General features: G+C 71.1%; 49 protein-coding genes and 3 pseudogenes (2 of these 52 running past the window's edge). 32 read left to right on the top strand and 20 right to left on the bottom strand.

Annotated elements, in window-relative coordinates; translation table 11 throughout:
- On the bottom strand, positions 1-549 hold the 5' portion of the coding sequence (locus tag N8I84_RS16845; RefSeq protein ID WP_263230297.1) for an RNA polymerase sigma factor SigF. Its footprint begins 384 nt before the window's first position; 549 of the gene's 933 nt are visible here — the first part of the coding sequence; it begins with the start codon at positions 547-549; its stop codon lies off the left edge, out of view.
- A gap of 239 nt (positions 550-788) precedes the next feature.
- Between N8I84_RS16845 and N8I84_RS16840 the strand changes: the two genes are divergently transcribed.
- The 6 genes from N8I84_RS16840 to N8I84_RS16815 all read left to right on the top strand — a co-directional run bounded on the left by N8I84_RS16840 (position 789) and on the right by N8I84_RS16815 (position 6,262).
- Positions 789-1,157 (top strand): STAS domain-containing protein, encoded by a 369-nt coding sequence (locus tag N8I84_RS16840; protein WP_263230296.1) that lies wholly within the window; start codon positions 789-791, stop codon positions 1,155-1,157.
- Positions 1,158-1,411: 254 nt separating this feature from the next.
- Positions 1,412-1,954: an ATP-binding protein gene (locus N8I84_RS16835; RefSeq protein ID WP_263230295.1), complete on the top strand. Its 543-nt coding sequence runs from the start codon at positions 1,412-1,414 to the stop codon at positions 1,952-1,954.
- A gap of 181 nt (positions 1,955-2,135) precedes the next feature.
- Positions 2,136-2,834: an LPXTG cell wall anchor domain-containing protein gene (locus N8I84_RS16830; protein ID WP_263230294.1), complete on the top strand. Its 699-nt coding sequence runs from the start codon at positions 2,136-2,138 to the stop codon at positions 2,832-2,834.
- A gap of 28 nt (positions 2,835-2,862) precedes the next feature.
- Positions 2,863-3,774 carry a COG1470 family protein gene (locus N8I84_RS16825; protein WP_263230293.1) on the top strand — a complete coding sequence of 304 codons (912 nt, stop codon included), beginning with the start codon at positions 2,863-2,865 and terminating at the stop codon, positions 3,772-3,774.
- On the top strand, positions 3,771-4,847 hold the full coding sequence (locus N8I84_RS16820) for a hypothetical protein (protein ID WP_263230292.1): 1,077 nt from the start codon (positions 3,771-3,773) through the stop codon (positions 4,845-4,847). Before N8I84_RS16825 ends, N8I84_RS16820 begins: the two co-directional genes overlap by 4 nt.
- Positions 4,848-4,936: 89 nt before the next feature.
- Positions 4,937-6,262: a hypothetical protein gene (locus tag N8I84_RS16815; protein ID WP_263234786.1), complete on the top strand. Its 1,326-nt coding sequence runs from the start codon at positions 4,937-4,939 to the stop codon at positions 6,260-6,262.
- A 70-nt stretch (positions 6,263-6,332) separates the two neighbouring features.
- On the opposite strand, the gene N8I84_RS16810 is transcribed toward N8I84_RS16815, so the two are convergent.
- Positions 6,333-7,829 carry an oligopeptide:H+ symporter gene (locus tag N8I84_RS16810; RefSeq protein WP_263230291.1) on the bottom strand — a complete coding sequence of 499 codons (1,497 nt, stop codon included), beginning with the start codon at positions 7,827-7,829 and terminating at the stop codon, positions 6,333-6,335.
- A gap of 534 nt (positions 7,830-8,363) precedes the next feature.
- On the opposite strand from N8I84_RS16810, the gene N8I84_RS16805 reads away from it, so the two are divergent.
- Together N8I84_RS16805 and N8I84_RS16800 are read left to right on the top strand one after the other, a co-directional pair.
- Positions 8,364-9,041, top strand: a complete 678-nt coding sequence (locus N8I84_RS16805) for a response regulator transcription factor (RefSeq protein WP_263230290.1) — start codon at positions 8,364-8,366, stop codon at positions 9,039-9,041.
- A gap of 211 nt (positions 9,042-9,252) precedes the next feature.
- Positions 9,253-10,530 carry an ATP-binding protein gene (locus N8I84_RS16800; protein WP_263230289.1) on the top strand — a complete coding sequence of 426 codons (1,278 nt, stop codon included), beginning with the start codon at positions 9,253-9,255 and terminating at the stop codon, positions 10,528-10,530.
- Positions 10,531-10,728: 198 nt separating this feature from the next.
- Here the strand turns inward: N8I84_RS16800 and N8I84_RS16795 are convergent, their stop codons facing one another.
- Positions 10,729-11,271, bottom strand: coding sequence for a GtrA family protein (locus tag N8I84_RS16795; protein ID WP_263234785.1), 543 nt, complete (start codon positions 11,269-11,271; stop codon positions 10,729-10,731).
- Between the two features lie 312 nt (positions 11,272-11,583).
- Between N8I84_RS16795 and N8I84_RS16790 the strand changes: the two genes are divergently transcribed.
- The 3 genes from N8I84_RS16790 to N8I84_RS16780 are packed head-to-tail and all read left to right on the top strand — an operon-like array spanning position 11,584 to position 14,439.
- On the top strand, positions 11,584-12,723 hold the full coding sequence (locus tag N8I84_RS16790) for a 5-(carboxyamino)imidazole ribonucleotide synthase (protein ID WP_263230288.1): 1,140 nt from the start codon (positions 11,584-11,586) through the stop codon (positions 12,721-12,723).
- A complete protein-coding gene (gene purE, locus N8I84_RS16785) occupies positions 12,720-13,250 on the top strand; it encodes a 5-(carboxyamino)imidazole ribonucleotide mutase (protein ID WP_263230287.1) in 531 nt (176 codons plus the stop codon). The genes N8I84_RS16790 and purE overlap by 4 nt, the downstream gene beginning before the upstream one ends.
- Before the next feature lie 4 nt (positions 13,251-13,254).
- Positions 13,255-14,439, top strand: coding sequence for a dipeptidase (locus N8I84_RS16780; RefSeq protein ID WP_263230286.1), 1,185 nt, complete (start codon positions 13,255-13,257; stop codon positions 14,437-14,439).
- A gap of 99 nt (positions 14,440-14,538) precedes the next feature.
- Here N8I84_RS16780 and N8I84_RS16775 read toward each other — a convergent pair whose 3' ends face one another.
- Both N8I84_RS16775 and N8I84_RS16770 read right to left on the bottom strand, forming a co-directional pair.
- Positions 14,539-14,931 carry a VOC family protein gene (locus tag N8I84_RS16775; RefSeq protein ID WP_200423575.1) on the bottom strand — a complete coding sequence of 131 codons (393 nt, stop codon included), beginning with the start codon at positions 14,929-14,931 and terminating at the stop codon, positions 14,539-14,541.
- Positions 14,932-14,949: 18 nt separating this feature from the next.
- Complete coding sequence (locus N8I84_RS16770) at positions 14,950-15,309, bottom strand: VOC family protein (RefSeq protein WP_263230285.1); 360 nt, start codon at positions 15,307-15,309, stop codon at positions 14,950-14,952.
- Positions 15,310-15,509: 200 nt separating this feature from the next.
- Here N8I84_RS16770 and N8I84_RS16765 point away from each other — a divergent pair, with 200 nt between their 5' ends.
- Positions 15,510-16,013, top strand: coding sequence for a CGNR zinc finger domain-containing protein (locus tag N8I84_RS16765; protein WP_263230284.1), 504 nt, complete (start codon positions 15,510-15,512; stop codon positions 16,011-16,013).
- A gap of 117 nt (positions 16,014-16,130) precedes the next feature.
- Here the strand turns inward: N8I84_RS16765 and N8I84_RS16760 are convergent, their stop codons facing one another.
- Positions 16,131-17,474, bottom strand: a complete 1,344-nt coding sequence (locus N8I84_RS16760) for a UDP-glucose dehydrogenase family protein (protein ID WP_263230283.1) — start codon at positions 17,472-17,474, stop codon at positions 16,131-16,133.
- Between the two features lie 180 nt (positions 17,475-17,654).
- Here N8I84_RS16760 and N8I84_RS16755 point away from each other — a divergent pair, with 180 nt between their 5' ends.
- Positions 17,655-18,812 carry an acyl-CoA dehydrogenase gene (locus tag N8I84_RS16755; protein ID WP_263230282.1) on the top strand — a complete coding sequence of 386 codons (1,158 nt, stop codon included), beginning with the start codon at positions 17,655-17,657 and terminating at the stop codon, positions 18,810-18,812.
- Between the two features lie 260 nt (positions 18,813-19,072).
- A complete protein-coding gene (locus N8I84_RS16750; protein WP_263230281.1) occupies positions 19,073-19,861 on the top strand; it encodes an Fpg/Nei family DNA glycosylase in 789 nt (262 codons plus the stop codon).
- 36 nt (positions 19,862-19,897) lie between these two features.
- Here N8I84_RS16750 and N8I84_RS16745 read toward each other — a convergent pair whose 3' ends face one another.
- Positions 19,898-21,184: an LCP family protein gene (locus tag N8I84_RS16745; protein ID WP_263230280.1), complete on the bottom strand. Its 1,287-nt coding sequence runs from the start codon at positions 21,182-21,184 to the stop codon at positions 19,898-19,900.
- 119 nt (positions 21,185-21,303) lie between these two features.
- Between N8I84_RS16745 and N8I84_RS16740 the strand changes: the two genes are divergently transcribed.
- Positions 21,304-21,876 (top strand): acyl-CoA thioesterase, encoded by a 573-nt coding sequence (locus tag N8I84_RS16740; RefSeq protein ID WP_263230279.1) that lies wholly within the window; start codon positions 21,304-21,306, stop codon positions 21,874-21,876.
- 36 nt (positions 21,877-21,912) lie between these two features.
- Here the strand turns inward: N8I84_RS16740 and N8I84_RS16735 are convergent, their stop codons facing one another.
- A complete protein-coding gene (locus tag N8I84_RS16735; protein ID WP_263230278.1) occupies positions 21,913-23,454 on the bottom strand; it encodes an LCP family protein in 1,542 nt (513 codons plus the stop codon).
- A gap of 98 nt (positions 23,455-23,552) precedes the next feature.
- Here N8I84_RS16735 and N8I84_RS16730 point away from each other — a divergent pair, with 98 nt between their 5' ends.
- Positions 23,553-24,581, top strand: a complete 1,029-nt coding sequence (locus N8I84_RS16730) for a glycosyltransferase family 2 protein (protein ID WP_263230277.1) — start codon at positions 23,553-23,555, stop codon at positions 24,579-24,581.
- An 85-nt stretch (positions 24,582-24,666) separates the two neighbouring features.
- On the opposite strand, the gene N8I84_RS16725 is transcribed toward N8I84_RS16730, so the two are convergent.
- Positions 24,667-25,095 (bottom strand): hypothetical protein, encoded by a 429-nt coding sequence (locus N8I84_RS16725; RefSeq protein WP_263230276.1) that lies wholly within the window; start codon positions 25,093-25,095, stop codon positions 24,667-24,669.
- Between the two features lie 247 nt (positions 25,096-25,342).
- Between N8I84_RS16725 and N8I84_RS16720 the strand changes: the two genes are divergently transcribed.
- Positions 25,343-25,813 (top strand): YjfA family protein, encoded by a 471-nt coding sequence (locus N8I84_RS16720; RefSeq protein WP_263230275.1) that lies wholly within the window; start codon positions 25,343-25,345, stop codon positions 25,811-25,813.
- 187 nt (positions 25,814-26,000) lie between these two features.
- Here the strand turns inward: N8I84_RS16720 and N8I84_RS16715 are convergent, their stop codons facing one another.
- On the bottom strand, positions 26,001-26,477 hold the full coding sequence (locus N8I84_RS16715) for a hypothetical protein (protein ID WP_263230274.1): 477 nt from the start codon (positions 26,475-26,477) through the stop codon (positions 26,001-26,003).
- A 357-nt stretch (positions 26,478-26,834) separates the two neighbouring features.
- On the opposite strand from N8I84_RS16715, the gene N8I84_RS16710 reads away from it, so the two are divergent.
- Complete coding sequence (locus N8I84_RS16710; protein ID WP_263230273.1) at positions 26,835-27,305, top strand: YjfA family protein; 471 nt, start codon at positions 26,835-26,837, stop codon at positions 27,303-27,305.
- A 116-nt stretch (positions 27,306-27,421) separates the two neighbouring features.
- On the opposite strand, the gene N8I84_RS16705 is transcribed toward N8I84_RS16710, so the two are convergent.
- From N8I84_RS16705 to N8I84_RS16690, 4 genes and pseudogenes are all read right to left on the bottom strand, one after another.
- On the bottom strand, positions 27,422-29,026 hold the full coding sequence (locus tag N8I84_RS16705; RefSeq protein ID WP_263234784.1) for an LCP family protein: 1,605 nt from the start codon (positions 29,024-29,026) through the stop codon (positions 27,422-27,424).
- Positions 29,027-29,164: 138 nt separating this feature from the next.
- Positions 29,165-30,897 (bottom strand): annotated as a pseudogene (locus N8I84_RS16700) (LCP family protein).
- A gap of 239 nt (positions 30,898-31,136) precedes the next feature.
- Entirely contained in the window at positions 31,137-32,282 is a 1,146-nt protein-coding gene (locus N8I84_RS16695; RefSeq protein WP_313884265.1) for an LCP family protein, read from the bottom strand.
- 216 nt (positions 32,283-32,498) lie between these two features.
- On the bottom strand, positions 32,499-33,257 hold the full coding sequence (locus tag N8I84_RS16690) for a TIGR03089 family protein (RefSeq protein ID WP_263230271.1): 759 nt from the start codon (positions 33,255-33,257) through the stop codon (positions 32,499-32,501).
- A 137-nt stretch (positions 33,258-33,394) separates the two neighbouring features.
- Here N8I84_RS16690 and N8I84_RS16685 point away from each other — a divergent pair, with 137 nt between their 5' ends.
- Together N8I84_RS16685 and N8I84_RS16680 are read left to right on the top strand one after the other, a co-directional pair.
- On the top strand, positions 33,395-34,987 hold the full coding sequence (locus N8I84_RS16685) for a peptidoglycan recognition protein family protein (protein WP_263230270.1): 1,593 nt from the start codon (positions 33,395-33,397) through the stop codon (positions 34,985-34,987).
- Positions 34,988-35,136: 149 nt separating this feature from the next.
- Positions 35,137-36,222: a mannose-1-phosphate guanylyltransferase gene (locus tag N8I84_RS16680; RefSeq protein ID WP_263230269.1), complete on the top strand. Its 1,086-nt coding sequence runs from the start codon at positions 35,137-35,139 to the stop codon at positions 36,220-36,222.
- Between the two features lie 52 nt (positions 36,223-36,274).
- On the opposite strand, the gene N8I84_RS16675 is transcribed toward N8I84_RS16680, so the two are convergent.
- The 4 genes and pseudogenes from N8I84_RS16675 to N8I84_RS16660 all read right to left on the bottom strand — a co-directional run bounded on the left by N8I84_RS16675 (position 36,275) and on the right by N8I84_RS16660 (position 40,391).
- A complete protein-coding gene (locus N8I84_RS16675; RefSeq protein ID WP_263230268.1) occupies positions 36,275-37,276 on the bottom strand; it encodes a DNA-3-methyladenine glycosylase family protein in 1,002 nt (333 codons plus the stop codon).
- Positions 37,277-37,419: 143 nt separating this feature from the next.
- Positions 37,420-38,750: pseudogene (locus N8I84_RS16670) on the bottom strand (coenzyme F420-0:L-glutamate ligase).
- Between the two features lie 14 nt (positions 38,751-38,764).
- Positions 38,765-39,748 (bottom strand): 2-phospho-L-lactate transferase, encoded by a 984-nt coding sequence (cofD, locus tag N8I84_RS16665; protein ID WP_263230267.1) that lies wholly within the window; start codon positions 39,746-39,748, stop codon positions 38,765-38,767.
- Positions 39,749-39,884: 136 nt separating this feature from the next.
- Positions 39,885-40,391, bottom strand: a complete 507-nt coding sequence (locus N8I84_RS16660; RefSeq protein ID WP_263230266.1) for a cysteine dioxygenase — start codon at positions 40,389-40,391, stop codon at positions 39,885-39,887.
- Between the two features lie 703 nt (positions 40,392-41,094).
- Here N8I84_RS16660 and N8I84_RS16655 point away from each other — a divergent pair.
- From N8I84_RS16655 to N8I84_RS16645, 3 genes are all read left to right on the top strand, one after another.
- Entirely contained in the window at positions 41,095-41,358 is a 264-nt protein-coding gene (locus N8I84_RS16655; protein WP_003975777.1) for a WhiB family transcriptional regulator, read from the top strand.
- A 270-nt stretch (positions 41,359-41,628) separates the two neighbouring features.
- A complete protein-coding gene (locus N8I84_RS16650; RefSeq protein ID WP_263230265.1) occupies positions 41,629-45,240 on the top strand; it encodes a glycosyltransferase family 2 protein in 3,612 nt (1,203 codons plus the stop codon).
- On the top strand, positions 45,237-46,760 hold the full coding sequence (locus N8I84_RS16645) for a DUF5719 family protein (protein ID WP_263230264.1): 1,524 nt from the start codon (positions 45,237-45,239) through the stop codon (positions 46,758-46,760). The genes N8I84_RS16650 and N8I84_RS16645 overlap by 4 nt, the downstream gene beginning before the upstream one ends.
- A 46-nt stretch (positions 46,761-46,806) precedes the next feature.
- Here the strand turns inward: N8I84_RS16645 and N8I84_RS16640 are convergent, their stop codons facing one another.
- The gene (locus N8I84_RS16640) at positions 46,807-47,256 is read right to left on the bottom strand and encodes a metallopeptidase family protein (protein ID WP_263230263.1); all 450 of its coding nucleotides are present in this window, start codon (positions 47,254-47,256) and stop codon (positions 46,807-46,809) included.
- Positions 47,257-47,595: 339 nt separating this feature from the next.
- Between N8I84_RS16640 and N8I84_RS16635 the strand changes: the two genes are divergently transcribed.
- From N8I84_RS16635 to N8I84_RS16600, 8 genes and pseudogenes are all read left to right on the top strand, one after another.
- Positions 47,596-48,027 carry a DUF3499 domain-containing protein gene (locus N8I84_RS16635; protein ID WP_263234783.1) on the top strand — a complete coding sequence of 144 codons (432 nt, stop codon included), beginning with the start codon at positions 47,596-47,598 and terminating at the stop codon, positions 48,025-48,027.
- 205 nt (positions 48,028-48,232) lie between these two features.
- On the top strand, positions 48,233-49,597 hold the full coding sequence (locus tag N8I84_RS16630; protein WP_263230262.1) for a phosphomannomutase/phosphoglucomutase: 1,365 nt from the start codon (positions 48,233-48,235) through the stop codon (positions 49,595-49,597).
- 127 nt (positions 49,598-49,724) lie between these two features.
- Positions 49,725-49,895 carry a Trm112 family protein gene (locus N8I84_RS16625; protein WP_079102319.1) on the top strand — a complete coding sequence of 57 codons (171 nt, stop codon included), beginning with the start codon at positions 49,725-49,727 and terminating at the stop codon, positions 49,893-49,895.
- A 28-nt stretch (positions 49,896-49,923) separates the two neighbouring features.
- Positions 49,924-51,049 (top strand): annotated as a pseudogene (locus N8I84_RS16620) (SIS domain-containing protein).
- A gap of 139 nt (positions 51,050-51,188) precedes the next feature.
- Positions 51,189-52,340, top strand: a complete 1,152-nt coding sequence (manA, locus tag N8I84_RS16615; protein ID WP_263230261.1) for a mannose-6-phosphate isomerase, class I — start codon at positions 51,189-51,191, stop codon at positions 52,338-52,340.
- A gap of 165 nt (positions 52,341-52,505) precedes the next feature.
- A complete protein-coding gene (locus N8I84_RS16610) occupies positions 52,506-53,483 on the top strand; it encodes a cation diffusion facilitator family transporter (protein ID WP_263230260.1) in 978 nt (325 codons plus the stop codon).
- Positions 53,484-53,809: 326 nt separating this feature from the next.
- Positions 53,810-55,267 carry an adenosylhomocysteinase gene (ahcY, locus tag N8I84_RS16605; RefSeq protein WP_263230259.1) on the top strand — a complete coding sequence of 486 codons (1,458 nt, stop codon included), beginning with the start codon at positions 53,810-53,812 and terminating at the stop codon, positions 55,265-55,267.
- 119 nt (positions 55,268-55,386) lie between these two features.
- Positions 55,387-56,001 (top strand): hypothetical protein, encoded by a 615-nt coding sequence (locus tag N8I84_RS16600; protein ID WP_263230258.1) that lies wholly within the window; start codon positions 55,387-55,389, stop codon positions 55,999-56,001.
- Positions 56,002-56,024: 23 nt separating this feature from the next.
- Here N8I84_RS16600 and N8I84_RS16595 read toward each other — a convergent pair whose 3' ends face one another.
- Positions 56,025-56,969: an RDD family protein gene (locus tag N8I84_RS16595; RefSeq protein ID WP_263230257.1), complete on the bottom strand. Its 945-nt coding sequence runs from the start codon at positions 56,967-56,969 to the stop codon at positions 56,025-56,027.
- Between the two features lie 90 nt (positions 56,970-57,059).
- On the opposite strand from N8I84_RS16595, the gene N8I84_RS16590 reads away from it, so the two are divergent.
- A protein-coding gene (locus tag N8I84_RS16590) for a stage II sporulation protein M (RefSeq protein WP_263230256.1) crosses the window boundary here: on the top strand, positions 57,060-57,061 show a 2-nt sliver of it. Its footprint extends 1,006 nt past the window's final position; just 2 of its 1,008 coding nucleotides fall inside the window; its start codon straddles the right edge of the window (only 2 of its three bases are visible, at positions 57,060-57,061); its stop codon lies off the right edge, out of view.

Here is a 57,061-nt window from a genome sequence, read left to right as displayed (position 1 = left end):
CTTCTGGGCCAGTTCGTCGCCGGCCTTGGCCAGGTCGAGGCGGAGTTCCTGGAGCCGGCGCGGGACACGGACCGACCAGGAGGTGTCGCGGAAGAAGCGCTTGATCTCACCGACGATCGTCGGCATCGCGAAGGTGGGGAACTCGACGCCTCTGCTGAGTTCGAACCGGTCGATGGCCTTGATCAGGCCGATCGTGCCCACCTGGATGATGTCCTCCATCGGCTCGCTGCGCGAGCGGAAGCGGGAGGCGGCGAACTTCACCAGGGCCAGGTTCAGTTCGACGAGCGTGTTGCGCACGTACGAATATTCGTGTGTGCCTTCTTCGAGTGACTCGAGCCTCTCGAAGAGAGTCTTGGAAAGGGCCCGGGCGTCAACCGGTCCCACTTCGTCGTACGGGGGAATCTCCGGTAGGTCGGCGAGGCCGTCGGGCCCGGTCGGGCCTTCGTGGTCGGCCAGGCCGTAGCCGTGGTCCGGTCGTTCCAGGGGGGTTGTCGACGTCGCCCTCTGGGTCTGCGATGCGTCGAGCCGGGGTGACATGATGTCCTCCATCGTTGTCGGCATATGGCCGCCGATGCCCATATGTGCACTGCGGTGTGCGGCGCCCTCCAAAGCCGGCCGTGTTGAATAAGTGTCTCTACTAGGCCTACCCGCTTTCGTTGACCGTTCGCAAGTGCGTACTGTGGCGAAATGTCCGAATTGGTAGGGTTGTTCGGGTGCCGAGAGGCGCACAGAGGGCGTAATGTTCGAGGGCGTCCAGCATCAACCACGACGGTCGGGAGAGAGACGGCATGGACCGCGGGACGGTCGGCAGCGCACAGTCGGGCCGGCTTCTGGTCGAGGTGCGACAAGAAGGCACGAGTGCCGTCGTGACCCCGGCGGGTGAGTTGGATCACCACACCGCCGATCTGCTGCGCGAACCTCTCGAGGACTGCCTCGAGAAGGGGTTCTCGCGCCTGGTCGTCGACTGCTCGAGGCTGGAGTTCTGCGACTCCACCGGGCTCAACGTCCTGCTCTCCGCCCGGCTGAAGGCCGAGTCCGGGGGTGGTGGGGTCCATCTCGTGGGGATGCAGCCGGTGGTGGCCCGGGTCTTCGAGATCACCGGGGCGGACGCCGTCTTCACCGTCCACGACACGCTGGACGCGGCACTGGCCGAGTGACGCCGCCGATGCTTCGCGCCCCGGGTCCCTCCGCGTTATCGGCACGTTACGCGCGTCACAGGTCCCCGGCCGAATCCATGGGTGTTCCAGCGGTCCGGTCGGGCAGGAGACATGCTGACCATGTCGGCGGTGAGGGCGGAAGCCGCAAGAAAAGGGCCTCGAACGCACGGCACGAGCAACAATCGACGGATACCGCGTCGACCCCGTACTGAGTCTTGAATCGTGAACTGGTGAATCGGTGAGGTGAAGCGCTGATGAGCACCACCCGGCCCTACCCGCCGGGCGACCGCGGCCCCGAGCCCAGCGGCGCTTCCGGAACGTCCGCGCAGGGCCCGTCGGGCGAGGGCGCCTCGTCCGGTGCGCCCGGGACGGCGACGTCCTCCTCCGCCCGGCAGGTCCGCAGGATGAGCTTCGCGGGCGAGAGCGGTGTCGTTCCGCTCGCCCGCGACTTCACCCGCCAGGCGCTGTACGCGTGGGGCTGGCTGCCCGCCGCCACCGCCGACCAGCGGGCCGCGGCCGAGGACGTGCTGCTCGTCGTCTCCGAACTGGTCACCAACGCGTGCCTGCACGCCGAGGGTCCCGAAGAGCTGTGGATCGCGTGCGACAACAAGGTGCTGCGCATCGAGGTCTCCGACCGGGGCACCGGACAGCCCGCCCCGCGTACCCCGCACCGCGCCGGACGACCCGGAGGCCACGGGATGTTCATCGTGCAGCGGCTCTGCCTGGACTGGGGCGTCGTCAGGACCCCCGGCGTCGCCGGCAAGACGGTGTGGGCGGAGCTCGGCGCACCCGCGTGACGCGGCTCGGTCGCCTCGTGGGTGGCTGACCTCCGGTTACCCACGGTTCGAACCCTTCTTCGTAGGACACGCCTCGCGCGCCCGATTGCCACGGATCCCGCGCGCACTGTGTCTTCCCTCCCCAAGGCCCCGGGCGTACCTTGACGGCCCGATCTGATGTGCCGTCAGGAATGAGGGGACCGTGTCGTACCACAAACGAAGCGCGGCGCTCGCGTCCGCCGCCGTCCTGGCCGGCTCGGCGGTCCTGACGGCCGCTCACGTGGCCAGGGCCGACGTCGTCGACATCGACTACCAGTGCAGGACGCCGATCGGCGACAAGAGCGCCGTCTCGCCCATCGACATCAAGGGCGTCCGGAGCGGCAGCGTCTACAGGATCACCATGTCCTGGCAGAAGGGCGTCTCCTCCAGCCCGGTCGAACTGGGCAAGGGCGCGATGAACCCGAGCGCCACCATCGTGCTGGGCGGCGCCGACAGCGGCACCCTGACGGTCACGGGCCCGGCCAACCAGGCGGCGATCCCCGCCGACACCCCCATCAAGATCAGCGACCTGAGCGGCACGTACACGCCCGGGAAGACCGGCAAGGTCACCTTCACCGCGGGTGTGCTCACCATCAAGGCGCTCGGTACGACGACCACGTGCACGCCCGCCGGCCACCCGGGCCCGTCCCTGACCCTCGACGTCACCGCGGCCGGCGGCGGCACCTCCGGCTCGGCCCCGAGCGGCTCCGGCGCAAGCGGCTCCGCCTCCGGCGGGCAGCTGCCGCAGACCGGACCCGAGGACTCCGTGGTCGCCCTCGGCACCCTCGGCAGCACCGTCCTGCTCGCCGGCTCGGCCGGGGTGCTGTGGCTGACCCGCCGCAACCAGGCGGTACGCCGCTGAGCCGACCTCCGTACCAGCAGGAGTCCCCATGCCGTACGTCCGCCCCGCCTCCACCCTCGCTCTCGCCGTCGCCTGTGCGAGCCCGCTGGCCGCCGCGCCCGCCGTCGCCGACGCCGGCTGGTCCCTGGGCGGTGCGGGCGGGCGGCCGTACGTGTACGCGGAGGGCGAGCCCGGGACGGTCCTCGAGGACGCCGTTTCGGTGCGCAACCCGGGCGGGCGGCCGCTGACCGTCCGGCTGAGCGGCGCCCACGAGGCTCGGGGGGCACCGGGCGACTCCGGCCCCTGGATCGCCTTCGCCGGCACGACGGGAGGGCACCGGCTCCCGGTGCGCACCGTCTCGGTGACCGTGCCCGCCCGTTCCCGCGCCGACGTGCCGTTCACCGTGGCGGTGCCCGCGGGAGCGGCGCCCGGTGACCACGCGGGCTCGGTCGTGGCGAGCGCGGGCGGCCGCTCCACCGCCGTACGCCTCCGACTCCGCGTCGTCGGACCGACGTTGTCCGCGCTGACCGTGGAGCACATGGCGGTGCACGGCGGACGGATCACCTACGAGCTGGTCAACCGCGGTACGACCGTGCTGACCCCGAGGCTCGCCGTGCGCGCCGACGGTGTCCTCGGCCGGGTCCTGGACCGCCCCGAGCGCACCCTGTCCCTCGACCTGCCGCCCGGCCGCCGGGTCCGGCTCACCGAGCCGTGGCCGCACCACCCGGTGCTCGATGCGGTGCACGTCCAGGTCACGGTCACGGCGGCGGGCGGGGCGCACGCTTCCGGGTCGGCGTCGGCGCGGTTCGTGCCGTGGGGCGCGGTGGCGGGCAGCGGGGCGGGGCTGCTCGCGGCCGCGGTCACCGGTGTCGCCGTACGGCGTCGCAGGCACCGGCCGCCGGACGGACAGACCGGTGAACGGCCGCGTCCGGACCCCGAGTCGACGGGAGCGCTGAGGTGAAGGGGCGTATCTCCGCACTGGTGGCGGTGCTGGCGCCCGTGGCGGTGCTCGCGCTCGTCCTGGCGCCCCTGGCGGCGCCCGCCTGGGGCGCCGGCAAACCGGCCGTCGAGTTGTCCGCGACCCAGGCGGGTACCGGCGGCTCGCTCACCGTGTCCGGCAGCGGCTGGCGGGCGAAGACGCTGCTGATGATCCTCATCTGCGGGCAGGCCACGCCGTCCCGGGGGGTGATCGGCGGCACCAACTCCTGCGCCAACGCGGACGGACGGGCCGTCACGACCGACGCGCGGGGCCATTTCAGCAGGAAGCTGCCGGTGGCCGAGCCGCCCGCGCCGTGCCCCTGCGTGGTGCACGTCGCCACCGTCACCGGGGCCGGGGCCACCGCCGACGCGGCCTTCCAGGTCGCCGGGCATGCCGTCAGGCCGCTGCCCGCCGAGTCCGCCGCCGGGCGGCTTTCGGTGCTGACGGACACCCGTCTCGACGGCTCCAGTGGGCTGCTGACCTGGTTCGGGGCGCCGCCGCAGCGCACACTCGTGTTCACGGTCGGCAACGTCGGCTCGTCGCCGGTGAGGGATCCCGTCTTCCGGGTCGGCACCTCGCACGGCGTGTTCGCGCCGCAGTGGGACGAGCGGCAGTGGCACGGCACGGTCGCGCCCGGCAGGAAGGCGGAGGTCAGGCTGCCGGTGGAGCTCACGGCGGGCGCCCACGGTGACTACACGGTCTCCCTCGAGTACGGCGGCAAGGTCCTCGCCGAGCAGCCGTGGGGTGTCGGCCGGCCCTGGGGCGTGACCGTCTTCTGGGTCCTGGCCTGCCTGGTCGTGCCGACGGCTGTGTTCCGCGTCGGCATGACGGTCGTGGACCGGGTGCGGCCGCGCGGCGCGGCGGTACGCCACCGGGGGCTTCGGCTGCCAGGCGTCGCCCTGCGCCCGCCGAAGCCGCCCGCTCCCGCGAGGACCGGCACCACTTCGGCCCTGCCGTGGTTCACCCCGGACACGGATCCGGGGACCGCGGCGAGCGGCCGGCTCTCCGCACCGCACGAGGACAGTCCGGCGACCCCGACGAAGGGAAACACGTGAGAACGCAACGGAGAGTGTCCAAGGCGGCGGGCGGAAACAGCGCGGCCGGTGACAGTGGGAGAAGGGCGTCCGCGGCAGGTGCGGCCCTGATGCTGTGCGGTGCGGGGCTTCTGCTCGGCGTCGCCGCGGCACCGGCCCAGGCGGCCGAGGTGTCGTACGCCACCGAATGCATCCCGCCCCCGATCTCCGGGCTGCCTCCGGTCGAGGGCACCACGAAGGTGGAGATCACGGCACCGGCCGAGGCCAAGGTCGGCGACGAGGTCACGGTCACCTGGAAGTTCGTGCAGGCCGCTTCCAAGAACCCCGACGTGCTCGACCTGGACAAGGACACCGTCAAGCCGACCGGCACGCTGAAGGCGAGCGGCGCGCAGACCGCCGGCATCGCCATGGCGGGGCCGCGGTCGAACCCGCCGATCCCCAAGAACAGCGACATGAAGCTGTCCGACATGACGGGCACCCTGAAGCTGACGTCGGCGGGCGAGGTGACGCTGACCCCGGACGCCTACACCATCAACGTCAACAAGCCGATCTCCACGGACACCAAGTGCACCCCGAAGGAGAGGGTTGGACCGGCGGCGGCCATCAAGGTGACCGGCGGGAGCGGGGGAGTGGGCGGTACGACGGGCGGGCTGCCGACGGTGGTGCCGACGACACTCCTCCCGACCAACCCGCCGACGGGCCTGCCGACCGCGTCCTCCACCGCGACGTCCCCGACGGCCACCTCCTCCGCGTCGACGTCCCCGACCGCGAGCGCGAGTGCGACCGGCGGCGACGGCGGCGGGCAGACGGACTTCACGGGCAAGGAGGTCCAGGTCCCGTACGCCTGCAAAACGCCCATCGGCGACAAGAGCGCCACGTCGCCGGTGCAGATCAACGCCAAGAAGGACGGCGGGAACTTCGATCTCACCGTGCGGTTCAAGAAGTCGGTGATGAACAGCCCGGTGGACATCCCGAAGGGCTCGGTGAAACCGTCGATGGAGGTCGTGGTGGGCGGCGCGGACAAGGGCACGGTCCATGTCGAGGGCCCGGCGAACACGCAGGACGTCAAGTCGGGTGATCCGATCGAGATCCCGGACCTGACGGGAACGTACAAACCGGGCGCGAGCGGGGAGTCGACGCTGTCGCCGGGCGTGCTGACCATCAAGGCCCTCGGCACGACCACGACGTGCACACCGACGAAGACGGAGGTGTCGCTGACGCTCGGCACCGCCCAGCAGCCGGGCGGGACGTCCGGAGGCACGTCGTCGGGCGGTACGACGGGCGGCGGTACGACGGCCGGGGGTACGACAGGCGGCGGCCTGGCCCAGACGGGCACGGACGACCACGGAACCCTCAAGGCCCTCGGCCTGGTGGCGGGCACGGCGATCCTGCTGGGCGGCGCGGTCTTCGCGTTCCTGCCCCGCCGCGTCCGCTGACCCCGGAGAACGGCGGAGGGCCGCCGCATCCACGTGGGTGCGGCGGCCCTCCGAGAGCCCGGGAGCGACGTCAGTGCACGTCGCCCATGAGCTCCTTGACCTTGCTGCGGTACATCCACACCGCCAGACCGGCGAGCACGGCGAGCGCGGCCTGCAGGGCCACGATGCCCGTCTTGTTCAGGTCGACGCCCGCGATGGACAGCAGACCGGTCGTGGCGTCACCGGCGGTGACGGCCAGGAACCAGACACCCATCATCTGGGAGGCGTACTTCGCCGGCGCCATCTTCGTGGTGACCGACAGACCCACCGGCGACAGCGTCAGCTCACCGATCGTCTGCACGAAGTAGATCGCCACCAGCCACATCGCGGCCGCCTTGTGACCGCCGTCGGCGATCCCCAGCGGGGCGAGGAAGAGGAAGAAGGACGCGCCGATCAGGACCAGGCCCATCGCGAACTTCACCGCGGTGCTCGGCTCCTTGCCGCGCCGGGCCAGCGCCAGCCACGCCCAGGCGAAGACCGGGGCCAGCGCCATGATCATGACCGGGTTGACCGACTGGTACCAGGAGACCGGGAAGTTCCAGCCGAAGATCGTGTTCTTCGCCGAGGAGTCGGCGAACAGCGACACCGTCGAGCCGCCCTGGTCGTAGATCATCCAGAATACGGCCGCGGCGACGAAGAACCAGATGTACGCCGTCATCTTCGACTGCTCGGTGCGGTCCAGCTCCTTGTCCCGCTTGATGCGGGCGATGACCAGGACCGGGATGATCAGGCCGGCGAGGGTGATCGGGACCAGCAGCCAGTTCAGCGTGTAGACGCCGGAGAAACCGACGATCGCGTAGAAGACGACCGCGACGCCCGCCCACAGGGCGGCCTTGGTCAGGGTGGCCTTCTTCTGCTCGGCCGTCAGCGGGGTCGGGACGACCTGCGAGTGGGAGCTGAGGTGACGGCCCCCGAGCAGGAACTGGCCGAGGCCGAGCGCCATGCCGAGCGCGGCGAGCGCGAAGCCCAGGTGCCAGTTGACGTTCTGGCCGACGGTGCCGATGACCAGCGGCGCGGCGAAGGCGCCGAGGTTGATGCCGATGTAGAAGAGGGTGAAGCCACCGTCGCGGCGCGGGTCGTCCGGGCCCTCGTAGAGGTGGCCGACCATCGTGGAGATGTTCGCCTTCAGCAGGCCCGAGCCGATCGCGACGAGGCCGAGACCGGCGAAGAAGGTACCGGCGGTGGGCAGGGCCAGCGTGAGGTGGCCCAGCATGATGACGAAGCCCGCCACGGCGACCGTCTTGCGCGGACCGAGGACCCGGTCGGCGAACCAGCCGCCCGGCAGGGCGAGCAGGTATACGAGCGACAGGTACACCGAGTAGATCGCGGTAGCGGTGGCCGCGCTCATGTGCAGGCCGCCCGGTGCCACCAGGTACAGCGGGAGGAGGGCCTTCATGCCGTAGTAGGAGAACCTCTCCCACATCTCGGTCATGAAGAGGGTGGCCAGTCCGCGGGGGTGGCCGAAGAAGGTCTTCTCGGACCCGGGGGTGCCCGGGCGGACCGAGTCCTTCGTCAGGCTGGACGCCATGGTCGTTCCTTGCTGGTCGGGACGCGCTGGCACGAGCGTCACGCGCCCGTGGGGGGACGGCCGGCACCGGCGGGATCGGACGTCCGCCCCACGCCCACGGGGTGTCCGCCCCGGATCACGGAGCGGTGGACGACGACCACCGGGATCCACGCCTCTACGCGCGTTGAGCGCTCAAGGCCCGGCCACAGGTCATTCCTTCAAGGCTGGGAGGAGGCCAGCCCGCACACAAAAGAGACCTTCAGCGTCGAGCTACCGCCAAAGGTCCCTGCTGGTGCTACAGGCGTTCTCCTCACCATACGGCACGGCACAGCCGGATATGGAAGGACTTGAGACACGGATCACAGGTAGTTACGGAACTATGGTCACCCATTCGAAGGTCTACGCCCAAATGGCCCCCAAGAGGTGCAGGCGTGACCACGCAGCGTCACGGACGGCGGCGCCACCGCATCGTCCCAGGTCCAGGTAAGAATTCGCATCCCCATCACACCCGCGCTCACACCTTTGCTCTCGCCCTGGGCGGACTACCATCACCCCATGACCCGTGTACTGCTCGCCGAGGACGACGCGTCCATCTCGGAGCCGCTGGCCCGTGCCCTGCGCCGGGAGGGTTACGAGGTCGAGGTGCGCGAGGACGGACCCACCGCGCTCGACGCCGGAATGCAGGGCGGCGTCGACCTGGTCGTGCTGGACCTCGGGCTGCCCGGCATGGACGGTCTGGAGGTGGCCCGCCGGCTGCGCGCCGACGGCCACACCGTTCCGATCCTGATCCTGACCGCACGGGCCGACGAGGTGGACACCGTCGTCGGCCTCGACGCGGGCGCCGACGACTACGTCACCAAGCCGTTCCGGCTGGCGGAACTGCTCGCCCGGGTCCGTGCCCTGCTGCGGCGCGGCGCCACCGAGCCCGCGCAGCCGCCCGCCACGCACGGCGTGCGCATCGACGTGGAGTCGCACCGGGCGTGGATGGGCGACGAGGAGCTGCAGCTCACCGCGAAGGAGTTCGACCTGCTCCGGGTCCTGGTACGGGACGCGGGCCGGGTCGTCACCCGCGACCAGCTGATGCGCGAGGTCTGGGACACGACGTGGTGGTCGTCCACGAAGACCCTGGACATGCACATCTCCTGGCTCCGCAAGAAGCTGGGCGACGACGCGGCGAACCCGCGGTACATCGCGACGGTACGGGGTGTGGGCTTCCGGTTCGAGAAGAACTGACCGCGTCGGTCGGCTGACGTCGCTGTAGCTGCGGGCGGTCGTGCCGCAGGGCGGCACGGGTGGGCGCTGGGGGCACCCCCTGCTCGCAGAGCTTGGGGGAGGCACCGGCGAGCGCCCGGAGCGCAACCCACCCCCGCCCAGCCCCGGCACCGGGTGCCACACCAACCAGGGGCACACTGGTCGTCGTACCTGTTCCCCGCCGGAGGCCTCCGTGCGTCGTCGTCTCATCCAGTCCACCCTCGCCGTCGTCCTCGTGGTGATCGCGGTCTTCGGCGTCTCCCTCGTGATCGTCGAGACCCGGACGATCAGCAACAGCGCCCAGGAGCGCGTCGACTCCGAGGCGCTGCGGCTGGCCAGCATCGTGGACAGCCGGATCCTCGGCGACGAGAAGGTCAGTGCCGCGGTCTTCAAGGACCAGGTCACCGGCGACAGGTACGCGGTGATCGACATCCCCGGCCAGCCCACCATCCGGGTCGGCAACCAGCCCGCCGGTGACGTCATCCACTCCACGACCAAGGGCGAGGAGGGGGAGACGGTCCGCGTCGAGGAGCCCCGCTCCGCCGTCACGCGTGAAGTCGGCCGTACGCTGCTGATCATCGCCCTGGTGGCGCTGCTCGCGATCATCGCGGCGGTGTTGCTCGCGGTGCGCCAGGCCAACCGTCTGGCCTCCCCGCTCACCGACCTCGCCGAGACCGCCGAGCGCCTCGGCTCCGGCGACCCGCGCCCGCGCCACAAGCGGTACGGCGTCCCTGAGCTGGACCGGGTCGCCGATGTGCTCGACGCCTCCGCCGAGCGGATCGGCCGCATGCTGACCGCCGAGCGGCGCCTGGCGGCCGACGCCTCGCACCAGCTGCGCACGCCCCTGACGGCGTTGTCCATGCGTCTGGAGGAGATCACGCTCACGGACGACCCGGACACGGTGAAGGAGGAGGCGACGATCGCGCTGACGCAGGTGGAGCGGCTCACGGACGTCGTGGAGCGGCTGCTGACGAACGCCCGCGACCCGCGCACCGGCTCCGCCGTCTCCTTCGACCTGGACGAGGTCATCCAGCAGCAGCTCGCCGAGTGGCGGCCCGCCTACCGCAGCGCGGGACGTGCGATCGTCAGCTCCGGCAAACGGCACCTGCGGGCCGTGGGGACGCCCGGGGCGGTCGCCCAGGTGCTGGCGGCACTGATCGAGAACTCGCTCATGCACGGGGGCGGCACGGTCGCCCTGCGCACCCGGGTCACCGGCAACCAGGCGGTCGTGGAGGTCACGGACGAGGGACCGGGGGTGCCGCCGGAACTGGGCTCCCGCATCTTCGAGCGCACCATCAGCGGCCGTAACTCCACGGGCATCGGTCTCGCGGTGGCGCGTGACCTGGCGGAGGCCGACGGCGGCCGTCTGGAGATGCTCCAGGCCAAGCCCCCGGTCTTCGGCCTGTTCCTGTCCCGCACCCCGCTGAAGGTGCCCGCCGAACCGGAGGAACCGGAACGCACGGTGAGGTGAACCGGGGAGCGGGGGCCCGGTGCAGCGGTCGGTCGGGACTTCTTCGCCGCCCCAGGCTGGGCGACGTTCTCCGCCGCACGACGCGGGGACGTTCACTGCACGGCGCCGGGGATGTACCGCACGGCGCCGGGCGATGCTCTTCGCCGCACTGCGCCAGGGCGATGTTCTGCTCACGCGCCTGTCAGGGCGCGACGACGGTCAGCGGTTCACGTGCTCGTCGTGGCGGCGCTGATTCTCTGCCTCGTGGAGGATCGACTCGGCGCCCGCCACCGCCGACGCCGCCGGCATGGCCTTGAACACCCAGCTGCGGTAGGACCAGAAACGGAACAGCGTCCCGAGGCCGATGCCGAGGAACTTGAACACGTTGCTCTGCAGCGGGCTGTCCCAGCCGAACCCGTACGTGGCCAGGAACAGCACGCCGTTCTCGATCACCAGCCCGGCCGCGCTGAACACCAGGAACAGGGTCATCTCGCGGGTGCGCCCGCTCTTGTCCCGGTCCCGGTAGGTGAAGTAGCGGAAGCCGATGTAGTTGAAGGCGATCGCGACGACCGTGGCGATGATGCTCGCCCGGACCACCTGGAGCCCCGTGACATTCCGCACGAGGTTGAACACCAGGAGGTTGACCAGCAGTCCCGCCCCGCCGACCGCGCCGAACTTGGCGATCTCGCGCAGCAGCCGGTCGAACTTCCGGCGCACTGCGGCCTGGGGCCTGTCCTGCAGACTTGTGGAACCACTGCCCATCGTGTCGCCAGCCCCCGTCGGGTCGGTCGTACTCGGTTGCATCCGTCGTCTCATTCGTGTCGATCGGTTGTACCGGACCCTCGGCCGAAAGCGCCTAACGGCTCCGTCAACCCGGCCATGCTAACGAGCGCCGGTGAACGATGTCCGGGGACCATACATGAGGACGGAAAGAAAGCCACCTGGACCCCCTGCCGGAAACCCTTCATGGATTTCCATCGGGTACCCCTTCGAAAGCCCCTCGGAAACGGCCCTCCAAACGCCCCGGGCGGGGACGGAAACCGGCCTCCCCGGCCGGGCCGATACCCTGGGTGCGTGACGTTCCCGGTAGTAGGCATGGTCGGCGGTGGCCAGCTCGCCCGTATGACCCACGAGGCAGGCATCCCGCTGGGCATCAGGTTCAAGCTCCTCAGTGACACCCCTCAGGACTCCGCGGCACAGGTCGTCGGCGACGTCGTCGTCGGCGACTACCGCGATCTGGAGACGCTGCGTGCCTTCGCGCGGGGCTGTGACGTGATCACCTTCGATCACGAGCACGTGCCCACCGAGCACCTGCGGGCACTGGAGGCGGACGGCATCGCCGTGCGTCCCGGTCCGGACGCGCTCGTGCACGCCCAGGACAAGGGCGTGATGCGCGCCAAACTCGACGCGATCGGTGTGCCGTGCCCGCGGCACCGGATCGTCAGCGACCCGGAGGACGTCGCCGCGTTCGCCGCCGAGGGCGACGGCTTCCCCGTCGTCCTCAAGACCGTCCGCGGCGGCTACGACGGCAAGGGCGTGTGGGTGGTGGACTCCGTCGAGGAGGCCGCCGACCCCTTCCGCGCCGGCGTCCCCGTCCTCGCCGAGGAGAAGGTCGACTTCGTCCGGGAGCTGGCCGCCAACGTCGTACGGTCGCCGCACGGGCAGGCCGTCGCCTACCCGGTCGTGGAGTCCAGGCAGGTGGACGGCGTCTGCGACACCGTGATCGCCCCGGCCCCCGACCTGGACGACGAGCTGGCCCTCGAGGCCGAGCAGCTCGCGCTCACCATCGCCAAGGAACTCGGCGTCGTCGGTCACCTCGCCGTGGAGCTGTTCCAGACCCGCGACGGCCGCATCCTGGTCAACGAGCTGGCGATGCGCCCGCACAACTCGGGCCACTGGTCGATGGACGGCGCGATCACCTCGCAGTTCGCCAACCACGTGCGGGCCGTCCTCGACCTCCCGCTCGGCGACCCGCGCCCGCGCGCCAAGTGGACGGTCATGGTCAACGTCCTCGGCGGCGACTACCCCGACATGTACTCGGCGTACCTGCACTGCATGGCGCGGGACCCGAAGCTCAAGATCCACATGTATGGCAAGGACGTGAAGCCCGGCCGCAAGGTGGGCCACGTCAACACCTACGGCGACGACCTCGACGACGTGCTGGAGCGCGCCCGTCACGCAGCCGGCTACCTGAGAGGCACGATCACCGAATGAGCCCCGTTGTTGGCATCGTCATGGGGTCGGACTCCGACTGGCCCGTCATGGAGGCCGCGGCCAAGGCCCTCGACGAGTTCGAGATCGCGTACGAGGTCGACGTCGTCTCCGCGCACCGTATGCCGCGCGAGATGATCGCATACGGCGAGCAGGCGGCGGACCGCGGTCTGAAGGTGATCATCGCGGGCGCCGGCGGCGCCGCCCACCTGCCCGGCATGCTCGCCTCCGTCACCCCGCTCCCCGTCATCGGCGTCCCGGTCCCGCTGAAGCACCTCGACGGCATGGACTCGCTGCTGTCGATCGTGCAGATGCCGGCCGGTGTCCCCGTGGCCACCGTGTCCGTCGCAGGCGCCCGCAACGCCGGATTGCTCGCGGCGCGCATCCTCGCCGCGCACGACGAGGAACTCCTGCAGCGGATGCGGGAGTTCCAGCAGGACCTCAACGACCAGGCCACCGAGAAGGGCAAGCGCCTGCGCTCCAAGGTCGAGGGAGCGGCGGCGGGCTTCGGCTTCAACTCGGGGAAGTGACGCGATGACCTCGCCGTCCTTGCAGGCCGCCCGGGAACTGCTGCGGGAGTTCCCGGTCGTCGACGGGCACAACGACCTGCCCTGGGCGATGCGCAAGCAGGCCCGCTACGACCTCGACGCCCTGGACATCGCCCGGCACCAGAACGCCCGCCTGCACACCGACCTGCCCCGTCTGCGCGAGGGCGGGGTCGGCGCCCAGTACTGGTCGGTGTACGTGCCGTGCGACCTGCCCGACCCGGTGCCCGCGACGCTGGAACAGATCGACTGCGTACGGCAGCTGCTCGCCCGCTACCCGGCGGACCTGGCCCCGGCCCTGACCGCCGCCGACATGGAGACGGCGCGCAAGGACGGCCGGATCGCCTCCCTCATGGGCGCCGAGGGCGGCCACTCCATCGCGAACTCGCTCGGCACGCTGCGCGGCCTGTACGGGCTCGGCGTGCGCTACATGACCCTCACCCACAACGACAACGTGGCGTGGGCGGACTCCGCGACGGACGAACCGGGCGTCGGCGGCCTCTCGGACTTCGGCCGTGAGGTGGTCCGGGAGATGAACCGCCTCGGCATGCTCGTCGACCTCTCGCATGTGGCGGCGACCACGATGCGCGACGCGCTGGACACCACCGAAGCGCCGGTGATCTTCTCCCACTCCTCCGCCCGCGCGGTGTGCGACCACCCGCGCAACGTCCCCGACGACGTCCTCGAACGCCTGCCCGCCAACGGCGGTGTGGCGATGGTGACCTTCGTGCCGAAGTTCGTCCTCCAGGCGGCCGTCGACTGGACGGCCGCGGCGGACGACAACATGCGCGCGCACGGCCTGCACCCCCTCGACACCACCCCCGAGGCGATGAAGGTCCACCGCGCCTTCGAGGAGCGCACTCCGCGCCCGGTCGCCACGGTCGCGACGGTCGCCGACCACCTCGACCACATGCGCGAGGTGGCGGGCATCGACCACGTCGGCATCGGCGGCGACTACGACGGCACGGCCTTCACCCCGGACGGCCTGGGCGACGTCTCCGGCTACCCGAACCTGATCGCGGAGCTGCTGGACCGCGGCTGGTCGAGGGCCGACCTGGCGAAGCTGACCTGGCAGAACGCGGTACGGGTGCTGGGCGCGGCCGAGGACGTGGCGCGCGACGTGCAGACCAGGCGCGCGCCGTCCCACGCGACCATCGAGGACCTCGACGGCTGACGGTCCGGAGCGGGACGGTCCTGTACGTCCCACCGGGCCCGAACCGCCGTCTGCCCGGCCCGGCTGTCGACAGCCGGGCCGGGCAGGGCGACGGCCGGTTCAGGCGTGCTCGATCCGGCACAGGCAGAAGGGGTGTCCCGCCGGGTCGGCGTACACCATGAAGTCCTTCTTCTCCCGGTCCTCCACGTCCAGCGGCCGCGCGCCCAGCGCCAGCACCTTCTCGTGCGCCGCGTCCACCTCCTCCCAGGTGGAACCGGCGTCGAAGTCGAGGTGGAACTGCTGCGGGTTGCGGTCCGCGCGCGGCCATTCGGGCGGGGTGTATCCCTCCACCCGCTGGAACCCGATCCGCGGCCCGTCGGGGATCCGCAGGACGACCCACTCCTCGTCCTCGGCCTTGGGTGTGCCGCCGCCCACGCGGGCGTAGAACTCGGCGAGCGCGCGCGGGTCCGGGCAGTCGATCACCACGTTGCGGAAACGCGCCACAGCGGGCATGAGGGGCCTCCTTCGGCGTCAGCCGGCGCAGAGACAGAACGGGTGCCCGGCCGGGTCCGCGTAAACGCGGAAGCTGCGCGAGCGGTCCTCCGCGTCGAGCGGCTTCGCGCCCAGCTCCAGCACCCCCTTCTCGGCCGCGTCCAGGTCCTCCACCACCAGGTCCAGGTGGAACTGCTGCGAGTGGTCGGGCGCGGGCCACTTCGGCGGTACGAATCCGGGCGCCGCCTGGAAGGCGAGCGCCTGTCCGCCGGGCACCCGCAGGTCCACCCAGTCCCCCTCGCCCTCGACGCTGCCGCCGAGCACCTCGGCGTAGAAGGCGGCGAGCGCGCCCGGGTCGGGGCAGTCCAGGACGACGGGGCCGAGCTTGGCGAGAGCCATGACTTCCTCCTCCAGATCGCAGTTACCGATAGGGCGCCGTCACCGACGAGCGCTGTTACCGATAGCAGCGAGTAACCGGTAACGGTCACCGCATGCTCATGCTCCCGGTCATGAGGTGGCAGCGCAAGAGGTACACGCCGACCGGCCTCGGTTACGCCTCGGTTACCGCATCGGTGCGTGCCGGAGGTAACGTCGCGGGCATGAGTGAGAGATCGCCCGCTCCCGGAGGCCTGGAACTCGTCCAGGCCCTGGTGAACACGCTGGACATCGAGTCGGGCACCGACTCGCTGGACACCGTGGAGGGTCGGGCCCGTTTCGCTCTCACCGAGGACGAGCTGCCGCGCGCCCGCGAACTGCGCGAGTCGCTGCGTGCCGCGCTGCTCGCCCACGCGGGCCACCCGCCGCACCGCGAGGTGACCCCGCTGACCCGGCTGCTGGCGCGGGCCCCGCTGTATGTGGCCGTCGACCAGCGCGACGGCTCGGCCTGCCTGACGCCCACCGACGACTCCCTGCACGCGCGCGTGGCGGTCGCCGTGGCAGAGGCGCTGACCGCGGGCACCTGGGGCCGTCTGAAGGCCTGTGAGGCCGTGACCTGCCACTGGGCGTACTACGACCGCAGTCCGGCCGGACGCGGCCGCTGGTGCTCGATGTCGGTCTGCGGGGCGCGCGCGAAGATGCGGCGGTACCGGGCGAAGGAGGCGTGATCCACAGAGAGTTCACCGGTCGGCCGGTGACCCGGTGGTGCAGAATGCAACAGGACGCCGGTCCGGCCGACTGAGCCTCGGCCGGACCGGCGTCTCCCTTACGTCTATGCGGTACGTCTATGCGGTGGGGCGGCCCATCGCCCGGTACGTCCACCCGGCCCGGCGCCATACCTCCGGGTCGAGCGCGTTGCGGCCGTCGAGGAGGACCCGGGAGGCCGCCGCCTCGCCCAGCTCCGCCGGGTCGAGCTCGCGGAACTCGCGCCACTCGGTCAGGTGCAGGACGACATCGGCGCCCCGCACCGCCTCCAGCGCCGAGTCGGCGTAGCCGAGCGTCGGGAAGAGCCGTCGGGCGTTGTCCATGCCCTTGGGGTCGTAGACCGTGACCTGGCCGCCCTGGAGGTGGATCTGCCCGGCCACGTTCAGCGCGGGCGAGTCACGGACGTCGTCGGAGTCCGGCTTGAAGGTGGCACCGAGCACCGCGACCCGCTTGCCGAGGAACGGACCGCCGCCCAGCGCCTCACGCGCCATCTCCACCATCTGGCCACGTCGGCGCATGTTGATGGAGTCGATCTCGCGCAGGAACGTCAGCGCCTGGTCGGCGCCCAGCTCACCGGCGCGCGCCATGAAGGCCCGGATGTCCTTCGGCAGACAGCCGCCGCCGAAGCCGATCCCGGCGCGCAGGAACTTCTTGCCGATCCGGTCGTCGTACCCGATGGCTTCCGCCAGCTTGGCCACGTCAGCGCCCGCTGCCTCGCACACCTCCGCCATCGCGTTGATGAACGAGATCTTGGTGGCGAGGAAGGAGTTCGCGGCGGTCTTCACCAGCTCGGCGGTCGGGAAGTCGGTCACCACGAACGGCGTGCCCTCGGCGAGCGGCGTCGCGTACACCTCGCGCAGCAGCTTCTCGGCGCGCTCGCTGCGTACGCCGACCACGATCCGGTCCGGGTGCAGCGTGTCCTCGACGGCGAAGCCCTCGCGCAGGAACTCCGGGTTCCAGGCCAGTTCGGCGTCCCCGCCGGCGGGCGCGTGCTCCGCGAGGTACGCGGCGAGGCGGTCCGCGGAGCCGACGGGCACGGTCGACTTGCCGACGACGAGCGCGGGGCCCTTCAGGTGCGGCGCGAGGGAGGAGATCGCGGCGTCGACGTACGACATGTCGCAGGCGTACTCGCCGTGCTTCTGCGGGGTGTTCACACAGACGAAGTGGACATCGCCGAACTCGCCCAGCTCCGCCCAGTCCATCGTGAAGCGCAGCCGCCCGCTGGAGCCCTCGATCCCCGCGACGTGCTTGCGCAGCAACTCCTCCAGACCGGGCTCGTACATCGGGGCCTCACCCCGCCTGAGCCTCTCGATCTTCTCCGGCGCGACGTCCAGCCCCAGCACCTCGAACCCCAGCTCGGCCATGGCCGCGGCGTGCGTCGCGCCGAGATAGCCGGTGCCGATCACGGTGATCTTGAGGCTCATGGGTGCTCCAGAACGGGTAGGGCGGTGAATCGGTGCCCGAGCATAGCCGGGCCCTCCGCGGGGCAATTTCCCAGCTGTCGCCAAGCTCACGTACCCGTCCCGTGGGCGGCCCCCTAAAATTCCAGTTACTTAACGGTAATTAGCGTCACCGACACTGCGTCTTCTGGAGCGTGAGACACCTTGGCCGGATCGGCTGACTTCGACCTGTACCGCCCGTCCGAAGAGCACGACATGCTCCGTGACGCCATCCGCTCGCTGGCCGAGGCGAAGATCGCGCCGCACGCCGCGGCGGTGGACGAGGAGGCCCGCTTCCCGCAGGAGGCGCTCGAGGCCCTGGTCGCGAACGACCTGCACGCGGTCCACGTACCGGAGGAGTACGGCGGCGCCGGCGCGGACGCGCTCGCCACCGTCATCGTGATCGAGGAGGTGGCCCGCGTCTGCGTGTCCTCCTCCCTCATCCCGGCCGTGAACAAGCTCGGCTCGCTGCCTGTGATCCTGTCCGGCTCCGAGGAGCTGAAGAAGAAGTACCTCGCGCCGCTGGCCAAGGGCGACGCGATGTTCTCGTACTGCCTCTCCGAGCCGGAGGCGGGCTCGGACGCGGCCGGCATGAAGACGCGGGCCGTGCGCGACGGCGACCACTGGGTGCTCAACGGCGTCAAGCGCTGGATCACCAACGCGGGCGTCTCCGAGTACTACACGGTCATGGCGGTGACCGACCCGGAGAAGCGGTCCAAGGGCATATCCGCCTTCGTCGTCGAGAAGTCGGACCCGGGCGTGTCCTTCGGCGCCCCGGAGAAGAAGCTCGGCATCAAGGGGTCGCCCACCCGCGAGGTCTACTTCGACAACGTCCGCATCCCCGCCGACCGCATGATCGGCGAGGAGGGCACCGGCTTCGCCACGGCGATGAAGACCCTCGACCACACCCGCATCACCATCGCCGCCCAGGCCCTCGGTGTCGCGCAGGGCGCCTTCGACTACGCCAAGAACTACGTCAAGGAGCGCAAGCAGTTCGGCAAGCCGATCGCCGACTTCCAGGGCATCCAGTTCATGCTCGCCGACATGGCGATGAAGATCGAGGCCGCCCGCCAGCTGACCTACGCGGCCGCCGCCAAGTCCGAGCGCGGCGACTCGGACCTCACCTTCCAGGGCGCCGCCGCCAAGTGCTTCGCCTCGGACGTGGCCATGGAGGTCACCACGGACGCCGTCCAGCTGCTCGGCGGCTACGGCTACACCCGCGACTACCCGGTCGAGCGCATGATGCGCGACGCGAAGATCACCCAGATCTACGAAGGCACGAACCAGGTCCAGCGGATCGTGATGGCCAGGAACCTTCCCTAGCGACAACCGCCTTCGTCTGCGGAAACACCTCGGCCCCCGGCATCGCCCGGGGGCCGTTCGCATGGGTGACCAGGCCGAGAGGCGTCCAGGCGGCCGGTTGGAACGTGGCCGGTGGGGACCGGACGGAGCCGACGTGGAATGAAGCCGACGTGGAATGAAGCCGACGGGGAATGAAGGAGATGTCAGGGAAGGGGGCGACGCATCTCGGATGCGGCCGCCCCAGGGCGCGCCGGGCACCGGCCGGCTGAAGGGCGTTCCTCATGCCTGAGCTGCCAGACGTCGAGGGATTCCGGAAGGTGCTCGAGTCCTGTGCGAAGGGCAGAGTCGTCCAACGCGTCGACGTGCGCGACGCAGGCGTCCTGCACGGGGTGGGCGTGCGGCGGCTGCGCGCCGCGCTGGAAGGCCGGCGGTTCACCGAGCCGCAGCGGCACGGGAAGTGGCTGCTCGCCCGCACCGGCGACGGTCCCACGCTCCTGCTGCACTTCGGAATGACGGGTCGGCTGGTCTGCGCTCGCCCCGACGACGCGGTCGGGGCCCACGACCGCGTCCTGTTCAGCGTGGACGGCGACCGCCAGCTCCGCTACCGCGACCAGCGCAAGCTTCAGGGACTCTGGCTGGCCGACGACTGCGACGTCGCCCGGCTGCTGGGCCGCCAAGGCCCCGATGCCATGGCGGTGGACGGCGAGGAGTTCGAGGCCGCGCTCTCTTCCCGCCGCGGGTGCGTCAAAGGCGTCCTCATGGACCAGTCCGTCCTGGCCGGACTGGGCAATCTGCTCGCCGACGAGATCCTGTGGCGCGCCGGGCTTCACCCCACCCGCCGGGCAAGCGATCTCACCCAGGCCGAACTCCGGCGCCTGTACACACACATGCGCCGCACCCTGCGGTCCGCGGTCGCCGCCGGTTGCGTGCCCCCACGCGACTCCTGGCTCACCGGCCACCGCGACGACCCGTACCCGGCCTGCCCGCGCTGCGGCGACACCTTGCGTCGTTCGCGGGTCGCGGGGCGCGGGACGGTGTGGTGCCCGCGGTGCCAGCCGGACGGGTCCTGACCTGCGTCGGTGTTGCGCCGCTCCAGACGAGAGGCCCTAGTTGCCGGAGACCGTCACCGTCTGGTCGTTCTTCAGCTCGTCCACCAGCGTCTTGACCTTGGCCTTGTCCCACAGCAGGTTGCCGCCGGTCGAACCGGAGATCGGCATGTTCATGGACTTGCCGTCGCCGCCGTTGACGCCCTTCATCGCCCAGAACATGGAGCCCAGGTCCCACAGGGACATGTCCTTGTCCACGGTCAGCGCGTCCAGGCCGGCGCCCATCGTCGGGTAGAGCTTGAACGGGTTGAGGACCGTCGACGGGGTCGCGACCTGGTGGGCGAGCGCCGCCAGGAACTTCTGCTGGTTCTTGGTGCGCTGCAGGTCGCTCTGCGCGAAGGCGTGCCGGGTGCGGACGAAGGCGAGGGCCTGCTCGCCGTTCAGTGTCTGCGTGCCCGCCTGGAAGTCGGCACCCGAGTACTTGTCCTTGAAGCCCTTGTCGATGGTGATCGTGACACCGCCGACCGCGTCCACGATGTTCGCGAAGCCGTCGAAGCCGATCTCCGCGTAGTGGTCGATGCGCAGCCCGGTGTTGTACTCGATCGTGCGGACCAGCAGCTCCGGGCCGTCCTCCGCGTAGGCCGCGTTCAGCTTCACATGGCGTCCGGTGCCCTGGTAGACCTTGCCGGACGTGGACCCCTTGTACGTGGGTATCTCCACGTCCGAGTCGCGCGGCAGCGAGATCAGCGTGTCGCCGTTGTCGCCGACGTGCAGGATCATCATCGTGTCCGTGCGCTTGCCCTCGGCGGACCCGGTGTGCAGCTTCTTCTTGTCCGCGTCCGACATGCCGGCGCGGCTGTCGGAGCCGACGATCAGGTAGTTGGTGCCCTTGCCCGCAGCGGGCCGGTCGATGACCTTGGAGAGGTCGACGTCGCGGTGGAGCTTGGAGTCGGCCCAGAAGTAGGTGGCGATCGAGGTCACCGCGAAGGCGGTGACCAGCGTGATCGCGGTCCACTTGATCCGGCGGCGCCAGTTGGGCGCGGGGCGCGCCCCGCCGGTTCCCCCGCCGCCCGGTCCGTGGGGTCTGCCGGCCGGGCTGCCGTAGACCTGGCCGGTGTTGTAACCGCTGTCATAGCCGTTGTCGTAGCCGCCGTACCCCTGGTCGTCGTACGTCGGCTGCTGCGGCACCCCGCCGTACGGCGGCGCGGCCTGGGGGCCGCCCGGTCCGCCGGGCGTGCGCCGGACCTGCCGCATCACGCGCGCGCCCTCGGGCTGAGCGCTGGTGCTGCCGCGTCCGTAGCGGTTGCCGCGGCTGTCGTCGGACCATCCCTCAGGCCAATCGTTCATGCGCCCCAGTGTGCAGGGTCGGGCTGTGGGCCGTACAAGAGCCGAGGAAAAACAGGGTCAGGGCTGTTGCGAAGCCGACACAAAGTCTCCGGATCGTGCCGCGGCATAAGGTGGAGGCCATGACAGACCAGGCCCCCGCCCCGGAATCAGAAATTCTGGGCGAAACAGAGGCTGCACTCCCCGGGAAGCCCACCTGCGCGTCCCGGACCACGCTCAGCCACATCATGACCCACAACGACACCAACCTGCTGGGCACGGTGCACGGCGGCGTGATCATGAAACTCGTCGACGACGCGGCGGGCGCGGTGGCCGGCCGGCACAGCGGCGGGCCCGCGGTGACGGCGTCCATGGACGAGATGGTGTTCCTGGAGCCCGTCCGGGTCGGCGACCTGGTCCATGTGAAAGCGCAGGTCAACTGGACGGGCCGGACGTCGATGGAGGTCGGCGTACGGGTCCTGGCCGAACGCTGGAACGAGTCGACCCCGCCCACCCAGGTCGGCTCTGCCTACCTGGTCTTCGCGGCGGTCGACGCGGACGGCAAGCCCCGACCGGTCCCGCCGGTGATCCCGGAGACGGACCGGGACAGGCGCCGCTACCAGGAGGCTCAGATCCGCCGCACCCACCGCCTGGCCCGCCGCCGAGCGATCAAGGAACTGAGGGAGAAGAGGGCGGCGGAGGGTTTCGAGGACTGACGCACGGTGGTTCCGTTTCGGTGGGCCCGGCGTCCCCTACGCCGGGCACACCACCTGGTCCCCGGTCACCACCGCCTGCTGCGGCGTCGGCGAAGCCTGCGGTTCCGGCGTCCGCACCCGCACGGGCCGCACCTCCTTGAAGTCCGCTCCCACGATCACCCGCAGGGTCGCCCCCTGCCCCGGCACCGCACGCAGCTCGCTCCCCGGCAACGCCGCCTCCAGGACCTTCGCCGAGCGGTCCCAGCGGGGGTCGTAGATCACGACCGTGCGCCGCACTCCGCGCTCCGCCGCGTTCGCCGGCTGCCGCGTCGTCCGGAACCCGGCGGCCGCAAGCCCGTCGTCCGCCCGCCTGCCGAGCCCCTCCGTCAGCGTGCCGTTCTCCACCCGCACCTGGATCTGCTGCGGAGGCACCTCCACCTCCGCCGTCGCGGGTCCCCGGGCAGAAGCCTCCGGTTTCGCCTGCCCCTTCGGCTGCGCCTCGCGAGGAGCGAGCGGCCGGTCCTCCCGCAGTGAGTCGAACAACGTCTTCGCCTTCGCGTCGTCCCACTTCACCGTCGACCCCAGCCCCTTGACCTCGTACTCCATCCGCCCGATCGGCACGGTCGTGAACTCCGACGACCGCGGCGAGAAGTTCCGCATCGCCCGCCCCAGGTCCAGCAACTGGTCCGTCCCGAACCCCTGATCCGCCCGCACCGCCCCGAGCGCCGCCTGGGCCACGTCCCGGAGCTTCACCGGGTTCAGCAGCACACCCGACGACGTCGCCCGGTCGATCAGCGCGGCCAGGAACCTCTGCTGCCGCTGCATCCGCCCCAGGTCGGACGCCCCGTCCACATGCCGGGACCGCACGTACTGCAGGGCCTGCCCGCCGCTCAGCACGTGGGTGCCCGCGGCGAGATCGAGCCCGGTGTACGTGTCCTTCAGCGGCTGTGCGGTGCACACCCGTACCCCGCCTAGGGCGTCCACGGTCTTCATGAAGCTGATGAAGTCGACCTCCAGGTAGTGGTCGATCTTCAGATGGGTCATGTCCTCGACCGTCCGCACGGTCAGGTTCGGCCCGCCCTCCGCGTACGCCGCGTTCAGCCGGACCGGATGGGTGGCGCGCCGTTGCCCCGTCGCCTCGTCGGTGTGCTCCGGCACCTCCGCGTAGGAGTCACGGGGCAGGCTGACCACGGTCGCCCGCTCCCGGTCCGCCGAGATGTGCACGATCATGATCGTGTCGGTGCAGTGGCAGGGCTCCCCGCCCAGGTGGAACGCCCGCCGCTCCTTCTCCGTGATCCTGTCGCGCCCGTCGGTGCCGACCAGGAGGACGTTCATGCCGTTCCCCGCCGCGGGACGGTCCTTCATGTCCCTGAAAGGGTCGATGCGGGAGATCCCGCCGTCGAGGCTGGTGATCACCGCGTGCCCGATGCCCGCCGCGACCAGGACCACGACCGAGAGGGTTGTGGTCATCCGCACGGGCCAGCCGCGCTTCCGCGGCCGGACGGGCGGCCGCCTGGCGGGGGAGCGGCGGACCGGCTCGCGGCGCGCGGGCGAGCGGGTGGGCGTGGGCACGGGGGAGACCTCCGCGGGGCTGGGCATGGGTCCGCGAGCACCGTAGGCCCCCGTGATCTTCGGCCCTCGGCGGCGCCCGGGCGGCGCGCACCGGTGTCCCCCGTTCGCGGTAACGTGAGGCTCCTATGAACGCCAAGCCCGACCTGCAGCTGCCTGCCGTGTCCGTGATCATGCCCGTGCTCAACGAGGAGCGGCATCTGCGCGGAGCCGTCCGAGCGATCCTCGCGCAGGAGTACGGCGGCGAGATGGAAGTCGTGATCGCGCTCGGCCCGTCCACGGACCGCACGGACGAGATCGCGGCCGAGCTGGTCCGGGAGGACCCTCGCGTGCACACGGTCCCGAACCCGACCGGCCGCACACCCGCCGCGCTCAACGCCGCGATCAAGGCTTCCCGGCACCCGATCGTGGTCCGCGTCGACGGCCACGGCATGCTCTCGCCGAACTACATCGCGACCGCCGTACGCCTCCTGGAGGAGACCGGCGCGCAGAACGTCGGCGGCATCATGCACGCCGAGGGCGAGAACGACTGGGAGCACGCGGTCGCCGCCGCCATGACCTCGAGGATCGGGGTCGGGAACGCCGCCTTCCACACCGGCGGCGAGGCCGGCCCCGCGGAGACGGTCTACCTCGGCGTCTTCCGCCGGGAGGCCCTCGAGCAGCAGGGCGGCTACAACGAGGAGTTCATCAGGGCCCAGGACTGGGAGCTGAACTTCCGCATCCGCGAGGCCGGCGGCCTGATCTGGTTCTCACCGGAGCTGAGGGTGTCGTACCGGCCTAGGCCCTCGGTACGCGCGCTCGCCAAGCAGTACAAGGACTACGGCCGCTGGCGCCATGTCGTCGCCCGCTACCACGAGGGCTCCATCAACCTGCGCTACCTCGCCCCGCCGGCCGCCGTGTGCGGGATCGCTGCGGGCATCGTGGCGGGCGCCGCGATCACCCCGTGGGGCTTCGTGATCCCCGGCGGCTATCTCGCGGCGATCGCCCTGGGCTCGATCCCGGCGGGCAGGGGCCTGCCGCTGAAGGCCCGTCTGCAGATCCCCGTCGCCCTCGCCACGATGCACATGTCGTGGGGCTGGGGCTTCCTGACGAGCCCCAGGTCCCTGGCGAGGAAGGTCATCGCGTCCCGGCGGCCGGCAGTGGTCGGCCAGGCCTGACCGGACCGACTGCCCGGAGCCGCCGGCAGACACACATCAGCCCCGGAAACCCAGCGTTCTCCGGGGCTGATGCACGGGATGGGGGTCAGCACACGGAGCTGGTCGATCCCCCGGTCGAGTTCAGGTAGCCGGTGGCGTGCGTGCAGTACGCGGCCGTGTTGGCCGCGGGACCCCACAGCTCGGAACGCGTGGTGTTGTTCAGGGTGGCCTGGCCGTAGTCGGTGCCGGAGTCCGCCTCGTTGACGATCTTCACATAGAGGTCCCAGGAAGAGTGCGTGTCGCGGTACTGCTGCCAGACGTAGATGTAGGCGTAGTTGTAGCCGCAGCCGTAGTACTGCTTGACGGACGCGGCCTGGATGCCGCCCACGGTGAGAACGCGCGTGGTCCCCACCTGGGAGACGCTCGAGCACGAGGACGGCGTGGAGGCGGAGGCGCTGGGGGCTACGACGACGCCGATGCCGATGAGCGCGGCGAGGGAGGTAAGAACTGTTCCGATCTTTTTAGTGATGTTCATGGGCTGGATGCTTGCATAAGAGATCAATAAGTGAAAGGTCTTACCGAGTAGGGAGCTTGACGCCGTCTGCCCTGTGAGGCGAGCGCCGTTCCTGCCTCTGGCTCGGCACCCGTACCCGCCAAGTCCGGTAAGAGAAAAGGCAGTTGACGGGGTGTCGTGCTCATGATCGGATTGACGCGCTTTCCACTCTCACATCGCCTGCGGCCACCAGCCCCAGGCTCAGCACGCATGCCCAGGAGGGGACCAAGTGCGTTCCAAGATGAGGAACTTCGCTCGTGCGGGTGTGGTGGCCGGGGGACTCGGCCTTGCGATGATCGCGGCCACGGGGGGCGCCCAGGCCTACACGTACGACGGCTCCGACCCGTCGTCCACCGGTTGCTCCTCCGGCGCCACCACGGTGGAGTCCGCGACCGTCAAGAACAGCAACGCCACGTTCGGCACGATCGAGCTCAGATACAGCCTGGCCTGCCACACCGCCTGGGCGAGACTGACCCTGAACTACACCCAGGGAGCGTGCGGCAACGCCTCCGCGGGCTACGACTGCGCCCACGCCTATGTCATCCGCAACAACGACGGCCGCACCTACAGCTGCACCATCTACCAGGGTCAGTCGCAGTGCTACACGCCGATGGTCTACGACAAGGGCATGACGTCGTTCGCCCAGGCGGCCATCGACTCCGCGGCGGGCAGCGCCAACACCCGGACCGCCGCCTACTGATCCGTCCCCGTCGCGAGGGCGGTTGAAGGGGCCTGCCGCCGAGGCGGCAGGCCCCTCTTGTCGTGCGTCACACGGCCCCGTCGGCCGCACCGCCCCTACGGGCCGTGGCCCTGCCGGCGACCGGGCCGGCCGACGCCCCGGTCGTCGAAGCACGGTGTGGACGGGGCGCCGATCCCGCGTGTACGGCTCAGCCGCATGCGACTCCGGTGTACACGGCGGTACCGCCGTGGGAGCCGGTGCCGCCGCTGGTGTACCTGAGATCGCCGTAGATGTCGATGCAACTGCCAGGTGCGTAGGCGTAGACCGGCCCGGCGTACGAGGTGTAGTTGGAATTCGTCCCGTCGAGGTTCCAGGTACTGGTACCGCTCTTGCGTATGCCGGCCACGATGTGGTTCGCGCCGCTCACTTCGCTGTCGTTCGCCCGGGTGATGACGCAGTTGTAGCCGTTCGAGCTGTTGTAATAGACATCGATGTAGCCGACGGTGGGCCAGGGGGACCAGCCATCGGTGATGGCCCATGATCTGACGTAACTGTAGGCGCTGCCACAGTAGTTCACCCGGGACATGGCGTCGGCCTGTCCGGCTGACAGGCCCACCAGACCGGCGGTGAGCAGGGCGACGGCTCCGGCAGCAGACGTGATGCGCGTACGCAGCGTGCCAAGCAAGGTTTCTCCCCTTGTTCTGTAGGTGTCACTCGGAGGGTGGTGTCGACTGCCCAGGGACCTTGATGACGATGCCGGTCGACCGAACGGGCTCCGCTCCTGGGCCGACTGGGGGTGAATGGCCGGGTGGATCACACCATCCATCCGCGGAGCACCGATCGGCCTGACGCGACCATGTCTGTAAATGATCGCAAGTTGACCGGAAATCCACACCTGTCACGGCGTCAAGTTGCCTTTGTACAAAGATGGTTGACCGGCATTTGCGGTGGTGATCGAATGTGCACGCTTTTGATCGTCTTCGTTTGGGCTGGCGGGCGACTTGCCTGTCGGCTTCTCAGGCATGCCCAAGAGGGGGAAGACATGCGCACGACAAAGAGGGCTCTTGCGCGGGCCGGTGTGGTGGCCGGGGGACTCGGCCTTGCGATGATCGCGGCCACGGGGGGCGCCCAGGCCTACACGTACGACGGCTCCGACCCGTCGTCCACCGGTTGCTCCTCCGGCGCCACCACGGTGGAGTCCGCGACCGTCAAGAACAGCAACGCCACGTTCGGCACGATCGAGCTCAGATACAGCCTGGCCTGCCACACCGCCTGGGCGAGACTGACCCTGAACTACACCCAGGGAGCGTGCGGCAACGCCTCCGCGGGCTATGCCTGCGCGAACGCGGAGGTCATCCGCAACAACGACGGCCGCACCTACAGCTGCACCATCTACCAGGGTCAGTCGCAGTGCTACACGCCGATGGTCTACGACAAGGGCATGACGTCGTTCGCCCAGGGGGCCGTCGACACGGCACTCGGGACGGTCATCACCCGTACCGCCGCCTACTGATCCGGCGGCGCGCCGCCGGAGGCGGCTGAGGGGCAACGGACGAGGGGCTCACCGTGAAGCACGGTGAGCCCCTCGACGCGTCACCGGAGCCGGCCCCTCGGACCGGCTCCGGACGTTCACCAACGGTAGGGCGCGTACACGTCCATGCACTGGCCGGTGTCCGAGCCGTTGATGGCGTCGGAGTTGCTGGGGATGTCCCCGGGCTTCGGTGTGGACTGCTTCGGGTAGCTGGAGCCGGTACGCCAGTCGGAGCCGACGGTTACGGTGACGCCCGACACGTCGGTCGACTTCTTCACGGCACTCATGGGAATGCCCAATGCCTTGGCGACGCTCCGGGCATCGCCCTCCAGGTCCGCGCTCGGGTAGCGCACCACCGTCTGGTCCTCGGACAGTCCCGCGGTGGAGTCGAACACCGCCCTGCTGAAGCCCTTCTCCACGAGCACCTGGCTGATGTCGCGCGCCCGGCGGGGCACCGGGGCCTGTGTGGACGTCCTGGTGGCGTTCTGCACCACCACGCCCAACCGGTCGGCCGCGACCGTGGCCGAGGGAGCCTTCGCCGCCTGGCTCGTGCTCGTCGTCTTCTTCGGCGCCGGCGTCGTGCCCTTGTCGTCGAACGGCACGTCGTCGCGGATCATCTCCCAGATCTTGTCCGCGTTGGCACCGTCGGGGACCACGTGGTCGTCGTTCTGCGGGTCGGTGACGTTGGGCATCGTCGTCATGGTGATGCGGTTCGTCGGGACCGTCTTGAGCTGCATGGCCAGGTCGTAGAGCTTCTTGACCGAGCCGATCTCCTCGGAGACCTGCAGGGACTTCGTGGCCGCCTCGGCCAGGTTCATCAGCCGACCGGTGTCGGTGAAGACGTTCTGGCTCTTCAGCGTGCGGATCATCGAGTTCAGGTACATGTGCTGAGCCCTGGCCCGCAGCAGGTCACTGCCCCAGGCGTGCCGGGTGCGCAGCCACTGCAGGGCCTGTACGCCCTTGATGTTGTGCGTGCCGGTCGTCATCTTCAGGCCGGAACCGCCGGGCGCCTTGGGCAGCGGGCGGTCCCAGACGTTCTGGTTCACGCAGACGTCGACGCCGCCGATGGCGTCCGCCATCCTCACCACGCCCGCGAAGTCGATCATCATCCAGTGGTCGATGTAGACCTTGGTCAGGTTCTGCCAGGTGGCCAGCGTGCAGCCGGGGCCGCCGCGGGCCAGCGACTCGTTGATGATGGCGTTGGTCGGCGGGTACTCGTGGCCGGTCGCGGGATCCTTGCACTTGGGGATCTCGACCCGGGTGTCGCGGGGGATGCTCACCACGGCCGCGCTCTTGCGGTCGGCGGACAGGTGGATCAGCATCTCGACGTCGGCCAGTGGCGGGTTGCCACGGTTGTCCCTGCTGCCGCCCAGCGCCACGTTCGCGTCGGAGTTACGGCTGTCGGAGCCGATCAGCAGGATGTTCATCGGCGTCTGGCCGGCGGCGTTCGGCTGGCTCTTCTGTGCCTTGGAGTCGCCACTGCTGCGCTCGCCCTTACGGATGTTGCCGTTCAGGTGCTGGTAGTAGAGGTATCCGGCGCCGGCCGTGCCGAGTATCACGACCGACAGAACCGTCGCCGACCACCGCAGCGCACGCCTTCTGCGGCGTCTGCTGCCGCCGCCGCGTCCGCCCTTGCCGGGCCGTGGCCCCCCGCCCGAGCCATGGTCGTCCGTCGTGTGTCGTCCCTGAGGTGAGAGGGACATGGCCTCTTCGACCGCAGATGCTTCCCCGCGCAGACCGTACTGCGTCAACTACCCATCCTCCCCACCCTTGCGGCACCTGACGGGCCTGTCAGGCGTCCTGTTAGACGCACGACCGGCCCATAAGGTGGCGCTGTGCGCTCAACTGGCGCACTGAACCTTGTCCGCTGTGGACTTGTTGGGGACGTCCGGTGCCTTGGTCGGAGCGGTGAGCGGCGTGCCCGGGCCCTGGAAGTCCTGTCCGAGGGTCAGCACGATCGCGGGCAGCCCTTGGTCGTTCTTCTCGCTCTTGCCCGGCTTCAACGCCGAAGCGGGCAATCCCATGATGTCCGCCAGCTTCCGCGCCTGGTCGGCCTGGTCGGGAGAGTATTCGAGCGTCGTCTTGCTGAGTGTCTTGCCCGCGTTGCCGAGCTGGCTGGACTTGGTCACGCCCTCGTTGTTCTGCAGCCAGCTCAGAGTCGCCTGTGCGCTGCCGGCGGGGGCACCGCCGTTGTAGATGTCGACGCGGATGTCGGCGGCGGCGGAGCGGGAGCCCTTGAGGGGGTCGTTCGCGGCGGTCTTCGCCGCCTTCTCCTTCTTCTTCACCGTGGTGAAGGACACGTCGTTCTTGATCGCGTCGAAGACCTCGGGAGCCGAGTTCGGGTCGACGATGACCGTCTTGTGCACCGGGCCGTCCGCCGGATTGTCGAGCACCGGCACGGTCAGGAAGGTGATGTTCTTCGTCGGCACCTTCTTGAGCTCCAGGGCCACGTCCTTGAGCGTGCTCACCTTGTGCAGGCCCGTGTCGACGGTCAGCGCCTTGGTGGCGGCCTCGGCGAGGTCGAGCAGCTTCGTCGGGTCGGTCAGCGTGTCGCTCGAGGCCATCTTGCGCATCAACGACCCCATGAACTGCTGCTGCACCTTGATCCGGTCCAGGTCGCCCTGGTTGCCCCAGGCGTGCCGCGTGCGCACGAACGCGAGGGCCTGCTCGCCCTCGATCTTGGACGGGCCGGCGGGCAGCTTGAGGTGCGACTTCGGGTCGTCGACCGCGTGCTTGAGACACACGTCGACGCCGCCCACCGCCGTCGTCAGCGTCTTCACCGCGTTGAAGTCGAGCATCATGAAGTGGTCGGGCTCTATGCCCCCGGTGATCTCCTTCACCGTGCGCATGGTGCAGCCCGGGTCGCGGCCGTCCTGCCCGAGGCTCGTGTTGAAGCGGACGTTCTGCGTGCCGGGGATGACCTTGGTGGTGCCGTCGGGCTGCTTGGTCGGGCAGTCCGGGACGTTGACGATCAGGTCGCGGGGGATGCTCAGCGCGGTCGCGTTCGTCCGGTCCTTGGAGACGTGCAGCAGGATGTTGGTGTCGGCATGGCCGACGCTGCCCGTGTCGCCGTAGCCCTCGTTGCCCTTGCCGGTGCGCTTGTCGGTACCGATGATCAGGATGTTGAAGGCCTCGTCCTTGCTGAAGCCGTTCTTCGCGGCGTCACCCACGTCCGTCGTCGAGACGTTGCCCTCGAGGTGCTGCAGGTAGAAGTAACCGGCCGCCGTGACCGCGACGAGCACGAACGCCATGCTGCCGCCGGTCCACAACAGTATCTTCTTCGCTTTGCCCTTCTTGGGCTTGGTACGGCCCCGGCGGCGCCCCGGCGGCTCCGGGGCGCGCCACGGCGGCGGCGCTGGCCGGGGAGGACGTCCGGGGCCGGTTCCCCGCGGCCGGGTGCCGTGCGGGTGCCCCCCTGCGCGCTGCCGGCGGGGGTTCCCCTGCGCGGTCTCGGCACGGACGACTGCGCTCCGGGAGCGGCCAGTCGCAGTTCGTATTCGCCGGTGTTCGGGTTGAGCACCCACTGGTCTGCGGGGTCGATGTTGTCCGCCCGCCCACGGCCTTGCGCGTCCACGGTTGTCCGAATCCTCCGTCGGGGCCACGCGGCGCCTTCCCCCTCGAGGCGCTCGGGTCTCTTCAGCCAGTGCGTGTGCCCGGGACGGACCTCGGGGCGTGGCACCGGATCGCTCACACTATCCGCCCAGTTCAGCCTCGAGCGACGGCGGTGACAAATTCCACTTCCCTACAACCGGGCAATCCGCCCTATTTCTCAGACACTTCTTAGCTCACGCGTTCCCCGCCATGGGGTGCGCTTTACCCGCAGGCGTCTTGGGCGGCGGTGTTGCCGGTGAAAGTGGGCGCCGGTCCAGGGGGTGTCTTCTTCTGGGAGCCGGGCCCGGAGCCGGGCGGTGTATTGCTCGTTTTTGCGACTGAATTACCCGGAACTTCCTTGCTGACCTCGACCGGCTGGTCCGCGCGCAGGCGCCCGAAGAGTCTGTCCGCCGCCGGCTGCACGAGTTGGTCACGATTGATGTCGCCCGGGTATGGGGTGCGCGGGGCCGTCAGGAACCGCACATGTTGGGCGGAGAGGTTCCCCAGCCCGTGCACGAGTGCGTAGAGTCCGCGCAGACTCGCCAGACCCGGGTCCGTGGTGAGGGCCTTGGTGGCCGCGTCCAGCACGGGATACAGCTTCACCGGGTTGAGCAGGACGCCGTTGCTGCGCACCTTGGTCACCAGCGCGCCGAGGAAACGCTGCTGGCGCTCCATCCGCTCGGTGTCGCTGCCGTCGCCGAGGCTCTTGCGGGCCCGCACGTAGCCGAGCGCCTGCTCGCCGTCGAGCGTCACCTTGCCCGCGGGCAGTCTGAGCCTGGCGGCCGTGTCGTCGATCGGCTGCCTCAGACACACCCGGACGCCGCCGAGCGCGTCGATCATCTTCTTGAAGCCGTTGAAGTCGACGACCAAGTGGTGGTCGATGCGGATGTTCGTCAGCTTCTCGACGGTACGGACCGTGCAGGCCGAACCCCCGGTCGCGAAGGCGTGGTTGAACATGGTGAACTGTGCCTCGCTGCGGCTGCCGTCCGGCCGGCCGCAGCTCGGCACGTTCACCATGAGGTCACGGGGCAGGGAGACGGCGGTGGCGCTGCGCCGGTCGGCCGCGAGGTGCAGCAGGATCGTGGTGTCGGACCGCTCCGTCCCGGAATCCCGCCCGTACCGGCCGTTGCCGGCGCCCGCACGCGAGTCGGACCCGATGAGCAGGATGTTCCGCGCGCCGCGCACGAGCGCAGCGGGCCGCTCCTTCTCGTACCGGGCGAGCTCGGCGGCGGCGGCCTCGTCCGCGGTGATGTTCGAGTCCAGCTTCTCGTACGCGACCCACCCGGCCCCGGCGGCACCCAGCAGGAGCGCGGCCAGCCCGACCGCACACCACCGCACCCAGCGCCACCGCCGATGACGTGCTCTCACTGCCGGGTCCACCGCCTTGCGTCGTATGAGCGTGAGCTGCTGTTACGACCATGGCCCGGGGCCGGGTTGCGGGGCGTCCGCTACTGGTCCGGATGGACGCCGACCGCGCCTCTATAGGGGCGCGGTGCCGGGACGATCGTGCGGCTCCGCGGCGTGGCGTGATCAGCCGCATAAGGACGAGCGGTCGGACAAGGGGCGGGAGCCGCGCGCCGCTGATCAGCTGACAGCCGTCGCCGTCACCTTTTCGCTCTCGATCCGCTTGGCCAGCCCTTCCTCTCCCAGCCGCTCGAGATGCCGGCACAGGACGACCGAGCCCCCCGCGGCCAAGGGCGCGTACAACCCGGCGCTCAGCCCCGCCCACGTGTCATACGGCAACCCCGACAGCAACCGCGCCCCCGGCCCCGTCAGCCCGAGGGGCAGCGCGTCCGCCCGGGCCCGCTCCACGACCTCCGCCGCCGTGCACTCGGCCCCGGCGACGATCAGCGCCGGCTCGTCCGGGTCGACGGGGGCGTACGGCTGGAAGCGGTCGCCCTGGCTCGGCACTTCGACGGCGTAGTCGAGGAAGCCGTCCGGGGTCTGCGGGAAGCGGCCGCCGAGGGGGCGCAGCGCGAGGGCCACGCGCTCTCCGGAACAGGCGAGCGCCGCGTCCAGCGTGTCGGGTCCGCTGACCACGAGGTCGGCGGCGGCCGGATCGCCGCCGACGTCCGCGAGGACGCCCACGGACGAGCAGGCGAGCAGCCACACCGCCGTCTGCCAGTGCGCGGGCAGCAGCAGCGCGACCCGGTCGCCGGGCTCGGCGGCGAGGTCGCCCTGAAGGAGATTGGCGGTCTTGGCCACCCAATTGGCGAAGGTGGCCACGGAGAGTTCGACGCGTTCGCCCGTGGCGTCGTCGTAGAAGGTCACCAGGGGGCGCGCGGGGTCCGCGGCGAGCGCGGATCGCAGCAGGTCGGCGGGGGTGCGATCGGTGGCGTTCACGGCGCAAGAGTACGCGGGGGCGGACGTGCGCGCGTCGGTGGCGGGGTGTGGGGCGCCACCGGTTCGGCCGAGTGTGGTCGACGGGTCGTCAGATTCCAAATGGACATATATGTCTGACTATGTTCAAGATCGTGTGCATGCGTGGATATCTTGCTTCTTCGATCGGCGCCACCTGCGCGGCGGTACTGACCCTTCCGCTCACGATCCCGGCCGCGGTGGCCGGAACGGGTGTGCGGGGTCCGTCGGCTTCGGCGGCCGTCCCCGGCAGTACCCAGTCCTTCCCCCTCGTGCCCTTCACCCGTGCCGCCGGGGCGGTGGTCGAAGCGGGCCTGACCCCGCAGGCGGTGCGCTCCTTCTCGCTCGTCGGCGTCGTCTGGGACGACCCGGGCACCGAAATCCACGGTCACGTCGAGGTCCGTACCCGCGCGAGCGGGACGCACCAGTGGTCCGAGTGGCAGGAACTCGAAACGCACCACCGCGGCCACGGCCCCGACCCCGGCACCGCGGAGGGCCGGTCCAGCAGGGCGCACGGGGCGACCGCGCCGCTGTGGGTCGGCGACTCGGACGGAGTGGCGGTACGGGTGAGCACCGAGGGGGACGACGCCGGAACGACACGATCACCGGCCCTCCCCAACGGACTCCGTGTCGAACTGGTCGACCCCGGCGTGGATGCGAAGGCGGGCGCCCCCGGCCCCACCGCCCACGCCGCCGTGCCGGAACCGTCGAACGGGGGCGCACCCGACACCGTGGCCGGCGCGGGCTCGAACGCGTTCGGCCGGGACGCCGGTCGCGCGTCCCTGAACGAGAGCACGGTCCCGTCGCCCTCGCGCGAGGGGAAGGAGCCGCAAGGGGTGAAGGAAACGCAGAGACCGCAGGGGACGGCGAAGGAACCCTCGGACGCGGCGGAGGAGACCGCCGACCCTGCGCAGGGGACGGCGAATCCCGCCAAGGAGGCCCCGAATCCCACCGAGGAGACCCCGAGCCCCGCCAAGGAGACCCCGAACTCGACGAACGGGACCGCGAATCCGGCACAGGAGACTACAAACCCGGCAAAGGAGACCGCGAACCCCGCGAACCCCGCGAACCCCGCGGACACCGCCGGCCCCGCGAAGGAGGCGACCCACACCGCCCCTCGCCCGAAAATCGTCACCCGCAGCGGCTGGGGCGCCGACGAGACCCTGCGCGAGGCGGGCTTCGTCTACACGGACAGCGTGAAGGTGGCGTTCGTGCACCACACGGCGTCGGGCAACAACTACACCTGCGCGCAGGCCCCTTCCGTCATCCGCAGTATCTATCGCTACCACGTGGTGAGTAACGGCTGGCGGGACATCGGCTACAACTTCCTGGTCGACAAGTGCGGAACCATCTACGAGGGCCGCGCCGGAGGCATCGACAAGCCCGTGCTGGGCGCCCACACCCTCGGGTTCAACAGCGACAGCATGGGCGTCGCCGTCATCGGCACCTACTCCGGCAACACCAAGCCGCCGACCCAGACGCTGGACGGCGTGGGCGCACTGGCCGCGTGGAAACTCGGTCTGTACGGCATGGATCCGCGCGGCACGACCTACCTGGTGTCCGGGGGTGGCAATCTGTACCCAAAGGGGCAGAAGGCGCGACTGAACGTGCTCTCCGGCCATCGCGACGGGTATGCCACGGACTGTCCTGGAGCGCAGCTCTACGGCAAACTCTCCACGATCCGCTCCACCGCGGCCCGCCTGCAGGGCCGCTGAGGACGGAGGCCGCCGCACGACGAAGGTGCCTGAGAGGGACGTCTCTCACGGTCCTCATAACGCCCCTTGCGGTCCTCGCAACACGGTCTGCATACACTGGTCGGCCGATTGACAGTTTGGCCGGTCCCGGCAGGAAGCAGAGACGACAGGTGACAGAAGCGATCCTCCTGGTCGGCGGTAGAGGCACCCGACTTCGCCCGCTCACGGTGAACACCCCCAAGCCGATGGTTCCGGCGGCCGGGGTCCCGTTCCTCACACACCAGCTGGCGCGGGCGAAGGCGGCGGGCGTGGAGCACATCGTGCTCGCCACCTCCTATCTGGCAGAGGTCTTCGAGCCGTACTTCGGTGACGGCTCGTCCCTCGGCCTCCGCCTCGAGTACGTCACGGAGGAGGAGCCCCTCGGCACGGGCGGCGCCATCCGCAACGTGGCAAGCCGCCTCCACTCCGGTCCCGAAGACCCGGTACTGGTCTTCAACGGGGACATCCTCACGGGCCTCGACATCAGCGCCCTGGTCCACACCCACCAGTCGACGGGCGCGGACGTGTCGCTGCACCTGACGAAGGTGACGGACCCGCGGGCGTTCGGCCTGGTCCCCACCGACGAGACGGGCCGGGTGACGGCGTTCCTCGAGAAGCCGCAGACACCCGAGGAGATCGTCACCGACCAGATCAACGCCGGCGCGTACGTCTTCCGCCGCTCGGTGATCGACACGATTCCCGTGGGCCGCCCGGTGTCGGTGGAACGCGAGACGTTCCCGGACCTGCTGGCGGCGGGAGCCCATCTGCAGGGCATGGTCGACTCCACCTACTGGCTGGACCTGGGCACCCCGGGGGCCTTCGTGCGCGGCTCGGCGGACCTGGTCCTCGGGCGGGCGCCGTCCCCGGCCGTGCCCGGCCGCTGCGGCGACCGCCTGATCCTGCCGACGGCCTCGGTCGCGTCGGACGCGAAGCTGACGGGCGGCACGGTCGTGGGCGAGGGCGCGTTCGTCGGAGAGGGCGCCCGGATCTCCGGCAGCACGGTGCTCTCCGGCGCCGTCGTGGAGCCCGGGGCGGTCATCACGGACTCCCTGATCGGCGCCGGCTCCCGCATCGGCGAGCGCTCGATCGTCACGGGCGCGGTCATCGGTGACGGCGCGGTGGTCGGCGCGGACAACGAACTCCGAGAAGGAGTACGGGTCTGGTGCGACGCGCGGATCCCGCCGGGCGCGGTGCGCTTCTCCTCGGACCAGCAGTAGCGCCTTTCGACGACGCCGGGTGCCCTGTGTCATGTGGGCACCCGGCGTCGTGCTACAACCGCCCGATGTCGCCCCGCCGCATCCGCGGGGCGCGCCGCGGCGGCGCACACCCGCTCAACAGGATCAGCCGTGCCGCCCGGTGCCGCTGGCCGGCGTACGGCTGAAGCAACGACAGCATCACGGAGTCGTCCGCGTCCCGGTCCCCGGCCAGCGCGTATCCGACGATCCCGGGCAGATGCAGGTCCCCGACGGTCACCGAGTCCGCCGCCCCGTGACTGCGCTGCACGGTCTCCGCCGAGGTCCACGGCCCGATGCCGGGCACCACCTCGAGCCGCGCCTGCGCCTCGGCCGGCTCCATCCCCACCGCCTGCTCCAGCCGGGCGGCGACCCGCACGGCCCGCAGGATCGTCGACGCCCGCTTGTTGTCGACCCCGGCCCTGTGCCAGTCCCAGGACGGAATGAGCGCCCACGTCCGCGGCGCCGGCATCACATGCATCCGCCCCGGCGCGGGTCCCGGCGCCGGTTCCCCGAACTTCCGTACGAGCAGCCGCCACGCCCGGTAGGCCTCGTCCGTCGTGACCTTCTGCTCCAGGATCGACGGAATCAGCGACTCCAGGACCAGGCCGGTCCGGGTGAGCCGCAGTCCCGGCCGGCGGTGCCGTGCCAGCGCGACCAGTCGGTGCCGTGGCTCGAAGGCGTCGGGATCGTCCAACGAGCCCAGCAGTTCCGGCAGTTGGTCCAGCAGCCACTCCGCACCGGGCCCCCAGGCCTCCGCCTCGGCGACCCCATCCCGGAGCGCGACCCGCAGCGTGCCCGGACCGAGAGGCGTACGGCTGGCCCGCCACACCGAGCCGTCGGGCGTCGCCCGGAAGGTGGGATCGGCGGGCCCTCGCCGCAGCGGCCCGAGCACCAGGCCCAGGTCCAGTGGTCCGGGCGGGGTCCAGGTCCGCTGCCGTCCGGGTGCCGCGGCCGGCCGCGGCACACCCGCGGGCACGACGACATGCCCACCGCGCGCGGTCGTGGGGGTGGGGCGGGGAGCGAATCGTCCGGCCACGGATGAGGTCCTGGTGGGTGTCGTGGTGTTCGGGTTGCGTCCTACGAGGGTTCTGGGCGTGGTCCCACGAGGGTTCCGGTTGTCGTCCTACGAGGGTAGGGGGCGCGTGCCCGGCTCCGGGCGCCTTGCGGCTGCGCCCCCGCTCACCGCACCTCGATGAACGCCCCCGCATCCCGCTGCGGCCGCGGCTTCGGTTCCTCAGCCGGATGCCCCACCGCCACGGCGCCCATCGGTTCCCAGTTCGCCGGCAGTTCCAGCACCTCGCGCACGACGTCCCGGCAGAACATCGTCGAGGACACCCACGCCGAGCCTAGCCGCTCCCCGGCGAGCGCGACGAGGAGGTTCTGCACGCCCGCGCCCGTAGCGACCACGAACATCTCCCGCTCGGCGGCGTCCCGCCGCACGTCGCCGTAGGTGTGGGAGCCGTCCATGACCATGCACGGCACGACGAGGTACGGCGCGTTGCGCAGCACGTCGCCGCGCCGGACGCGCTTGGCGATGGACTCCTCGGTCTTCCCGTCCCGGCGCAGGTCGGCGATCCACGCGTCCCGCATCGCGTCGAGCAGCCGCGTCCGCGACTCCTCGGACTCCAGCAGCACGAACCGCCACGGTGTGGTGTGGTGCGGCGCAGGAGCCGTCACGGCGGCGGCCACCGCACGGCGCACGGCACCGGGGTCGACGGGCTCGTCGGTGAACGCGCGCACCGTACGCCGCTGGACCACCGCCTCCCGTACCGCCTCGGACGTGCCCAGCCGGAACATGTCGTCGCGCGCACCGCGCACCATCGCCCGCGCGCCGTCGCCGTGGTCACCGGTCACCACGTGCGGCAGCCCGCGGACCACCGCGACGGGCAGCCCGGCTGCCTTGCCCTTGACCAGGTCGCCCGCGGCCGCCAGCTCGTCGGCGGTGGCGACGACGGTCGCGCTCAACGGTTGCCGTGCGCGTCCGTGCCGCCGCGCAGGTCGTCGAGGACCCGTACGCCCGCGGCCCCGATGGCGACGTCGGTGAGCCCGGTGCGCCAGGGCCGCCCGAAGGTGTCCGTGACGATCACGCCGACCTCCACGCCGAGCGTGTCCCGCAGGCCCTCGCGGATGGCGCGCGCGGACGCGTCGGGATCCTCGGGCAGCAACAGCACGGTGCCCGCCGGGGTGTTGGAGGCGTCGACACCGGCGGCGGCCATCACCAGGCCCTGCCGGTTCTCCACGATCCTGAGCGGACCGCGTCGGGCCACGACCCGCACGGTCTCCGCGTCGATGGCGGCCTCCCGGTCGTCCGCCCGGACGACGCGTCCCTCCGCCTTCGAGACGATCTTGGAGGTGACGAGCAGGACGTCGCCGTCGACGAGCCCCGGCTCGGCCGCGGCGATCACCTTGGCGAGGTCGTCGCCCTGACGGATCTCCGGCAGCCCCGCAAGCGCCCAGACCCGGTAGGCGGGCGCCGCGACGGGAGTCCCGCCACCGGCCCCGGCATCCATGGAAAGCCCGCCGCTCAAGCCCCCCGCACCTCCTCCGCCAGCGCGAGGGCCTCCCGGGCCATCCGCGCCGTCGCCTCCAGGTCCGTCATCATCAGCGGTACCGCGCGGCAGCGGATGCCCGCCGTCTCCACGCGCTCCACGGCGGCCGCGTCGACCGTGTCGACGAGCCAGCCGTCCAGCAGCCCCGAGCCGTAGTGCTCGGCCACCGCCGCGGCCGTGGACTCCACGCCGACCGCGGCGAGCACCTTGTCGGCCATCCCGCGCACCGGAGCGTCACCGATGATGGGGGACAGTCCCACCACCGGGACCCCGGCGTCCGCGATGGCCTCCCGGATGCCGGGGACCGCGAGGATCGTGCCGATGGAGACGACGGGGTTGGACGGCGGGAAGAGGATCACGTCCGCCTCGGCGATCGCCTCCAGGACACCCGGCGCGGGTTTCGCCTGCTCGGCGCCGACCGGCACGACCGCCTCGGCCGGGACGGAGGCGCGCAGCCGCACCCAGTACTCCTGGAAGTGGATCGCCTTGCGCTCGCCCGAGCCCGCGGCTGGGCCGCTGTCGGGCAGGGTGACGGCGACATGGGTCTCGACGCGGTCGTCCGACATGGGGATGAGCCGGACCCCCGGCTTCCAGCGGTCGCACAGCGCCTCCGTCACCGCGCTCAGCGGGTAGCCCGCGCCCAGCATCTGGGTCCGCACGATGTGCGTGGCGAAGTCGCGGTCACCGAGCCCGAACCACTCCGGCCCGACGCCGTACGCCGCGAGTTCCTCCTTGAGATGGAAGGTCTCGTCGGCCCGGCCCCAGCCCTGTTCCTCGTTGATGCCGCCGCCGAGCGTGTACATCACCGTGTCGAGGTCCGGGCAGACCTTCAGCCCGAAGAGGTGGATGTCGTCGCCGGTGTTGCCGATGACGGTGATCTCCGCGTCGGGCACGGCCCGCTTCAGACCCCGCAGAAACCGAGCACCGCCGATGCCGCCTGCCAGAACCACAATGCGCATGGATGCAGTCTTGCAGGCGCCTGCGACAACGCGTGACCCGGCGGTGACACCCGCGACGCCGCCCGGCACCGGGCGGGTCCCGGCCGCCGCCGGGCTCCCCTTCCGCCGGGGCTCCTCTTCTTCCTTCCGGGGGCTCTCAGGCCGTGACCGTGTCCACCGTGCCGCGCTCCGCCGTGCACGCCCTGGTGTGCATCGGCATCTCCGTCAGCCCGGGGAAGTAGACGTGCAGGCTGACCGCCGGTTCCAGCGCGTCGTTCACCACTTCGTGTACGTAGCCGGGCGCGAACACGCGCTGCGCCCCCGTGCGCAGTGCGCGCGTGCCGCGCTCCGTGCGCTCCGTGAGTGCGCCGTGCAGGACGGTCAGTACGCCCGAGGAGCGCCCGTGATCGTGCAGCCCGCTGCCCTGCCCGGGAACCCAGGACAGCAGCCACACCTCGTAGCCGGGTCCGGTCTGCAGCCGGTGGTACCAGCGGGAGGTCGCGTCGTACCGGACCAGGTCCTCCCACCGGGAGCGGTCGGCGGCGATGGAGCGGGCGAGCCCGGCGAACTCGGCCACGGTGACCGGGTGCTCGCGTGGCGGCTGAAGCAGGTGCGGTACTTCCAGGATGTCGCCGGCGATCTGGAGGTCGCTGTCGCTGTTCATGGATGCGGTGGTTCCTCGGCGGGAGAGTGCGGGGGGTGGGGTGTCGCGTGTCGTCCACCCGGGTCACGGGCATGACGCGAGCCCTGGTGCGGGCGGAGGGAACTGCAGCCGGGCCATGTGGACCCGGGAGCGGCCGGAGCGCGGGGGAAGGCTCAACAGCCGGAACAGCAACAGCTACAGCGAGCGCGGGCAGCACCGTGGGACCCGGCGGTGCGGGTCTGGGTGAGTGCCGAGTTCGCGAGCATGCCCACTAGCACATCGGTTCACACCTTCCCCTGTCAACTTGACGTCCGCCATGTGGGAGCTGTTTCACCTCATCCGGTTCATCCTGCAGAGGAAAGGTTTGTTCAGCGCGGTCGGGGGGACACATGGCGCACCGCCGGGCGCGTGGACGTCGTTGCGATCTCGTGATCCGAATGTGATCCGGTTCGCTTCGGCGTGCGTGTCGGAACGAGATCGAACTGCTGGGCGTCCTTCTCGGTGAGGGGTGACAGGGCCACCTGGGCCCCCACAGGCTGTCAGGGTTTATGCCGATTTGAACACTTTCCGCATAGCCTTGGTTCCGCAGAGTGAATAAGGGGCCCAATAGCAGATCTCGGCTTGACTGGCCCGGATCGGCACACTTGTAATTTCACTCGTGTCGTTCAGCCGGATTCGGTAACGGCTACATCACGGGGACGCGAAAGACAGACGAGGGGCGCACATGACCGAGCTGGTGCAGCAACTGCTGGTCGACGACGCGGACGAGGAACTCGGCTGGCAGGAGCGCGCGCTGTGCGCCCAGACCGACCCCGAGTCCTTCTTTCCCGAGAAGGGCGGCTCCACCCGCGAGGCCAAGAAGGTCTGCCTCGCCTGCGAGGTTCGCTCCGAGTGCCTCGAGTACGCGCTCGCCAACGACGAGCGGTTCGGCATCTGGGGCGGCCTGTCCGAGCGTGAGCGCCGCCGTCTGAAGAAGGCCGCCGTCTGACGTCGCCGTGGTCACCGTCGACACTGCCCGAAAAGAGTCGTTCAGGACGTCGTAAAGCAGTCGCACGCGGGTGTGGCGGCCGGCTCGCCCGGCGAGCGGCGAAAAGCCGCACATCCTTTCGTAACGAATGGCCCGTCGCAGGTGGGTTGTCCACAGGCGGCGGGCCGTGATCTTGTCCAGCCGTTAGTGTGGGCCTCCGTCCGAGACGTCCCGCTGCCCCCCGGGGCACAGGCGTCCACCGCAGTCCAACGAACCGGGGCCCGTACCTCGATGTCCGTGCACAGCCATACGGCGGTCCAACACGACCCGTCTCCACCAGAGTTCCCGCGTCACGTGGTCACCGCGGTGCTCGTCGCCCACGACGGCGCCCGCTGGCTGCCCGACGCGCTCGCAGGGCTGCTCGGCCAGGAGCGCCCCGTGCAGAACGCCGTGGCGGCCGACACCGGCAGCGCTGACGACTCCGCCCAGCTGCTCACCGACGCCCTCGGCCCCGACCGCGTCCTGCACCTGGCCCGGCGCACCGGTTTCGGCCAGGCCGTCGAGGAGGCGAACCGCTCCGCGCCCGTACCGACCCCGGACGACCTGCCGTACCTCAAGCGCCCCAGCGGCTGGGACCCCGTGACCCGCACCTGGCGGGACGAGGCCTACGACATGCCCGAGCTGCCGTACGGCGAGCCGGTGCAGTGGCTGTGGCTCCTGCACGACGACTGCGCCCCCGAACCGGGCGCACTGGCCGAGCTGTTGCGCGTCGTGGAGCACGAGGCCGAGCTGGGTCGCGAGGTCGCCGTCGTCGGCCCGAAGCTCCGCGGCTGGTACGACCGCCGGCAGCTGCTCGAGGTCGGCGTCACCATCGCCAACTCCGGCCGTCGCTGGACCGGCCTGGACCGCCGTGAACAGGACCAGGGCCAGCACGACCACATCCGCCCGGTACTGTCCGTGTCCACCGCCGGCATGCTGATCCGGCGTGATGTCTTCGATCAGCTCGGCGGATTCGACCGGAACCTGCCCCTGATGCGTGACGACGTCGACCTGTGCTGGCGCGCCCAGGCCGCCGGCCACCGCGTCCTCGTCGCCCCCGACGCGGTCGTACGACACGCCGAGGCGGCCTCCCGCGAGCGCCGCACCGTCGACTGCGTGGGCCGCACCGCGGCCTCCCCGCACAAGGTCGACAAGGCGGGCGCCGTCTATACCCTCCTCGTCAACGCCCGTTCCGCACAGCTGCCCTGGATCTTGCTCCGTCTGGTGCTCGGCACCCTGCTACGCACGGTGGCGTACCTCGTCGGCAAGGTGCCCGGGCAGGCCCTCGACGAGATCCGCGGCCTGCTGGGGACACTGCTGCGGCCCGAGCGGATCATCGCCGGGCGCCGCAGGCGCGGCCGCCCGCAGGTCGACAAGGGCGAGCTGCGCGCGTTGTTCCCGCCACCCGGAGCGACCGTCCGGGCCACCGTCGAACAGGTCGCGAGCAACCTGGTGGGCCGCTCCGACCCCGAGGTGTCCTCGGCCGGCCGGCACGGCGGCGGCCTGGAGTCCGGACCCGGAGGCGACGACGCCGACTTCCTGGAGGTCGAACAGTTCGCCCGACTCAAGCGCATCGCCCGCAAGCCCGGACCGGTGCTCTTCGGCGTCCTCCTGCTCGTCTCGCTCGTCGCCTGCCGCGCGCTGCTCGGCGGCGGCGCGCTCGCGGGCGGCGCGCTGCTGCCCGCGCCCGCCGACTCCTCCGAGCTGTGGTCGCGCTATCTCGACGCCTGGCATCCGGTGGGCGCCGGCGGTACGCATTCCGCGCCGCCCTATCTGGCACTCGTCGCCCTGCTCGCCTCGGTGCTGCTCGGCTCCACCGGTCTCGCGGTCACGGTGCTGCTCGTCTGCTCGGTGCCGCTCGCCGGGTTCACCGCGTACTTCGCCTCGCGTCCCCTCGTCGAGTCGCGGCTGCTGCGCGCGTGGGCGTCCGTCGCCTACGCCTTCCTGCCCGCCGCCACCGGCGCCCTCGCCGGCGGCCGCATCGGCACCGCGGCCCTCGCGGTCCTGCTGCCGCTCATCGCGCGCGCGGGCATCGCGGCCAGCGGTCTCGCCCACGCCTCCGGTGCGCGTGGCAGCTGGCGCGCCACCTGGGCCTACGCACTCCTGCTGACGATCACCACCGCGTTCACCCCGATCGTGTGGCCGATCGCCGTGGTCCTGGGCGTCGCGCTGCTCGTCGTGCGCCGCGACGACATCGTCGCCTACGGTCTGCGCTTCCTCGCCCAGGTCGGCACCCCGCTGCTGCTGCTCGCCCCCTGGTCGCTGTCGCTGCTGCCGTTCGGCTTCTTCAAGGAGGCCGGTCTGGCGTACGGCGCGAGTGCGGCCTCCGCCTCGGACCTGCTCGGCGCCAGCCCGGGCGGACCGGGGACGGTCAGCGGGCTCATGCTCATCGGCGTCGTCCTCGCCGCGCTGGCCGCCCTGATGCGCGGCGAGCGCCAGGCCGCCGTCTGGACGGCGTGGGCGGCCGCCCTGGTGGCGCTCGTCTTCGCGGTCCTGTCCAACCGCTCCGCCTGGGCCGGACCAGCGACCCTCGCCTACGGCCTCGCGCTGCTGGCCGCCGCGGCGGTCGGTGCGGACGGCGCACGTGCTCGCGTGGCCGAGCAGAGCTTCGGCTGGCGCCAGCCCGTCGCCGCGCTCATCGCGTTCGCGTCCGCGGCCGGGCCACTGCTCATCGCCGCCGGGTGGATGATCCGCGGCGCGGACGGGCCGCTGGAGCGGCGCGACCCCGTGCAGGTGCCCGCGTTCGTCGCCGAGGAGAGCGGCACCAGTGACCAGGCCCGCACTCTCGTCCTCGACGGCGAATCCACCGTGCGCGTGGGCTACACCCTGGTCCGCGGCTCCGGCGCCCGCCTGGGCGACGGCGAACTCGCCGCCGAGGACGGCGAGAACAAGCAGCTCGACAAGGTCGTCGCCAACCTCGTCGCGGGTTCCGGCGCCGACCAGGCCGACGAACTCGGCGGCTTCGCCGTGCGCTACGTCCTCGTCCGCAAGGGCGCGCCCCGCGACATCAGCCGCATCCTGGACGCCACACCCGGCCTGACCCGGCTCAGCCAGCAGGACGGCAGCGCCCTGTGGCGCGTCGACCACGAGGTCTCCCGCGCCGCGATCGTCGGCGGCACGGGCGCGCCGCAGCCCGTCGCGGCCGGGCCCGTGGAGATCCACGCCACGATCCCCTCGGGCGGCGAGGGCCGCATCCTGCGGATCGCCGACACCGCCGACCGGGACTGGACCGCCACCCTGGACGGCAAGCCGCTCACCGCCACCACCGTGGACGGCTGGGCCCAGGGCTTCAAACTGCCCGCATCGGGCGGCAGGCTGGACGTCACCTACGACACCCCGTTCGGCCACACCGCCTGGCTGTGGGCACAGGGCGCGCTCGCCGTCGTCCTGGTGGTGCTCGCCCTGCCCGGGCGCCGCCGTGACGTCGACGACGACCTCCCCGAGGAGCGGGTGGTGCCCGCCCAGGACACCACCGGCGAGGGCCGTCGCGCCCGCCGGCTGCGGGCGCAGGCCGAGGCGGAAGAGCCCGCCCAGGACGCCGACACCCCGCCCGCCCCTCCGCAGGAGCCCCCCGCCGCCGTCCCGCACCAGCCGGCGTACGGGGAGTGGGACACGACGGGCTACGCGGACACCGAGTACGGCTCCTACGGCGGCGAGCACTACCAGGGCGTCCCCCAGCAGTACGCGCCGGGCGCCTACGAGCAGCAGCAGTACCAGGCCGACCCTTATCAGGGCGCCCAGTACGACCCGTACGGGTACGGCAACACGGCGCCGTACGACCCGACGTACACCCAGGGCTACGCCGCGCCGTACGACCCGGCGCACGGCACCGACAGTGAGCGCCCCGACGGGAGCCAGCAGTGAACCGTACGACCCTGTCTTTGATCGTCGGCGCGACCGCGCTCGCCGCCGTCACCGGATTCGCGGCACTCGGCGCGCCGGCCGCCTCCGGCAGCGACACCCCGAAGGCGGCCGCACGGCTGCCGGTGGAGCAGACCCGGCTGCTGTGTCCCCAGCCGAGCAACTCGGACATCGCCGACACCTCGTACACGTCCTTCACGCCGGTCGCGCAGGGCACCGGCGGCAGCGGCAAGGCCCAACTGACCGCGGCCGCCGAGCAGTCGGCGGACAGCACGGACACCGGCAAGAGCGGCAAGGCGGGCAAGGGCAAGGGCAAGAAGCAGTCCGACGCGCCGACAGTGACCCCCAAGCAGCCCGGCACCCCGGCCACCGGGGACGGCTCGGGCGCCGACACGCCCGCGCTGATCGGCACCGCCACGGGCAGGTTCGCGCCCGGCTGGACGGTCCAGGAGACCACCGCGGTCGCCGCCGGCTCCGGGCGCGGCTTGCTCGGCGTCAACTGCACCGCACCCGACACCGAGTTCTGGTTCCCGGGCGCCAGCACCGCCGCCTCGCGCACCGACTACGTGCACCTGACCAACCCCGACGACTCCGCCGCGGTCGTCGACATCGAGCTGTACGGCAAGGACGGCAACCTGAAGTCGGCGGTCGGCGAGGGCATCACCGTCCAGCCGCACTCCAGCGAACCGGTTCTGCTGTCCACGCTCACCGCAGCGAAGGAGAGCGACCTCACGGTCCACGTCAGTGTCCGCAGCGGCCGGGTCGGCGCCGCCGTGCAGGCCCTGGACGACAAGCTGGGCGGCGACTGGCTGCCCGCCTCCACGGACCCGGCGGGGTCCCTGGTGCTGCCCGGCATCCCCAAGGACGCCACCGACGTGCGTCTGGTCGTCTTCACGCCCGGTGACTCCGACGCCGACCTCAAGGTGCGCCTCGCCTCGCCCTCCGGGGAGATCACCCCGGCCGGGAACGAGACGGTGCACGTGAAGGCCGGCATGACCACCGCGGTGGACCTCGGCGGCATCACGCGCGGCGAGGCCGGCTCCCTGGTGCTGACGCCCAGCGACACCCCGGTCCCGGTGGTCGCCGCGCTGCGCGTGGTGCGGGGCAAGGGCGGCGGGCAGGAGTCGGCGTTCATCCCGGCCACCGCGCCGGTCGGCTCGCGTGCGTCGGTCGCCGACAACAGCTCCAAGGGCACCACGCTCGCGCTGGCAGCACCGGGCGCCACAGCCACCGTCAAGGTCACCGCGTCCGCGGGCAGCGAGGGCGGCACGGCCGTGACGAAGCAGTACACGATCAAGGGTGGCACGACACAGGACGTGGAGGTGCCCGTGCCGAGCGGCCTGAAGGGCACCTACGCGCTCACCGTGGAGACGCTCTCCGGCGGCCCCGTCTACGCCTCCCGCACCCTCCAGACGACCATCGAGGGGCTGTCGGCGTTCACGGTGCAGACCCTGCCGGACGACCGGGGCACGGTGGCCGTGCCGGAGACACGACAGGACCTGTCGGTGCTGCTGGAGAAGTGACGGAAGGATCCGTGAGGGTGCGGAAGGATCCGTGAGGGTGCGGGGCTCAGTCCTCGCCGTAGCGCGGATCCACCGTCTCCGGTGTCAGACCCAACAGCTCCGCCACCTGCTCCACGACCACCTCGTGGACCAGGGCGGCACGCTCGTCGCGGCCCTTGGTCCGGATCTCGACCGGGCGCCGGTAGACCACCACGCGCGCGTGGCGGCCGTCGCGGGCCGGGACGGTGCCTCCCAGAGGTACGGCCTCGTCGCTCCAGCCCGCGCCGGGGCCGTCCAGGCGCGGCACCTCCAGAACCAGGAAGTCGATGTCGGCGAGTTGCGGCCAGCGCCGCTCCAGGCGCTCCACGGAGTCCTGCACCAGATCCGCGAACACCTCGGCGCGGCTCGCGGAGAGCGGCACCTGGGGCGGTGCGACGGGGCCGCGCATGCCTCGGCCGTGGCGGTCACGGCGGCGGGGCGCGGGTGCGGCGGCGCGGGGCGGTACGGGGGTGTCCATCACTGAAAGAAGCGTAGTCCCCGCCGGGACGCCACGCTCGGCCCCACGCGAACCCACGCCGCTTCGGCCGCGCCCGTCCGGCCGACTCGCCCCGGACGGTCCGGCCCCGGGCGAGCGGAGGCCACACGGCATGTCGCCGGATGACCATTCCAGCCAAGCTTGGGCTCGATTCCGTATCCCTCCGGGACCGTCGAGCTCATGAACTTTGACGAGGTTTGTACCAAGTGGTGACCGCTTTCAGAGCTGTCCGGTATCTCGTCATGGGCTGTCCGCGCAGGTCAGCCAAGCGGCCCCGAAAGGGGGTGTGGGGTGTTTCACAGCACGACACGGTGGAGTGACCTGGGGGAGAGTCGTCGCGGCCCGCTCAAGAGTGCGGTACCGTCCAACGTCGTGAGCCCTGTACGTCGCTGTTCGCGCACCGCTTGCGGCCGACCCGCCGTCGCGACGCTGACGTACGTCTACGCCGACTCGACCGCGGTCCTCGGCCCGCTCGCCACCTACGCCGAACCCCACTGCTACGACCTGTGCGCCGAGCACTCCGAGCGGCTGACCGCGCCGCGCGGCTGGGAGGTCGTCCGGCTGCTGGACGGATCGGCCCCCACGCGCCCGAGCGGCGACGACCTCGAGGCGCTGGCCAACGCGGTCCGCGAGGCGGCCCGCCCGCACCAGCGCACGGCCGAGGCGGGCGGCGGCGGCAGCGCCCGTACGGCCGACCCGATGGAGGTCGCACGCCGCGGCCATCTGCGCGTCCTGCGCTCACCCGACAACTGAGCGTCCACCCCTCCTCGTCACCCCTCCTTTGCACCCCCTGATCGCACTCCCTGCCCCTGTCAGGTGCGGTTCCGCGTACCTGCGTGCCGGTGATATCCGGTATGAACTCCGTTCGAACTGTTGGGCGGACCCCGGGGGCCCGCGGCTGGGCACCGGCTCCAGCAGGTAATTTGGGGGCATCGTTGAGAACTCAGGAGGGTTGGCCGTGGCTGCTGATCTGTCGCAGATCGTGAAGGCGTACGACGTACGCGGGGTGGTCCCGGACCAGTGGGACGAGACGCTGGCCGAGCTGTTCGGCGCGGCTTTCGCCCAGGTGACCGGTGCGGACGCGATCGTGATCGGCCACGACATGCGGCCCTCCTCCCCGGGCCTGGCGGACGCCTTCGCGCGTGGAGCCGCCGGACGCGGTGCGGACGTCACCGAGATCGGCCTGTGCTCGACGGACCAGCTGTACTACGCGTCGGGCGCGCTGAACCTGCCGGGCGCCATGTTCACCGCCTCGCACAACCCGGCGAAGTACAACGGCATCAAGATGTGCCGCGCGGGCGCCGCGCCCGTCGGCCAGGACACGGGCCTCGCCGAGATCCGCGCTCTGGTCGAGGAGTGGCTGGACGGGGAGGCGCCGCAGCCCGTGGAGACGCCGGGCACGATCACCCAGCGCGACACGCTGGACGACTACGCGGCGTACCTGCGCTCGCTCGCCGACCTGACCTCCATCCGCCGACTGAAGGTCGTCGTGGACGCCGGCAACGGCATGGGCGGCCACACCGTGCCGACCGTCCTCGCCGGGCTGCCCGTCGACCTGGTTCCCATGTACTTCGAGCTGGACGGCACCTTCCCGAACCACGAGGCCAACCCGCTCGACCCGAAGAACATCGTCGACCTGCAGAAGCGGGTGCGCGAAGAGGGCGCCGACATCGGCATCGCCTTCGACGGCGACGCGGACCGCTGCTTCGTCGTCGACGAGCACGGCGACCCGGTCACCCCGTCCGCGATCACCGCGCTGGTCGCAGCCCGGGAACTGGCCAAGCACGGCGGCAAGGGCGCGGTCATCCACAACCTGATCACCTCCTGGTCGGTGCCCGAGGTCGTCCGGGAGAACGGCGGCACGCCGGTCCGCACCCGCGTCGGCCACTCCTTCATCAAGGCCGAGATGGCCCGCACCGGCGCCATCTTCGGCGGCGAGCACTCCGCGCACTACTACTTCAAGGACTTCTGGAACGCCGACACGGGCATGCTCGCCGCGCTCCACGTCCTCGCGGCCCTCGGCGGCCAGGAGGGCCCGCTCTCCCAGCTCGTGGCCGAGTACGACCGCTATGCGGGCTCCGGCGAGATCAACTCCACGGTCGACGACCAGAAGGGCCGCCTCGCCGCCATCAAGGCCGCCTACGAGGGCCGCGAGGGCATCGAACTGGACGAGCTGGACGGCCTGACCGTCTCCTCCGCCGACTGGTGGTTCAACGTCCGCCCGTCCAACACCGAACCGCTCCTGCGCCTGAACGCCGAGGCGAGGGACGAGGCGACCATGGCGAAGATCCGGGACGAGGCACTGGAGATCATCCGCGCCTGACGCCCCACCACACGCCGCGCCGGGCGGGGCGGGCGCACGGCAGCGCCCGCCCCGGCCAACCCCCGCATGCCGCCGCCCGCAGCGGTAGTCTGACCAGGCCAAGCGCACCAGCCCGAAGGGACCCGTCATGCCGCTCGAAGCCGGACTCCTCGAGATCCTCGCCTGCCCGGCGTGCCACGCACCGCTCAAGGAGGAGGAGAGCGAGCTGGTCTGCACCGGCCAGGACTGCGGCCTCGCCTACCCCGTCCGGGACGGCATCCCGGTCCTGCTCGTCGACGAAGCCCGCCGCCCCGCCTGACGCACCCGGCGATCGGAGGCTGCCGCCCATGCTCGACGAATCGCTGCTCGACGACCCCGAGGCGCTGGCGCGCGCCGACCGACGCGGACTGCTCCGGGGCGCCGCCGAGGCAGGTGCCCGGGTCCGCACGGCCGTGCGGTTCGCCACCGAGGCGGGGGTCAACGACCTGAGGCCCGACGGCCGCCCCGAGCCGTGCTCATCGCGGGCCCCGGCACCGCCTCCGTGGGCGTCGCCGAACTGCTCGGCACCCTCGCCGGCGCCGCCTGCCCGGTCGTCCGCATCCACCCCACCGGCGTCGCCCCCGCCGCCGGCGCCCTGCGCTGGGAGCTGCCCGGCTGGGCCGGGCCCGTCGACCTGCTGCTCATCGCCACACCCGACGGCTCCGAACCCGGCCTCGGCATCCTGGTCGAGCAGGCCTACCGCCGCGGCTGCACCGTCGTCGCCGTGGCCCCCGCCCGCTCTCCGATCACGGAGGCGGTGACCGCCGCCCACGGCCTGTTCGTGCCCATGGCGACCGCCCCGTACGAGCAGGAGGAACCCCTCGCCGCCTCCGCGCCCGGCGTCCTGTGGGCCCTGCTCACCCCGCTGCTCGCCCTCCTGGACCGCACCGGCCTGCTCTCCGCGCCGCCCGACGCCCTGGAGAAGGTCGCCGACCGCCTCGACCAGGTCGCCGAACGCTGCGGCCCGGCCATCGCCACCTACAGCAACCCCGCCAAGAGCCTCGCCGCCGAACTCGCCGAAGCGCTCCCGGTGATCTGGACGGAAGGCGTCTCCGCCGCACCCGCCGGCCGCCGCTTCACCGCCGCGCTCGCCGAGCTGGCGGCCGTCCCGCGCTCACCGCGCAGCTGCCGGAAGCACTCGCCGCGCACGGCGTGCTGCTCTCCGGCCCACTCGCCGCGGGCGCCGACCCCGACGACTTCTTCCGCGACCGCGTCGAGGAGGCACAAGCCCTGCACGCGCGCGTGGTACTCCTGCGGGACCGTCCCATCGGCGGCCTGAGCGCCGCCCCCGCCGCCCGAGACCTGGCCCTCAGCCACGACACGGCGATCAGCGAACTCGAACCCGAGGACGGCGACGAGCTGGAGACCCTCGCGGAACTGATCGCCATCACGGATTTCGCCGCCGTTTACGTGGCGCTCGCCTTCGGGGCCTGACCTGGCGCTGTCACCGGAGAGGTCCACCGCAGACCTTTCGGCCACAGCACTAGGCTCACACCATCTGACCAGCGCGCACCGGTCGACCCGTCCAGAGCGGCGCCGACCGGGAGCGTACGTACGGAGACGAAGAAAACTCATGGATCGCCTCGACAACACCATCCGCCCCTACGCCTGGGGTTCGACCACCGCCATCCCCCGGCTCCTCGGCGTGGCGCCGACCGGTGAACCGCAGGCGGAGATGTGGATGGGCGCCCACCCGGGCGCGCCGTCGCGCACCCCGCGCGGCCCGCTCAACGAGGTGATCGACAAAGCACCCGAGAGCGAGCTGGGACAGCGGACTCTCGCCCGGTTCGGCCCCCGGCTGCCGTTCCTGCTGAAGATCCTCGCCGCCGGCGCCCCGCTCTCCCTCCAGGTCCACCCCGACCTGGAGCAGGCGAAGGCGGGCTACGCCGACGAGGAGCGCCGCGGCATCCCGGTGGATGCGGCCCACCGCAACTACAAGGACGCCAACCACAAGCCCGAACTGATCTGCGCCCTCACCGAGTTCGACGGCCTGTGCGGCTTCCGGGCCCCCGACGCCGCCGCCGACCTGCTCGCCGGACTCGACGTCGACTCCCTCAAGCCGTACGTCGACGTGCTGCACGCCCATCCCGAGGACGCCGCCCTGCGCGAGGTCCTCACCGCCGTGCTGAGCGCCGACCCCGAGGAGATGACCCACACGGTCACCGAGGCGGCGGCCGCCTGCGCCCGCCTCGGCGGCGCCTACGCCCCGTACGCCGACATCGCCCACCACTACCCCGGTGACCCGGGTGTGATCGCCGCGATGCTGCTCAACCACGTCCGACTGCAGCCGGGCGAGGCCCTCTACCTCGGCGCCGGCGTCCCGCACGCCTACCTGAGCGGCCTCGGGGTCGAGATCATGGCCAACTCCGACAACGTCCTGCGCTGCGGCCTGACCCCCAAGCACGTCGACGTCCCCGAACTGCTGCGGATCGTCCGCTTCGAGGCGAGCGACCCCGGCGTTTTGCGCCCGGAGGCCTCCGCGGACGGCGAGGAGGTCTACGAGACCCCGATCGACGAGTTCCGCCTGTCCCGGTACGTGGTGACCGAGGGCGCCGCCCCGCACGACCTCACGCGCGCGACCCCGCAGATCCTGCTGTGCACGGCCGGTTCCGTCCGCGCGGGCGACCAGGTGCTAGCGCCCGGCGAGTCGGTGTTCGTACCTGCGGAGGACAAGGCCGAGGTGTCCGGGGCCGGCACGGTCTTCCGGGCCACGGTCGCCGCCTGACACCGGAGCCCGGCCCCGGGCCGGGCGCCGTCACGGTCCCGGCCCGGCGCACCGCTGTCGGAGCCTGCTGCAACAATGGCCCACCGGCAAAGGACGGGCAAAGCCCCGGACGGCGTACGGTACGTCGTCCCGGGCGCGACGGTTACGAAGGGACAACGCGAACACATGAGCGCGTCAGGCGGCACCAGGGCGATCGTGGCGGCACTCGGCGCCAACCTCGCGATCGCGGCATCGAAGTTCGTCGCGTTCGCCTTCAGCGGCTCGTCGTCGATGCTCGCGGAGGGCGTCCACTCGCTCGCCGACTCCGGCAACCAGTTCCTGCTGCTGATCGGCGGCAAGCGCGCCCGGCGCGAGGCGACCCCGCAGCACCCGTTCGGCTACGGCCGCGAGCGGTTCATCTACGCCTTCCTCGTCTCCATCGTCCTCTTCTCCATCGGCGGCATGTTCGCCATCTATGAGGGCTACGAGAAGATCCGGCACCCGCACGCCCTGGAGAACTGGTACTGGCCGGTGGGCGTCCTCATCTTCGCGATCATCGCGGAGGGCTTCTCCTTCCGCACGGCGATAAAGGAGTCCAACGAACTGCGCGGCAAGCTCTCCTGGGCGCAGTTCATCCGCCGGGCCAAGGCCCCGGAGCTGCCGGTCGTCCTCCTGGAGGACTTCGGCGCACTCATCGGTCTGGTCCTCGCCCTCGGCGGCGTCGGCCTCGCCCTGCTCACCGGCGACGGCATCTGGGACGGCATCGGCACCGTCTGCATCGGTGTCCTCCTCGTCCTGATCGCCCTGGTCCTCGCCGCCGAGACCAAGTCCCTGCTCCTCGGCGAGGCCGCGGGCGTCGACGTGGTCAAGCAGATCGAGGCGGCGATCGTCGACGGCGAGACGGTCACCGGCCTCATCCACATGCGCACACTCCACCTGGGCCCCGAGGAACTGCTCATCGCCGCCAAGATCGCCGTGCAGCACGACGACACGGCCGCCCAGGTCGCCTCCGCGATCAACGCCGCCGAGGCCCGCATCCGCGCCGCCGTCCCCATCGCCCGCGTCATCTACCTCGAGCCCGACATCTACAGCGAGGCCGAGGCCACCAAGGGCCCGGACCCCGAGGCGACGCCCGGCGGCCCGGGACCGAGCACCGGACACTGATCACACCGCCGAGCCGTGACGGACCGACCGGACCACGTGAGGGCCCCGATCACACGGCCCGCTCCCGTGATGCCGTCCGCAGGCAATCGGACGTCTTCCGAGGCGGACTGGGGACGGCTGGGTCCTCCGGTGTAGCTTGGAACGGAGCCAGACGTCGCTGCTGATGGCGGTCGGGCGGTCCAGGACGGGCCGGCCGAGGGAGAGAGGGCCTCCGACGGACTGCGCTGCGCGCACGTGGGCATGCCTGTGTCCTCGGGCACGCCTGTGCCCGCCGCCGCGCAGACCAGCCGTACCCACCTCGACCCAACCCCGAGGAGCAGCTCGCAATGACGACTGTCGAGAACCGACAGGACTTCAAGGTCGCCGACCTTTCTCTGGCCGAGTTCGGCCGCAAGGAGATCACCCTCGCCGAGCACGAGATGCCGGGCCTGATGGCGATCCGCAGGGAGTACGCCGGGGTGCAGCCCCTGGCCGGCGCCCGTATCACCGGCTCTCTGCACATGACCGTCCAGACCGCCGTCCTCATCGAGACCCTCGCCGCTCTCGGCGCGCAGGTCCGCTGGGCGTCCTGCAACATCTTCTCCACCCAGGACCACGCGGCCGCCGCCATCGCCGTCGGGCCGAACGGCACGCCCGACGACCCGCAGGGCATCCCGGTCTTCGCGTGGAAGGGGGAGACGCTCGAGGAGTACTGGTGGTGCACGGAGCAGGCGCTGACGTGGCCGGACAGCCCCACCGGTGGCCCGAACATGATCCTCGACGACGGCGGTGACGCCACCCTGCTGGTCCACAAGGGCGTCGAGTACGAGAAGGACGGAAAGGTCCCCTCGCCCGAGACGGCCGAGTCCGAAGAGCACCGCGTCATCCTCCAGCTGCTGACCCGCACCCTGGGTGAGGACCCGCAGAAGTGGACCCGGCTGGCGTCCGAGATCCGCGGGGTGACCGAGGAGACCACGACCGGTGTCCACCGCCTGTACGAGATGCAGCGCGAGGGCACCCTCCTGTTCCCGGCGATCAATGTCAACGACGCCGTCACCAAGTCGAAGTTCGACAACAAGTACGGCTGCCGCCACTCCCTGATCGACGGCATCAACCGCGCCACGGACACCCTCATCGGTGGCAAGACGGCGGTCGTCTGCGGTTACGGCGATGTGGGCAAGGGCTGCGCGGAGTCCCTGCGCGGTCAGGGCGCCCGCGTGATCGTCACCGAGATCGACCCGATCTGCGCGCTGCAGGCGGCGATGGACGGCTACCAGGTCACGACGCTGGACGAGGTCGTCGACAAGGCCGACATCTTCGTCACCACGACCGGCAACCGGGACATCATCATGGCCGGTGACATGGCCAGGATGAAGCACCAGGCGATCGTCGGAAACATCGGCCACTTCGACAACGAGATCGACATGGCCGGCCTGGCCAAGGTCCCCGGCATCGTCAAGGACGAGGTCAAGCCGCAGGTCCACACTTGGACCTTCCCCGACGGCAAGAAGATCATCGTCCTCTCCGAGGGCCGTCTGCTGAACCTGGGCAACGCCACCGGTCACCCCTCGTTCGTGATGTCCAACTCCTTCGCGGACCAGACGCTGGCCCAGATCGAGCTGTTCACCAAGCCCGACGCGTACCCGACCGGCGTGTATGTGCTGCCCAAGCACCTCGACGAGAAGGTCGCCCGTCTCCACCTGGACGCGCTCGGCGTGAAGCTGACCGAGCTCCGCCCCGAGCAGGCGGCGTACATCGGCGTCGAGGTCGAAGGCCCGTACAAGCCGGACCACTACCGCTACTGACCGAGCCCCGGTCCGAAGGCAGGCCCCCGCACCCCCGTGCCGGGGGCCTGCCCCCTTTCCACACACTGGGCCCTTCCGGACCACTGGGCGGACCGGCCCCGTCAAGCCCCAGGACCCTCATGCCCCGCGGCAGATATTCGCTCCACGATCCGCACGACCAGACCCTCCTCGCCGAAGAACACTTCCAGTGCGCGCCGGGCCCCACCGGCTGGCGCTATGTCTCCCAACTGACCACCCCCTCCGGCGATCACGCAGGCTCCGTCGACCTGGCCCTCGACGAGCTCGGCCGCCCCATCCGCCTCGAACTCCACGCCTCGAGCTGGCAGGTGCGGGGCGCCGCCCTCGACGGCGTCACCTGGGTCCGCACCGACCCCACCGGCACCCATGCCACCGAAGGCAATGTCCGCGCCCACGCCTTCACCGGCGCATCCCCCGCGTTCCTCGTCGCCACCGCCCGTCTTCTGCGCCTCACCCCCTCTTCCTCCGCGACGCGCGTACGCCTCGTCGCCTTCACCGATCCGGTCCTCGCCCCGCGCACCGTGGACCAGTCCTGGGCCCTGATCGGAAGAGAAGCACACACCACTGACAACGCCCCCCTCATCGTGGACGAATACCAGGTCACAGCCCTGGACACGGGCGAGCGGCACACTGTCCACATCGCAGGGGACGTGGTGCTGGCGGCACCGGGCATCGAGCTGGAGGACCTCCAGTCGCCGCCGTCGGTGTTTCCATGACAGCGACCCGGCGGTGACCGCGGTCACCCGGGCGGCGCGAAGCCGGTGGAGGGCCGAGCCGGCGGTTCGGGTGGAGTCGGCCGCATGGGCGGCGTCGGTGCCGGCTGCTGGTCCTGCGGGGTCACGGGGGCCACGGGCACCGGGGCCTGGGGCGCGGCGTAGGGCTGCTGAGCTGCGGCGCCGGCCTGCGGACCACCTTCGACGGCCTCGACAGCCCCCCAGCCGCCGGAGGCCCGCCGGGCCTCCCGTGCCTGCCGTTCCTGCACCACCGCAGCCAGATAAGCGGCCGGCGGCACCCCGGGCGGTGTCGGCACGCCCGTACGAGCCGCCAGGTCCGCGGCGAGACGTTCCGCCATCGTCCAGCCCACCTGCGGATCCAGCTGGTGCATCCGGGTCAGGTACTGCCGGATCGCCAACCACAGCCCGTCCGGAACGGCCGAGAGGTCGAGCGCGGAGAACCGCCCGGCCAGCCACGGCGGCGGCGGAGGCACGAAGGACGCACGGCCGGCGGGCACCCGCTCGCGCACCACGAGCGTGCCCGCGAACACGTCACCGAGCCGCCGCCCCCGTGCCGACACCAGCGAGGCGATGCACGCCACGACCCCGAAGGTCGTGAGGATCTCGACCACACCGACCGCGCCCCGTACCAACGCGTGCCGGAACCGGATCGGCCCCCCGTCGTCCCGCACCACCCGCAGCCCGCACGCCAGCTTGCCCAGCGAACGCCCATGGCTCAGCGTCTCCACCGCGATCGGCCCGCCCACCGGCACGAGGACGAAGGCGGCGATCGACACCGCGGTCTGCGCGGCCTCGTCAAGGCCGGACGTGGACGCCACCAGGGCGATCATCACAAGGACGTAGACGAGCACGGCCACCACCAGGTCGAGCAACACGGCCAGCGCCCGGCTCGGCAGCTTCGCGGGGCGCAGCTCCAGCGCCACCGCCTCACCCGTCACTAGCTCACTCACGCCGACCGTCCTTCCCCTGACCCTCCCCGGAGTACGACAGTCTGCCAAGCTGAGGGCACATCGCGCCGCAGTACGAGGAGCAGCCCGTCCAT

The organism is Streptomyces cynarae (assembly GCF_025642135.1).
In the GTDB taxonomy this organism is placed as follows: Bacteria; Actinomycetota; Actinomycetes; order Streptomycetales; family Streptomycetaceae; genus Streptomyces; species Streptomyces cynarae.
The sequence above is the reverse complement of the archived record's forward strand: the minus strand, read 5'-3'. Positions and strand labels throughout refer to the sequence as shown.

What these genes read in the sequence shown, in the direction of transcription:
- N8I84_RS16655 (WP_003975777.1), top strand. Translation starts at nt 41,095, where the DNA reads ATGACCGAGCTGGTGCAGCAACTGCTGGTCGACGACGCGGACGAGGAA.
- N8I84_RS16705 (WP_263234784.1), bottom strand. Translation starts at nt 29,026, where the DNA reads ATGTCCCTCTCACCTCAGGGACGACACACGACGGACGACCATGGCTCG.
- N8I84_RS16650 (WP_263230265.1), top strand. Translation starts at nt 41,629, where the DNA reads ATGTCCGTGCACAGCCATACGGCGGTCCAACACGACCCGTCTCCACCA.
- N8I84_RS16735 (WP_263230278.1), bottom strand. Translation starts at nt 23,454, where the DNA reads ATGCCCAGCCCCGCGGAGGTCTCCCCCGTGCCCACGCCCACCCGCTCG.
- N8I84_RS16770 (WP_263230285.1), bottom strand. Translation starts at nt 15,309, where the DNA reads ATGGCTCTCGCCAAGCTCGGCCCCGTCGTCCTGGACTGCCCCGACCCG.
- N8I84_RS16750 (WP_263230281.1), top strand. Translation starts at nt 19,073, where the DNA reads ATGCCTGAGCTGCCAGACGTCGAGGGATTCCGGAAGGTGCTCGAGTCC.
- N8I84_RS16730 (WP_263230277.1), top strand. Translation starts at nt 23,553, where the DNA reads ATGAACGCCAAGCCCGACCTGCAGCTGCCTGCCGTGTCCGTGATCATG.
- N8I84_RS16725 (WP_263230276.1), bottom strand. Translation starts at nt 25,095, where the DNA reads ATGAACATCACTAAAAAGATCGGAACAGTTCTTACCTCCCTCGCCGCG.
- N8I84_RS16600 (WP_263230258.1), top strand. Translation starts at nt 55,387, where the DNA reads ATGCCCCGCGGCAGATATTCGCTCCACGATCCGCACGACCAGACCCTC.
- N8I84_RS16610 (WP_263230260.1), top strand. Translation starts at nt 52,506, where the DNA reads ATGAGCGCGTCAGGCGGCACCAGGGCGATCGTGGCGGCACTCGGCGCC.
- N8I84_RS16740 (WP_263230279.1), top strand. Translation starts at nt 21,304, where the DNA reads ATGACAGACCAGGCCCCCGCCCCGGAATCAGAAATTCTGGGCGAAACA.
- N8I84_RS16765 (WP_263230284.1), top strand. Translation starts at nt 15,510, where the DNA reads ATGAGTGAGAGATCGCCCGCTCCCGGAGGCCTGGAACTCGTCCAGGCC.
- N8I84_RS16710 (WP_263230273.1), top strand. Translation starts at nt 26,835, where the DNA reads ATGCGCACGACAAAGAGGGCTCTTGCGCGGGCCGGTGTGGTGGCCGGG.
- N8I84_RS16795 (WP_263234785.1), bottom strand. Translation starts at nt 11,271, where the DNA reads ATGGGCAGTGGTTCCACAAGTCTGCAGGACAGGCCCCAGGCCGCAGTG.
- N8I84_RS16805 (WP_263230290.1), top strand. Translation starts at nt 8,364, where the DNA reads ATGACCCGTGTACTGCTCGCCGAGGACGACGCGTCCATCTCGGAGCCG.
- manA (WP_263230261.1), top strand. Translation starts at nt 51,189, where the DNA reads ATGGATCGCCTCGACAACACCATCCGCCCCTACGCCTGGGGTTCGACC.
- N8I84_RS16835 (WP_263230295.1), top strand. Translation starts at nt 1,412, where the DNA reads ATGAGCACCACCCGGCCCTACCCGCCGGGCGACCGCGGCCCCGAGCCC.
- cofD (WP_263230267.1), bottom strand. Translation starts at nt 39,748, where the DNA reads ATGCGCATTGTGGTTCTGGCAGGCGGCATCGGCGGTGCTCGGTTTCTG.
- N8I84_RS16685 (WP_263230270.1), top strand. Translation starts at nt 33,395, where the DNA reads ATGCGTGGATATCTTGCTTCTTCGATCGGCGCCACCTGCGCGGCGGTA.
- N8I84_RS16640 (WP_263230263.1), bottom strand. Translation starts at nt 47,256, where the DNA reads ATGGACACCCCCGTACCGCCCCGCGCCGCCGCACCCGCGCCCCGCCGC.
- N8I84_RS16760 (WP_263230283.1), bottom strand. Translation starts at nt 17,474, where the DNA reads ATGAGCCTCAAGATCACCGTGATCGGCACCGGCTATCTCGGCGCGACG.
- N8I84_RS16780 (WP_263230286.1), top strand. Translation starts at nt 13,255, where the DNA reads ATGACCTCGCCGTCCTTGCAGGCCGCCCGGGAACTGCTGCGGGAGTTC.
- N8I84_RS16745 (WP_263230280.1), bottom strand. Translation starts at nt 21,184, where the DNA reads ATGAACGATTGGCCTGAGGGATGGTCCGACGACAGCCGCGGCAACCGC.
- N8I84_RS16815 (WP_263234786.1), top strand. Translation starts at nt 4,937, where the DNA reads ATGCTGTGCGGTGCGGGGCTTCTGCTCGGCGTCGCCGCGGCACCGGCC.
- purE (WP_263230287.1), top strand. Translation starts at nt 12,720, where the DNA reads ATGAGCCCCGTTGTTGGCATCGTCATGGGGTCGGACTCCGACTGGCCC.
- N8I84_RS16840 (WP_263230296.1), top strand. Translation starts at nt 789, where the DNA reads ATGGACCGCGGGACGGTCGGCAGCGCACAGTCGGGCCGGCTTCTGGTC.
- N8I84_RS16625 (WP_079102319.1), top strand. Translation starts at nt 49,725, where the DNA reads ATGCCGCTCGAAGCCGGACTCCTCGAGATCCTCGCCTGCCCGGCGTGC.
- N8I84_RS16810 (WP_263230291.1), bottom strand. Translation starts at nt 7,829, where the DNA reads ATGGCGTCCAGCCTGACGAAGGACTCGGTCCGCCCGGGCACCCCCGGG.
- N8I84_RS16775 (WP_200423575.1), bottom strand. Translation starts at nt 14,931, where the DNA reads ATGCCCGCTGTGGCGCGTTTCCGCAACGTGGTGATCGACTGCCCGGAC.
- N8I84_RS16660 (WP_263230266.1), bottom strand. Translation starts at nt 40,391, where the DNA reads ATGAACAGCGACAGCGACCTCCAGATCGCCGGCGACATCCTGGAAGTA.
- ahcY (WP_263230259.1), top strand. Translation starts at nt 53,810, where the DNA reads ATGACGACTGTCGAGAACCGACAGGACTTCAAGGTCGCCGACCTTTCT.
- N8I84_RS16825 (WP_263230293.1), top strand. Translation starts at nt 2,863, where the DNA reads ATGCCGTACGTCCGCCCCGCCTCCACCCTCGCTCTCGCCGTCGCCTGT.